The following is a 56745-nucleotide window of genomic DNA, read 5'->3' on the forward strand; positions in this document are numbered from 1 at the left end:
CCAACTTGGCGCTCGCTGGGAGTTCAGTACACACCCAGCGCCACACAGACAGCCAGATTGACCACCGCCAACTCCAAAGGTTGGACCAACTTGGCGCTGGATCCAGCCACGAGCGGCAGATACAGCTACCCTAGGCAAGTCCAAGTGCAACTTGGACTTGGAGTTGGTGACGCCTACTGTCGGGAGAGCATGGCGATGAAGCGGCCGATGCCACCGCCTGATTTCAGGGAAATCGGCAATAAGATTCAAGAAGAAAGCGCCGAAAGATTCACTGAACTTCTCGTCAGAAGCCTGACCATGCGTGGAACAGCAGATCCATACCTACCATGGGACAAGCTCCGCTACAAAACTCCACCCGATGGACTGAGCCACGAAGAGTGGTGGTTCATCGTGCGCTTTTCCCGCAATAATGTCCAACGCGCCTTGAACCTGACCGATGTCCACGGCACCAAGTTCTCATACGCTCTACCTGACCAGATCCTAAGGGCAATGGAGGAAATCACTCGCGATGCAAGTGGTCAAATTACAATCAGCGAACAAGTAACGAATCCAGTAACGCGAGACCGCTTCCTAGTGAGCTCACTCATGGAAGAAGCGATCACATCGAGTCAACTTGAGGGCGCTTCTACGACACGAAAAGTAGCCAAGGAGATGCTTCGCACCGGCAGGGCTCCTCGGACACGCGACGAGAAGATGATCCTTAACAACTACGTTGCCATGCGCCATATCGGCGAAATCCGCAACGAAAAGCTTACTCCGGAACTGATCTGCGAGATACATCGCATGGTCACCGATGACACGATGGAAAACCCAGACGCCTCGGGAAGATTTCAACTAGATGACGAAGAGCGTGTGGGTGTTTATGACTTCGAGAACAACCTCCTTCACACGCCTCCACCAGCATCTGAGCTACCAGAGCGAGTCGGACGCCTATGCGAGTTTGCCAACGGGCAGACTGACGGCGCGTACATCCCACCGATCCTGCGCGCCATCACCGTACACTTTATGCTCAGTTATGAACACCCTTTCGAGGACGGGAACGGCCGCACCGCACGCGCGCTTTTTTACTGGTCGATGCTAAATCAAGGTTACTGGCTAACCGAATTCCTTGCAATATCTAAGATCCTAAAGGCCGCGCCAGCGAAGTACGCTCGAAGCTTTCTCTACACTGAACAAGACCACAACGATCTGACGTACTTCTACATCTATCAATTGGAAGTAATTCAGAGGGCCATCAAGGAATTGCACGACTACCTCACTTCCAAGATGACAGAAGTCCGCAGCTTTCAGCGATCCCTTTCAATGCTGCCGAATCAATTCAACCATCGACAGCTTGCGTTGCTTGAAAACGCCGCAAAGGACTCAACCACTCGCTACACGGCCCTGTCGCATTCGCGCAGCCATAATGTAAGTCAGGAAACCGCCAGACAAGACCTTCTCGATCTTGAAAACCGCGGACTCCTCCGCAAAGGAAAGGTGGGTCGCGCTCACGCATGGACGCCGGTAGAACGGCTGACCGAAAAGCTACACCAAAACGAGGCGACGGCATGAAACTGCGGTTATCGTCGATACAAGGTCTGCATGACACGGTAGACCGCCAACGTAGGCAAGCCTGTGGGCTGGTCGATGCCGCCAAGGCATCGAGCTGTCCATAGGCGCGGCAGCCGAGCGCCCCGACCACATGATCGGTCGCCCACATCGCGCTCGTACCAACTCCGCCGTTCGAAACGAACGCCTTGTAGTAAAGAGACCTCCATGGTGGTTCCCTGCGGGGGCCGCTGGGCGTTCCTTTCCGATGACGGTCGACCGGCGCGCATGCCTACCCGCCGCGACCGGACGCCGGAGGCGGCCTTGGGCGCGGCGGAGAAAGAGGCGCGCCGGTCTGCCGTCATCGGGTAGGCGCTAACGGCCAGCGGCCCCCGCAGGGGGCCGCCTTGATGAAGAAAAGAAACTCTGAACGCGGCTGCTCTAAGCCCTGATCAGCCGCAGCAGCTCGGTGGTGTTCGTCAGGTCCGCGAGAACCTTCCGAGCACCGGCGGCCTGTAGTTCCTCGACGCTGCTCTTTCCGCTCGCCACTGCAATGACCTGTACGCCTGCGGCCAGAGCGGCGGTCACATCCCGCGGAGTGTCGCCGATGAGCACCGTGTCGTCCGGTCCGAACTGCGTGTCGAGTTGCTGGGCCGCGCGCTCCCTGGCGATCGCCACCAACTCCGCCCGATCGGCGTGGTCGTCGCCGTACGAACTCGTCTCCAGGTCGAGGAACTGTTCCAGTCCGAGCGCGACCAGCTTGATGCGAGCGACGGCCCGAAGGTTCCCGGTTAGCACCCCTTGATGCACGGTCGGTTCAACCTCCAGTGCCTCCAGAGCTTCCCTGGCTCCTGGAAGCACTCGGGCTCGTGATGCGAACTCGTCGCGGCCGGCCTCGTAGCTGTCGATGAGCGCGTTCGCGAGCTTGCCGATCGCCTCATCGGTCGGCTCGACCTCGTGAAGCTTCAAGGTCTCGGCGATGATGTCCAGCTCGGTCCTGCCGCTCACGTCGGCAAGCTGCTGGAAAGGCCGGCCGATCGCCATCGGGACCGCTCGCTCGTACATCGCGCCCCATGCCGCGAGACTGAAGTTGACGGCAAGGTTGCCGCCGCGTGGACGACACGAACCCGGCGCGGCGTACTTCACCACCTGCTCGGGTTCGCGGTCGACGTCGGCGAACTCGATGCCAACCCGGTCACCGGGCTGAAGTCCGCGGTGCAGCGGGGCACGAGCGAGGTTGACCCTCGATCGGTCGTGAACCCGGCTCAAGGGCGCCAGTGCCTCGCGGCTGTGACCTATGCGGGCACCACAACCGGACAGTACGACTACCTGTACGGGTTCTTCGCGACCATGTACTACGCGGCTCTGCGTCCGTGTGAGGTCAACCGGCTGAGGGAGGCTGACTGCAAGCTGCCCGAGACCGGCTGGGGTGAACTCATCCTGGAGAAGTCGGCTTCACGAGCGAACGGGCGGTACACCGACTCTGGCGAACTGTGGGAGACACGTTCGCTCAAGCAGCAGGCTGAGGGCGCCGTCCGACCGGTGCCGATTCCTCCCGTGTTGGTCGGGATCCTCCGACTGCACCTGAAGACCTTCGGGACCACGTCGGATGGGCGGCTGTTCCGCGGGATGATCAGCGGCGGACCGATCAATGCGACGGTCTACACCCACGCGTGGGGTCGCGTTCGTGAGCTTGCAATATCGCCGGAGCAGTTCGAGTCGCCATTGGCGGACACGCCGTACTCCCTGCGGCATGCGGCGGTCTCTACGTGGCTCGCGGCCGGCCTGCCTCCGGCGGAGGTCGCGGAGCGGGCCGGGCACACGGTCGACGTGCTGTTGAAGGTCTATGCGAAGGTGCTAGACGGGCAACGGGAGAAGTCGAACCAAAAAATCGAGAACCTGCTAAACAATCGCATTTAGCGACGTGGGCCTCAGAGACCAGCTGAGGCCTACGCGCTAACCAACCCTTAGAACGTTGACTACTCGAGCTGAATCATCGACGTCGTAGATGATCGTGTACTGCTTGTGTTTGATCGCGAGCAACCCTCTGAGCGCCCCGGTCAACGAAGTGCCTAGCACCTCGGGCTTCCTGCTGAGCTGCTCATTGATGAAGTTAAGGACAACTGTCGCATCCCGAGCTGGTAGGCGCGAGATCTCCTCAGTAGCAGTCTCGGTTAGCGACAAGCGATAGGTCATGTCAGGTCCTTACAGTTAGCGGCGTCCGGGACGGGTGCCGCGATCGTGTCGGGGCCTGACATCCATGACCGTGAGAGTGCTGCCCTTGAGTTCGTAGATGACGTAGAAGTGCTTTTGGATTACCGAGTACTCCCCTTCGCGCTTCGCGCCTCCGAACTTGCGCCCGTAGACACCAAACTCGGTGGGGTCGAACGCTAGCTCAGTGTAAACAAAGTTGACGATGAGGTCGGCTTGCCACCGCAACTCAGACTTCTTGAGCGCTGCCACCACGGTGGCGGGCCAGACGACGTCATAGGGGGAGCGTTCAGAGCCGCTGCGTCGAGTCATTTGGTGCAACAGTAGCGCCACTGTCAAGACCTCTAACGCATGACTTATGGCGCTACTCCTGCACAGAGGGTGGTGGCTACTCCCCGGTGCGACGCTTGAGCGACTCGATCAACTCGTCCATGTCAGCGATCCTGCCTTGCGCCACGTCCTCTTGCGCCTGGCGAATCGCCTTGAGGACCTGCCCACGCGAGTCGTCCTCGGCAGACAGGATCTCAATGGTCTGCTCCAGGCCTTCCAGCTCGGCCTTGGCGATCAGAACGACCGTATCGGCCCCATGCTTGGTCAACGTGACACGTTCATGAGTCTTCTCGACTCGTGCCACGAGTTCAGATAGCTGATTACGGGCAGTAGCTAGTGGAACGCGCGTCTCCATAGGCAAAATTATAGCCAGAATTTACGCCAACACACCGACCACTCTGCGCGCCTCACGATTGGCCTGGCGAGACGTTCCCGCAGCTAGACTACACAGAGGAGCCCCCTGGCGATGATCTCGCCAGAGGGCTCCTCTTGTTCCACACATGTTCCAGAGACAACCGCAGAAGGCCGCAGTTAGCGACAGACGGTGACCTACCGACGCTGACGTCGTTGACAGCATAGGAGCAGGTCAACCGGCGTTTGAGGCCTTCACGCAGGAACAGCGGAACCGGACTGCGTGGGCGAGGTCTAGCCGCGCAGTTCCATCGTGCAGCACTTCGGGCCGCCGCCCGACTTGCGCAGCTCCGAGATGTCCACGAACACGGGCTCGAACCCGCGCCGCGCCACCTGCTCGGCCAGATTCGTGGCCTCCAGGGGCATCACGACGTGCTTGCCGTCGGAGACCGCGTTCAGGCCCAGGCACACGGCATCGGCGTCGTTGGCGATGACGGCGTCCGGGAACAGGCGGCGCAGGACCTGCTGCGAGCCGGGCGAGAACGCCTCTGGGTAGTAGGCGACCAGTGGGGTGGGTGACTGGTCGTCGAGCATGAACAGCGCCACGTCGAGGTGGTAGAAGCGCGGGTCGACCAGTTGCAGGGAGACGACCGGGACGCCGAGGACCTCCTGCGCCTCGCCGTGGGCGTGGGGGTCGGTGCGGAAGCCCGTGCCGGCCAGCAACAGAGAGCCGGTCCAGGTGAAGTCGCCCTCGGCCTCGTTCACGGCGGTGGGCATGACCACGGACTTGTAGCCCGCGCCCAGGAACCAGCGGCGGAAGTGGTCGGCTTCTGCCGAGCGTTGTGCGGCGCGGAAGCGGGAGCCCAGGACTCGGCCGTCGATCACGGTGCCGCTGTTGGCCGAGAACACCATGTCCGGCAGGCCCGGTACCGGCTCGATGACCTCCACCTGGTGGCCCAGGCGCTCGTAGGTCTCGCGAAGAGCGGTCCACTGTTCCACCGCCAGCGTTGTGCTGGTGGGGCGGGTGGGATCCATCCACGGGTTGATGGCGTACTCCACCGTGAAGTACGTCGGCGGGCACATGAGGTACCGACGGGTCGTGGGCACGCGCACGGGAAGGAGATCCTGTGCCGACGCGATGGGTGCGGCGATGTCGAGCGTGATCGGCTCGCCGGGCCCGGAGATGGATACGGTCATGGATCGAAATGTAAACGGCCGTCAGACCATCGAACAACGCCGCGACATTGCGTTGATTAGGGCAGAATGTTGCGTGTGGACAGCATCGACCATCGAATCATTTCGTGCCTCATGGCCAACGCCCGTTCCAGCTACGCGGAGATCGGGAAGGAGGTCGGGCTGAGCGCTCCGGCGGTGAAGCGGCGGGTGGACAAACTGCTGGACACGGGGGTGCTGAGGGGGTTCACGGCCGTGGTGGACCCGGAGGCGCTCGGGTGGGGTACCGAGGCGTTCGTGGAGGTGCACTGCAAGGGGAACGTCGCGCCGCACGACATCCAGCATCGGCTCGAGCCGATGGCCGAGGTCAGCGCCGCCTACACGGTGTCGGGGGCGGCGGACGCGATCGTGCACCTGCGGGCCGCGGACATCCACCACCTCGAGACGGCGCTGGAGCGGTTGCGGGCCGTCGAGATCATCGACCGGACCGTGTCGACGGTTGTGCTGTCCCGACTCCTGGACCGGCCCATCGCGCCCTAGGGTGCGGGCCATGGCTGAGGTTCTGCTGGAGCACCACGATTCCGTCGCCGTCATCACGATCAAGGATCCGGAGCGGCGCAACGCACTGACGATCGACCTGTCCCGCGAGCTCGAGGACAAGGTCAAACAAGCAGAACTAGAGGCCAACGCGCTGATCATCACGGGTGCGCCGCCCGCGTTCTGCGCCGGCGCGGACCTCACGCAGCTCGGCAACTCTAAGGACAAGGGGCTCAGGAGGATCTACGCGGGCTTCCTCGCGGTGGCGAACGCCACCATCCCGACGATCGCCGCGGTGAACGGTGCGGCGGTCGGCGCGGGGCTCAACCTCGCGCTGGCGGCGGACGTGCGGATCGCCGGGCCCAAAGCGAGGTTCGACGCGCGGTTCCTGCAGCTCGGCATCCACCCCGGCGGTGGCATGACGTGGATGTTGCAGAGGATCGTCGGCCCGCAGACAGCCATGGCGATGACGCTGCTGGGGCAGATCCTCGACGCCGACCAGGCCGTCGCGCACGGGCTGGCCTACGCCAGGGCCGAGGACCCGGTCGCCAAGGCCCACGAGCTGGCCAGGGCAGCAGCCGAGGCACCGGCGGAACTCGTCCGGACCATCAAGGCGACGATGCGGGCGACCGATGCAATGCACGACCACGCGGAGGCGGTCGAGACGGAGCTGCGGCCACAGGTCGCTTCGATCGACACTCCAGAGTTCGCTGCGAGGCTTGCCGCGATGAAGACTCGGATCAGCGGGCGGTAGGTGTTACCTTGGGTAACAGGTATCGAGGGTGACGTCTGCCGCATTCGGGTATCCGCTGGTGGTGCTGTGCTTACCGTTGAGTTAAGGACCCGTTGCGGCAGATGGGACAGTTCGTCTCGCCTGGTGGTACACGGCCCGTCTCGCAGGCGGTCCTGGCGACTACCCTCGTGGTGGGGCACGGCCACCCTTGGAGAGAGGTATCGGCGTAGGAATGAGCACTGAGACTCGCAAGCTGGATCGCGTTGTGATCCGCTTCGCCGGTGACTCCGGTGACGGCATGCAGCTCACCGGAGACCGGTTCACGTCGGAAGCGGCGGCGTTCGGCAACGACCTCGCCACCCAGCCCAACTTCCCCGCCGAGATCCGCGCACCACAGGGCACGCTGCCCGGTGTGTCGTCGTTCCAGCTGCACTTCGCCGACTACGACATCCTGACGCCCGGCGACCGTCCCGACGTCCTCGTCGCGATGAACCCCGCCGCGCTCAAGGCGAACGTCGTCGACCTGCCGGACGGCGGCATCCTGATCGTCAACACCGACGAGTTCTCGAAGCGGAACCTGACGAAGGTCGGGTACGACTCGAACCCGCTGGAAGACGACTCGCTCGAGAAGTTCCAGGTCCACAAGGTCGCCATGGCGACGCTGACCATCGGTGCCCTCGAGGAGACCGGCCTCGGCAAGAAGGACGCCGAACGCGCGAAGAACATGTTCGCGCTCGGCCTGCTGTCGTGGATGTACCACCGGCCGACCGAAGGCACGGAACGGTTCCTGCGCGAGAAGTTCGCGAAGAAGCCCGACATCGCCGAGGCCAACGTCCTGGCGTTCCGCGCCGGCTTCTACTACGGCGAGACGACCGAGGCCTTCGCCGTCACCTACGAGGTGGCGCCCGCGAAGCTCAACGTCGGCACGTACCGCCAGATCACCGGCAACACGGCGACGGCGTACGGCATCGTCGCGGCGGCCCAGCTCTCGAAGCTGCCCGTCGTGCTCGGCACGTACCCGATCACGCCGGCGTCGGACATCCTGCACGAGCTGAGCAAGCACAAGAACTTCGACATCACCACGGTGCAGGCCGAGGACGAGATCGCGGGCATCGGCATCGCCCTCGGCGCGTCCTACGGTGGCGCGATCGGCGTGACGTCGACGTCCGGTCCCGGTATCGCGCTCAAGTCCGAGACCATCGGCCTCGGCGTGATGACCGAACTGCCGCTGCTCGTGATCGACGTGCAGCGCGGTGGCCCGTCCACCGGTCTGCCGACGAAGACCGAGCAGGCCGACCTGCTGCAGGCGATGTTCGGCCGCAACGGCGAGTCGCCGGTGCCGATCGTGGCGCCGCAGTCCCCCTCGGACTGCTTCGACGCCGTGGTCGACGCGACCAGGATCGCGCTGAAGTACCGCACGCCGGTGCTGTTCCTGTCCGACGGCGCGATCGCGAACGGCTCCGAGCCGTGGATGATCCCGGACGTCGAGACGCTGCCGGACCTCACGGTCGAGTTCGCGACGGACCCGGAGATCTTCCAGCCGTACTCGCGCGACCCCGAGACGCTCGCGCGTCCGTGGGCCGTGCCCGGCACTCCCGGTCTGCAGCACCGCATCGGTGGTCTGGAGAAGCAGGACGTCACCGGCAACATCTCGTACGACCCGGAGAACCACGACAAGATGGTTCGCCTGCGCCAGGCCAAGATCGACGGCATCGAGGTGCCGGACGTCGTGGTCGAGGACCCGGACGGCAACGCCAGGGTCCTCGTCGTGGGCTGGGGTTCGTCCTACGGCCCGATCGGCGCGGCGGCTCGCCGGGTCCGCAAGCTCGGCCTCCCGGTCGCGCACGCGCACCTGCGGCACCTCAACCCGTTCCCCAAGAACCTGGGTGAAGTGCTGAAGTCGTACGACAAGGTCATCGTGCCGGAAATGAACCTGGGCCAGCTGGCGTTGCTGCTGAGGGCGAAGTACCTGGTGGACGTCGTGTCGTACACCAAGGTGCAGGGCCTTCCGTTCAAGGCGGAGGAGCTGCAGGACGTGCTCGCTGACGTGATCAAGGGGGTTTCCGCGTGACCGCGATCGACCTCGGAATCCCCGGCCTGACCGGGGTTCCCACCACCGACGAGAAGCAGTCGGCCAGGGACTACAAGTCCGACCAGGAAGTCCGCTGGTGTCCCGGCTGCGGTGACTACATCGTGCTCAACGCCGTGCAGTCGTTCCTGCCGACGCTGGGTCTCAAGCGCGAGAACATCGTGTTCGTCTCGGGCATCGGGTGTTCCTCCCGCTTCCCGTACTACATGAACACGTACGGCATGCACTCCATCCACGGCCGTGCGCCGGCCATCGCCACGGGACTCGCCGTGGCGCGGCCGGACCTGAGCGTGTGGGTGGTGACGGGTGACGGTGACGCGCTGTCCATCGGCGGCAACCACCTGATCCACACGCTGCGGCGCAACGTGAACCTCAAGATCCTGCTGTTCAACAACAGGATCTACGGCCTGACCAAGGGCCAGTACTCGCCGACGTCGGAACCGGGCAAGGTCACCAAGTCGACGCCGATCGGCTCGGTCGACCACCCGTTCAACCCGGTGTCGCTGGCGCTGGGCGCGGAGGCCTCGTTCGTCGGTCGCGCGATGGACTCGGACAAGGCCGGGCTGACCTCCGTGCTGCGTCAGGCCGCCGAGCACCGCGGGTCGGCGCTCGTGGAGATCTACCAGAACTGCCCGATCTTCAACGACGGCGCGTTCGACGTGCTGAAGGACCCGGACGAGGCGGAGCGGCGGATCATCCACGTCGTCGACGGCGAGCCGATCCGGTTCGGTCGTGAGGGCGAGTACTGCGTGGTGCGCGAGGGCTTCGGGCTCGCGGTCGCGAAGTCCGCGGACGTGGACGCGAGCGAGATCGTCGTGCACGACGCGTCGGACCTGAACCTGTCGTTTGCGCTCTCGCGGCTGTCGACGCAGGACCTCACGCACACCGTCACGGGCGTTTTCCGCCGTGCGGACCGCACGACGTACGACGACGGCGTGCGCGCGCAGGTCAACGAGGCCAAGGCTTCCAAGGCGGCCGACCTGAGCAAGCTGTTGCACGGCAAGGACACCTGGACCGTGGTCGGCTAGACCCGGGACACGAAGAAGGCCCCCACCGAACGCGGTGGGGGCCTTTTTCGTCGGAACGATCAGGGTGCCGGGCGGAAGCCCGCCTTCTCCGCGTCGGCCTCGGTGCGGAACCACACGTCGGCACGCGTGTCACCGAAGTTCGCGGAACCCTCGGAGTAGTAACGACGGCCGGTCAGCGTGGCCTTCACCGAGAAGTCCTCGGCCGGCGCGTGGCCGTCCGACTTCGGCAGCACCGAGCCGGGGCCGAACGGCGAACGCGGGTTGAAGCCCTCCGGCTGCTGGAACCGCGCCGAGGACGGGCCGCCGCTCGCGGGCGTTCCGTTCGGACGGCCGCCGGTCGACGGTGAGAAGCCGACCGGCCGCGGGCGCTGCGGGAGTGCGGCGGCCGCGGGCTGGGGCTCCTGCTTCGGGGACTCGAACGCCGAGAACGCCGGGAAGCTCTGCTGGCGCTGCTGCGTCGTGCGCCGGGCCTCGCGGATCGGCAGGCCCGCCTCGGTGTGCCGCGGCGGCAGGTCGACCGGCTCGGGCTCCGGCTCGGGCGGGGCGGCGAGCAGGGGCTCGTCGCTCGGCACGAACTTCGGCACGAACGGCTGGTCGTTGCTCGTGTCCGGCAGCGTGCGGGTCTGACCGAGAGCGGGCAACGGCTCGTCGGCCTCCAGCAGCGGCTCGAACAGCGAGCGCCGCGTGTCCGCCACCGGAGCGACCGGCGCGGGCGGAGCAGCGAGGGGAACCTCGATGCCGTGGGAGAAGGCAGCGCCGACGGTGCGTGGCGTGCGCTCCTGCGTCTCCTCGTTCTCGACCCTCGGCTCGAAGGCCGAGAACGGCGCGGGCGGCGGGGCACCGGGAGCCGTGAACGGCTGGGAGAACATCCCGGTGTACTCGGGCTCGACGAACTCCTCGTAGACCTGTTCGGGCTCGTAGGCCTGCTCGGGTTCCTCGTGCGCGGTCCGAGGCTCGACCTCCGGCTCCGCGAACAGGTCGTGCTCTTCGGCCAGCGTCGACTCGAAGACCCCGTTGCGCACGCTCGGCGCGTCCAGGTCGACCGGTTCGACGATCGGCTCGATCAGCCCGGTCTGCTCGGCCGGGGACTCCGGCTCCACCTCGGACGACGGCGCGGTGAACCCGTCGAGCTGACCGGAGATCTCGTCGCGCAGGCCGGGGTACTCGCCGGTGAGGTCGTTGTCCGGCCAGCTGCTCTCCTCGACGGCGATGAACGACGTCTGCTCGGAGCGGGTGCCGGCGGGCTCGTCCTCGTGCTCGGCGGCCTCGTCGGAGAACGTCTCGGGCTCGTCGTGCGCCCAGACCTCACGCGGCTGGTAGATGAAGTCGTCGGCCTGCTCGTCGACCTCGGGCCCCGCGGTCGGCTGGGCGGCCGGCGCACCGGGAGCGGCGACCGGCGGGACCGTGGGCACGTACGACGTCTGCTCGGCCGGGAGCTCCGGTTCGTCGTCGAAGTCCGCGGCCTCCAGGCCGGAGTTCGACAGGACCGTCGTCTGCTCGGCCGGGGTCTCCGGAGGGACGTCTCCGGGGGCGAGGCGCTCGAACAGCGAACGCGGACGGTCGTCCTCGGCGTCGGCCAATGCCTTCTGCTCGGCCAGCTGCTCCTCGAAGCGGCGCTGGGCCTCCTCGGGCTCGAGGTACTGGCGGACCGGCGCGGCCAGCTCCTCCTCGACCTCGGGCTGGGCCTCGAACGTCGTCGTCTCGTACGTCGACTGCTCGTGCTGCGCCTGGTCGTACGGCTCCTGCTCACGCTGGGTCTGGCCGTACGGCTCCTGCTCGCGCTGCGCCTGCTCGTACGGCTCCTGCTCGTGCTGGACCTGGCCGAACGACGCCTGCTCGTGCGCGACGGGCTCGGGCTCCTCCACGACGGGAGGCGGCACCGGCACCGGGAGCGGCGGCGGCGCGGGGGCCGGCACGGGCTCGCCGAAGTAGGCGGGCGGCTCGACGTACGGCGCGGGCGCCGGCGGAAGCGCCGGAACGGCCGCGGGCGGCGTCAGCACCTCGTCGCTCAGCGACCGCGGCGGCGCGGCGTCCCAGTCGTCGACCTCGAAGTCGGCGTCGACAGCCTTCGCCCCGACCGGCGCGGCGGAACGACGCGCGTCGAGAAGTTGATCATCCAGGTCGGCGATCTGCTTTCGCGCGGGGCGCACCATCACCAACCAGGTGAGCAGCACTCCCGCAACGAAGGACAGCAGGCTCCACAGCCAGACCTGCCCGAAGATGTTCACGGGTAAGCCCCTTCTACGACCACACTCCGACCCCACTCACTCGGAAGGGTGAGCATGGCCAAACTACAGTGCCTTTGATGATGCTCCGTCACTACGCCGTTCAGCGCAAATAACGGGTGGAAAGCCCAGCGTAGAGTGGGATTTTGTGCCCCCTCTGACAACCTCGGCCATCACTTCGCCAGAAGTTCACACCCAGGGGCGAGGGGTCACCTACGGCGCACTCGCCTACGTCCTTTGGGGCTTGTTCCCGGCGTACTGGCCACTCCTCGTACCCGCCCAGCCGATCGAGGTGCTGGCGCACCGGATCGTCTGGTCGTTCGTCACGCTCGCGATCGTCGTCATGATCCTCCGACGGTGGCGACCTTTCCTCGAACTATCCGGAAAGGGTTGGCTCATCGTTACCGCAGCCGCTGTGTTGATCACGGTGAACTGGGGCACGTACATCTACGCGGTCAACAGCCACCACGTCGTGGAGTCAGCGCTCGGCTACTTCATCACGCCGCTGGTGAGCGTCGCGCTGGGCATGATCTTCCTGAAGGAACGCGTGCGGCTGCCGCAGACCGTAGCGATCGGCGTGGTCGTCGTCGCTGTGATCGTGCTCACCGTCGACTACGGCAGGCTGCCGATCATCTCGCTGGTCCTCGGCTTCTCGTTCGGCGTCTACGGCCTGCTCAAGAAGAAGGTGCCGCTGGACTCCATCACCAGCCTCACCGCCGAGAGCGCCGTGATCGCCCCGATCGCGCTGGCCTACCTGCTCTTCCTCGGCAGCGCGAACACGTTCACCACCGAGGGCACCGGCCACACTTTGCTGATCCTGAGCACCGGCATCGTCACGGCGGTCCCGCTGGTGCTCTTCGGGGCCGGCGCGCAACGGATTCCGCTGATCACGATGGGCATGCTGCAGTACCTCGCTCCGGTGCTGCAGTTCGCCTGGGGCGTGTTCGTGGTGCACGAACCGATGCCCGCCAGCAGGTGGATCGGGTTCGCCCTGGTGTGGCTGGCGCTCGCGATCTTCACGGTCGACGCGCTCCGCAACCGGCGCAAGCAACAGCTCGCGCCGGTCGGCTGAGACTCAGCGAGAACGCTCCACGACGTACGTGGCGAGCTCTTCCAGCGCGTCCCGGGCGGCGCACTCGGGCAGCTTGCCGAGCTCCGTGCGGGCGCGGTCCGCGTAGTCGTCGAGGGTCTCGCGGGCCTTGTCCATGCCGGACGACTTGCGCAGCAGGAGCAGGGCCTCGTCCACCAGCTCGTCGTCGGTGATCGGCCCCGCCAGCAGCTCGGCGAGCCGCGTCTCGGACGGATCCGCCAGCGCGTAGAGCATCGGCAGCGTCTTCACGCCCTCGCGCAGGTCGGTGCCGGGGGTCTTGCCGGACTCGGCCGACGGCGACGCGATGTCGATCACGTCGTCCGAGATCTGGAACGCGGCCCCGATGACCTCGGCGTAGCGGCGCAGCGCGTCCGTCTGCTCGTCGGTCGCGTCGGAGAACATGCCGCCGAACCTGGCCGCGGTGGCGATCAGGACGCCGGTCTTCTCCTCGATCACCCTGATGTAGTGGGAGATCACGTCCTCGCCGGGCTGCGGGCCGACGGTCTCGCGCATCTGGCCGGTCACCAGGACCGAGAAGGTCTCCGCGATGATCCGGGCCGCGTCCGTCCCCAGGTCGGCCGTCAGCCGGGACGCGTGGGCGAACAGGAAGTCGCCCGTCAGGATCGCGATGCTGTTGTCCCACTTGACGTTCGCGGAGACCGCTCCGCGCCGCATGGTCGCCTCGTCCATGACGTCGTCGTGGTAGAGCGTCGCGAGGTGGGTGAGCTCGACCACAGTGGCGGCCTTGATGACCTTGTCCCGGTCCCAGTCGGCGCCGAACTGCGATGCGAGCAGTGTGAAGAGCGGGCGGATCCGCTTCCCGCCCGCCTCCACAAGGTGAAGCGAGGTTTCCGTGACCGGGTGGAACTCGCTCTGCACGACATCGTGCAGACAGCGCTCCACCTCGGCCAGGCCGTCCTGGACTACCTCGGTGAGCACGGGGTCCACCAACGCGAACCCCGGTCCCAAATGCTCGCTACTGGTCACACCAGCAGACTACGTACACCTAGCTGAGGAAGGTGCCGGTACCCGCCCAATCGAGCACGAACGTGGGCCACAAACCCAGCACCAACGTCACCACCGCGCCCAAGGTGATCGCGATCGTGGTGAAGGCGCCGGGCACCGTCACGGTCGGGCCGTCCGGGGCCGGGTCGCTGAAGTACATCAGCACGATCACCCGCAGGTAGAAGAACGCCGCCACGGCCGAGGCCACGAGAGCGATCACCACGAGCGGCGTGAGACCGGCGTCGATCGCCGCGCTGAACACGACGAACTTGCCGATGAAGCCGGACGTCAGCGGGATGCCGGCCAGGGCCAGCAGCAGGAACGTGAAGGTGGCCGCCACGATCGGCGACCGCTTCGCGAGACCCGCCCACTGCGACAGGTGCGTCGCCTCGCCGTCCGAGTTGCGGACCAGCGACACGATGCCGAACGCGGCGATCGTGGTGAAGCCGTACGCCAGCAGGTAGAACATGGTCGCGCTCACGCCCGGAGCGTCGCCTTCCGGCGTCAGGGCGATCGAGCCGATGAGCAGGAAGCCCGCGTGCGCCACCGAGGAGTACGCGATCATGCGCTTCACGTCGGTCTGGGTGAGACCGAGGATCGCGCCGATCACCATCGAGACGACCGCGACGCCGTAGAGCACGCCACGCCATTCCCACTGAGTGTTCTCGAACGCCACCGTGAGCACGCGCAGGATGCCGCCGAACGCGGCGACCTTCGTGCACGCGGCCATGAACGCCGTCACCGGCGTCGGCGCGCCCTGGTACACGTCCGGGGTCCAGGCGTGGAACGGACCGACGGCGGCCTTGAACAGCAGGCCCACCACCAGCAGGCCGAAGCCCGCGAACAGCAGCGTGTCGGAACGGTCCGTGCCGCCGGCGGCGGTCGCGATCGCCGAGAGCTTCACCGAACCCGCGTAGCCGTAGAGCAGGGCCACGCCGTAGAGGAAGAACGCGGAGGCGAAAGCGCCGAGCAGGAAGTACTTCACGGCCGCTTCCTGCGAGAGCAGGCGACGGCGGCGAGCCAGGCCGCACAGCAGGTACAGCGGCAGCGACAGGACTTCCAGCGCGATGAACATCGTCAGCAGGTCGTTCGCCGCGACGAACGTCATCATGCCGCCGAGCGCGAACAGCGTGAGCGGGAAGACCTCGGTCTGCATGCCGGTCTTCGTCGCCTGCGCGCGGTCCTGCACGGTGCCGGGACGGATCGCGGCCTGCGCCACGAACGCGCCACCGGGCTCCACTGAGCGGTCGGCGATCAGCAGCACCGAGCCGAAGCCCAGCACCAGCAGCGTGGCCCACAGGAAGAGCGACGGCGAGTCGACCGCGATCGCGCCCGCCAGCGTCGCCACGCCCTGCTCGGGACGCTCCGACGTCGCGTAGAGGATCAGCGAGCCGACTGCGCCGACCAGCGTCACGAGCGTGAGCACGAGCTGCACGGCCCACCGCTGATGCTTGGGCAGCAACGCTTCCAGCAGCACGCTGATGCACGCGGCACCGAGCACGATCAGCAGCGGCGCGAGGGCACCGTAATCGATCTCCGGCGCCTCGATCGTCTGCGCCTGAGCGACGAGAAGGTTCACGTCACTTGCCTTCCTGCACGGTGACCGGGTCGGTCACGCCGACCTCGGTCAGCGTCGCCCCGACAGTCGGGGTGATGACGTCGAGCACCGGCTGCGGGTAGAACCCGAGGGCCAGCACGATGACAACGAGCGGTGCCAGCACGGCGATCTCACGCTTGTTCAGATCGCCGATGGTGGTCTTCTTCTCCGGATCGCCGACGGCGCCCGGACCCGCGGCCGCACCGATCAGCGCGTCGCCGCGCAGAGGGCCGGTCATGATCCGCTGGTAGAGCCACAGCACGTAGAGCGCCGCGAGCACCATGCCGACCGTCGCGATGATCGTGAACACCGGACGGGTCGGGAACGAGCCGATCAGCACGAGGAACTCCGAGACGAACGAGTTCGTGCCCGGCAGCGACAGCGTGGTGAGACCCGCCAGCAGCAGCATGCCCGCGAGCAGCGGGGCCACCTTCGACATGCCGCCGTAGTCGGAGATCAGCGACGAACCACCGCGCGCGATCACCATGCCGACCACGAGGATCAGCATGCCGGTCGAGATCGAGTGGTTGAGCATGTACGACACCGAGCCCACGCCTGCCTGCGACGTGAACGAGAAGATGCCGAGCGCGATGAAGCCGAAGTGGGCGATCGAGACGTAGGCGAGGAACCGCTTCATGTCCCGCTGGCCCGTGGCGAGCAGCGATCCATAAAGGACACCGGCCACCGCGAGCACCAGGACGTACGGCGCCAGGTTCTTCGACGCTTCCGGGAACATCGGCAGCAGGTAGCGCAGCATGCCGAACGTGCCGACCTTGTCCAGGATGCCGACGACGATCACCGTGACGCCGATGGGCGCCTCGGCGGCCGCGTCAGGCAGCCAGGTGTGGAACGGCACGAGCGGCGCCTTGATCGCGAACGCCAGGAAGAAGCCGAGGAACAGCCAGGTCTGCGTCGTCGAGTCGGCGTCGCTGACCACCTTCACGAGCGTCGCCCAGTCGAACGTGCCCTTGCCCAGCTCGTCCGACGCCATCGCGTACGCGCCGATCGCGGAGGCCAGCATGATGAGGCCGCCGAGGAACGAGTACAGGAAGAACTTGACCGCCGCGTACTGCCTGCGGGCGCCGCCGTAGCCGCCGATCAGGAAGTACATCGGGATCAGCATGACTTCGAAGAGCACGTAGAACAGGAAGACGTCGGTGGCGGCGAACACCGCGACCGTCACGGCCTCCTGGATCAGGATCAGCGAGAGGTAGCCGCCCTGCGAACGGCCGGCGGGCAGCTTCTCCGTCCAGCCGGCACCGATCACCAGCGGGATCAGCAGCGCGATGACCGCGATCATCACCAGCGCGATGCCGTCGATGCCGAACTGCAGCCGCACGCCGAACGCCGGGATCCAGTCCACGCCGGTGGCGAGTTGGATGCGGTCGCCGTTCGGGTCGTAGGCCGTCCACAGCAGGACCGCGAGCACGAGCTCGACGAGCGAGAACGCCAGCGCGACGAGCTTGGCCTTCTTGTCGTCCTTGCGCAGGAACGCCACCACCAGCGCGCCGACCAGCGGCACCACCAGCAGTGCGATCAGAACCCAGGTCACGAGAACCTCACCACCAGGAGCGCCCCGAGCACGAAGATCGAGCCCAGCAGCATGGACAGTGCGTAGGAGCGGACGAACCCGGTCTGCAGCCTGCGCAACCGGCCGGAGCTACCGCCGAGCAGCGCCGCCGTGCCGTTCACGGCACCGTCGACGCCCTTCAGGTCGAGGAACACCAGCGCGCGGGTGAGCCAGGTGCCCGGCCGCGCGAAGAGGGCCTCGTTCAGTGCGTTGCCGTAGAGGTCCGCACGGGCCGCGCGCACCGGCCAGGCCACCCGCGCCGGCCGCTCGACCGGCTGCTTGCGGCGGCCGAAGAGCAGGAACGCGAGACCGGCACCGACCAGCGCGAGCGCCACAGTCAGGATCCCGACCATGCCGTGCGAGATGACGCCGTGCTCCTCCTTCAGCTCGCCCAGCGAGGGCTCGAGCCACCCGGCGAGACGTCCGCCGGAGGAGAGGAACCAGCCGCCACCGATCGAGCCGACCGCCAGGATGATCATCGGAACGGTCATCGTGAGCGGGGACTCGTGCGGGTGGTACTCGCGGCCGTCCTCGGACTTCAGTTCCTTCCAGCGGGGCTTGCCCAGGAAGACGAGGATCAGCAGGCGCGTCATGTAGAACGCGGTCAGCGCGGCACCGAGCAGAGCGACGCCACCGAAGACCCACGGCCGCCAGCCCTCACCGGTGAACGCCGCCGCGATGATGGCGTCCTTGGAGAAGTAGCCCGCGAACGGCGGGATGCCGATCAGCGCGAGGTAGCCGAGCGTCCACGTGACGAACGTGATCGGCAGGAACTTCGCGAGCCCGCCCATGCGGCGGATGTTGCCCTCGTCGTTCATGCCGTGCATGACCGAACCGGCACCGAGGAAAAGCCCGGCCTTGAAGAAGCCGTGCGTCAGCAGGTGCATGATGCCGAGCGCGTAGCCGATCGGGCCGAGGCCCACCGCGAGGATCATGTAGCCGATCTGCGAGACCGTCGAGTACGCCAGGACCTTCTTGAAGTCGTCGTAGGCGCAACCGATGATGCAGCCGATCAGCAGCGTGACCGCACCGATGATCATGACGACCAGGCGGCCGTCCTCGCTCAGGTTGTAGAGCGGGTTCGAGCGGGCGATGAGGTACACGCCCGCGGTGACCATGGTCGCCGCGTGGATCAGGGCGGACACCGGGGTCGGGCCGGCCATCGCGTCCGGCAACCAGGCCTGGAGCGGGAACTGACCCGACTTGCCGCAGGCACCCAGGAGCAGCAGCAGCGTGATCGCGAGGACCTCGGCAGAGGAGAACTCGCTGACGCGGCTGAAGACCTCGGTGTACTGCGTCGTCCCGAGCCTGTTGAACATCAGGAAGATCGCGATCGCGAGGCCCAGGTCACCGACGCGGTTCATCAGGAAGGCCTTCTTGGCCGCCGATGCCGCTTCCGGCTTGTACTGGTACCAGCCGATCAGCAGGTACGAGGCGAGACCGACGCCCTCCCAGCCGAAGTACAGGGTCACGAAGCCGTTGCCCAGCACCAGCAGGAGCATCGCCGAGACGAAGAGGTTGAGGTAGGCGAAGAACTTCCGCCTGCCTTCCTCGTGCGCCATGTAGCCGATCGAGTAGATGTGGATCAGCGAGCCCACACCGGTGATCAGCAGCACGAACGTCAGCGACAGCGGGTCGATCCGCAGTCCGAACTCGACGGTCAGCGCGTTGACGTCGATCCAGTCCCACAGGTGCAGGTTCTGGACGCGCTCCTCGGCGTTCGAGACGCCGAGGGTCGTGAAGAAGAGCGCGAGCGCGTAGCCGAACGACGCGAGCAGCGTGGCACTGCCGAGCAGGTGGCCCCACTTGTCCGCGCGCTTGCCACTGACCAACAGCACCGCCGCACCGAACGCGGGCAGCGCCAACAGCAACCAGGCGAAGCTCGCGACCCCGCTGGCGACAACAGGTTCCGTCACCGGTGACCCCTCAGTACTTCAGCAGGTTCGAGTCGTCGACCGAGGCCGAGCGACGCGTCCGGAAGATGGACATGATGATCGCGAGGCCGACGACGACCTCCGCCGCGGCGACGACCATCACGAAGAACGCCATCACCTGACCGTCGAGCGAGCCGTTGATGCGCGCGAACGTCACGAGGCTCAGGTTGACCGCGTTGAGCATGAGCTCGACGCACATGAAGACCACGATGGCGTTGCGGCGCACCAGGACGCCGACGGCGCCGATGCTGAACAGCAGTGCCGACAGCAGCAGGTAGTAGGTGGGGGTCACGACTCACTTCCCTTGAGCGCGTGCGCGTCGGGCTCGTGCGCGGTGCCGGCCACCTCGGCGACGTCGTCCGAGAGCGTGGACTTGTCGGTCGCCTCGATGACGTCGAACAGCGACTCCTCCGCGACCGTGCCGTCGGGCAGCAGTGCGGGGGTGGCCACCGAGTTGGCGGTGGCGAAGACGCCGGGGCCGGGCAGCGAGCCGACGCGCTTGCCGTCCTGGAAGCGCTCCTCCACGAGCTCCTTCTGCGTCTTCTTGGCGGGCTTCCCGTCGCGGCCGACGAAGGCCAGGATCATCGCGCCGAGGGCGGCGGTGATCAGCAGGGCCGACGTGAGCTCGAACGCGAACAGGTACTCCGTGAAGAGCTTCGTGCCGATGTTGCCGACGTTGCCGCCGTTGGTGGCGTTCGCCTCGGCGAGACCGGCGGGCTCGACGGAGGTCAGCGCGCGGCCGACCGAGCCGACCAGCAGCACGGCGAACCCGATGCCGAGCAACGCGGCCGCGAGTCGCTGGCCGCGGATCACCTCGACGACGGAGTCCGAACTGTCGCGGCCGACCATCATCAGCACGAACAGGAACAGCATCATGATCGCGCCGGTGTAGACGATGATCTGCACGAAACCGAGGAACGGCGCCTGCTGGACCATGTACAGCACACCGAGGCTGAGCATCGTCACGACGAGCCACAGCGCGGAGTGCACCGCGTTGCGTGCGAAGAGCATGCCGAGCGCACCGGCGAGCGCGAGCGGGCCGAGCACCCAGAACGTGATGGCCTCGCCCGTGGTGACGGTGTCGACCACCTTCTGCACGGGTTCCGGCTGCTGGGCCAGGAAGCTGACGAGAAGGCTCACTGCTGGGCCTCCTTGGCCAGCTGCGGGCCGTTCACGTAGTAGTCCTGCTCGTTCTCGCCGAGCCGCATCGGGTGCGGCGGCTGCTCCATGCCGGGCAGCAGCGGGGCGAGCAGGTCCTCCTTGGTGAAGATCAGGTCCTGGCGGTTGTCGTCGGCGAGCTCGTACTCGTTCGTCATCGTGAGCGAACGGGTCGGGCAGGCCTCGATGCACAGGCCGCAGCCGATGCAGCGCAGGTAGTTGATCTGGTAGTCGGCACCGAAGCGCTCACCGGGGGAGAAACGCGCCTCCTCGGTGTTGTCGCCGCCTTCGACGAAGATCGCGTCCGCGGGGCAGGCCCACGCGCACAGCTCGCAGCCGACGCACTTCTCCAGGCCGTCCGGGTGCCGGTTCAGCTGGTGACGGCCGTGGAACCGCGGCGCGGTCACCTTCTTGACCTCGGGGTACTCCTCCGTCACCACCTTCTTGAACATGGTGCCGAAGGTGACGCCGAAGCCTTTCAGGGACTCGAACATCCCTACTCAGCCTCCTTACCGGTGGTGACGGCTGCCGTCTCCTTGGGGAGGGTGGCGACCTTGACCTTGCGCTTGGGCGCTGACTTGGGGACGACGAGGTCGAGCGGCGGCACGGGGAAGCCGGAACCCGCGAGCGGAACGCCCTTGGTGTCCTGGACCTTCTTGTCCGGCAGCAGGAACGAGACCAGCAGCACGAGGCCGACGACCACGCCGAGCGCGATGAGCCGCTGCGCCGTGGAGAGCTGCTGGATCGCGCCGGTGCGGATGACCGCGACCGCCATGATCCAGATCAGGCTGGTCGGGACCAGCACCTTCCAGCCCAGGCGCATGAACTGGTCGTAGCGCATGCGGGGCAGCGTGCCGCGCAGCCAGATGAAGATGAACAGGAAGCCCAGCGTCTTGATGATGAACCAGAGCAGGCCCCACCAGCCGGTGTTCATGAACTCGCCGCTCCACGGGGCGTGGTAGCCGCCGAGGAAGAGCGTGGTCGCGAGCGCCGAGACCGTCACCATGTTCACGTACTCGGCGAGGAAGAACAGCGCGAACTTCAGCGAGCTGTACTCCGTGTGGAAACCACCGACGAGCTCCGACTCGGCCTCGGGGAGGTCGAACGGGGCGCGGTTGGTCTCGCCGACCATCGACACGACGTAGATCGCGAAGCTGGGGAACAGCAGGAAGCCGAACCAGCCGGGGGCGAACCCGAGCACGGTGGTCGCCTGCGCGCCGACGATGTCACCGGTCGACATCGAGCCGGTGAACATGATCACCGCGACGATCGACAGGCCCATCGCGATCTCGTAGGAGATCACCTGCGCGGCCGACCGCAGCGCGCCGAGCAGCGGGTACGGCGAGCCGGAGGCCCAGCCGGACAGCACGATGCCGTAGACGCCGATCGAGGAGCAGGCGAGCACCACGAGCACGCCGACCGGGAGGTCGACGAGCTGCAGCGCCGTCTGCTCGCCGAACAGGTTGACCTCGCCCGCGAGCGGGATCACCGAGAACGCGAGGAACGCGGGGATGCAGGAGATCACCGGGGCGAGGAAGAACACCCACTTGTCCGCGAGGACCGGGCGGATGTCCTCCTTGAACGCGAGCTTCAGACCGTCCGCGAGCGACTGCAGCCAGCCGTTCGGGCCGACCCGGTTGGGGCCGGGGCGGTGCTGCATGCGCGCGACGACCTTGCGCTCCCAGTTGATCATGAACAGGGTCATGACCACGAGGAAGGCGAAGATCGCGACGACCTTGATCAGGATCAGCCAGAACGGGTCGTCCGCGAGGAGCTTGGCGGTCTCGCCGATCTCCGCTGCGACGAACTGCTGGGTCATGACGTCCCTCCGCTGACGGAGACGATCGAGCCGTGGCCCGCGCCGAGAGTGGCCCGGACGGTCACGTCACCCGAGTTGGTGGGCAGCCAGATGACGCCCTCGGGCAGGTCGTCGGTCTCGACCGGGAGCGTGATCGCGCCGCGGTCGGTGGAGACCGTGACGTACCCGCCGGAGGTCAGGCCGAACTGCTGCGCGGTGGTCTCCGCGATCTTCGCGACGACCGGGCGGGCCGTACCGGCGAGGTGCGGCTCGTCGACCTGCAGCGAGCCGTTGCCGATCAGGCGGTGCCACGTGGCGAGCACGGCCTTGCCGGGCCCGGCCGGGGACACCAGCGGCGCGGCGACGTCGAGCGACGAACCGCTCGGCGTGCCCTCGCCGAGGCGGGCCAGGTCGGCCGCCGCGGCGGCGGGCGTCTGCGTGAACAGGTCCGCGTCCATCTCCACCGCGAGGGTGTCGAGCACGCGGCAGTCCGGCAGCGCGCCGGTGCCCTCGAGGGTGGTGCCGAACACGCGGTGGCGGCCCTCCCAGTTGAGGTAGCTGCCGGCCTTCTCGACCGCCGGGGCGATCGGGAGCACGACGTCGGCGTACGCGGTGACCGCGCTCGGACGCAGCTCCAGGCTCACGATGAAACCGGCCCCCGCCAACGCCTTCTCCGCGAGCCGCGGGTCGGACAGGTCGAACGGGTCGACGCCGCCGACCACCAGGCCGGACAGCTGACCGGCGGCGGCGGCCTCGAGAATGCCCGTGGTGTCGCGGCCGGGCGTCGCGGGCAGCGAGCCCTCCTCGACACCCCAGGTGCGCTCGACCTCGGTGCGGGCGGCGGCGTTCGCGACGTGGCGGCCGCCGGGCAGCAGGTTCGGCGTGGCACCGACCGCGAGCGCGCCGCGCTCACCGGCACGGCGGGGAATCCACGCGACCTGGGCGCCCGTGCGCTCGGCCAGCCTGGCGACCGCGGTGAACGCGCCGGGGATCACGGCGGCACGTTCGCCGACCAGGATCACCGCGCCGGGCTTGGACAGCAGCTCGACGACGTCGGAAGCGTGCTCCGACAACGCGTTGATGGCGTTCGCCTCGGCACCGGGCACGCAGGCGAGCAGCGTGCCGAACGTCTTCTCCACGGCCGGGGTCGTGAACTGGCCGAGGTGGAAGACCTTCGTGGTGCCCTTGCGAGCGGCCTTGCGCAGGCGCAGGAAGACGATCGGCGCCTCTTCCTCGGGCTCGAACGCGACCAGCAACGCGGCCGGTGCGGACTCGATGCCCTGGAAGGTGACGCCGTTGTCCGGGTTCGTGAACACCGTGGTGCCGGACAGGAACTCCAGCTCCTCGGCGCTGTGCGGCCGGGCGCGGAAGTCGATGTCGTTGGTGTGCAACGCGATGCGGGCGAACTTCGAGTACGCGTAGGCGTCCTCGACGGTCAGCCGGCCACCGGTGAGGACACCGACGCCGTTCGCCTCACGTGCCGCCGTCAGGCCCTCGGCCGCGACCTGCAGGGCCTCGGTCCAGGACGACTCGCGCAGCTCGCCGCTCTCCTTGTCACGGACCAACGGCCGCTTGATGCGGTCCCCGGTCGTGGCGTAGCGGAAGGCGAACCGGCCCTTGTCGCAGATCCACTCCTCGTTGACCTGCGGGTCGTCGCCGGCGAGCTTGCGCTGCACCTTGCCGCGCCGCCAGTCGGTGCGCTCGGCACAACCGGAGGAGCAGTGCTCGCAGACGCTCGGCGTCGACACCAGGTCGAACGGGCGGGCGCGGAACCGGTAGGCGGCGCTGGTGAGCGCGCCGACCGGGCAGATCTGGATGGTGTTGCCGGAGAAGTACGACTGGAACGGCTTCTCCGGCGCCGTGCCGATCTGCTGCAGCGCACCGCGTTCGAGCAGTTCGATGAACGGGTCGCCGGCGATCTGCGCGGAGAACCGGGTGCAGCGCTGGCAGAGCACGCAGCGTTCGCGGTCGAGCAACACCTGCGTGGAGATGTTGATCGGCTTCGGGAACGTCCGCTTGTGCTCGTGGAAGCGGGAGTCGCTGCGGCCGTGGGCGATCGCCTGGTTCTGCAGCGGGCACTCACCGCCCTTGTCGCAGATCGGGCAGTCCAGCGGGTGGTTGATGAGCAGCAGCTCCATCACACCCTGCTGGGCCTTGTCCGCGACGGGCGAGGTCAGCTGGGTCTTCACGACCATGCCGTCCGCGACCGTCATCGTGCAGGAGGCCTGCGGCTTCGGCATCGGCCGGCCGCCCATCTCGACCTCGACGAGGCACTGGCGGCAGGCGCCCGCAGGCTCCAGCAGCGGGTGGTCGCAGAAGCGCGGGATGACCGTGCCGAGGCGCTCGGCCGTGCGGATCAGCAGCTCACCCTTGGGCGCGACAACGGTTTCACCGTCGATGACGAGCTTGACGTGACCTTCCGGTACGACAACCTCGGCTGCGGTGGGCTTGTCAGGCGCGATGGTCATGCGTTCGCTCCAGCCAGGACCTTGGAGTTCTGGTCGCACAGGGCGAGGAACTCGTCCTTGAAGTACTTGATGCCGCTGGTGATCGGGCTGACGGCACCGTCACCCAGCGCGCAGAACGAGCGGCCGAGGATGTTGTCGCAGACGTCGAGCAACGTGTCGATGTCGCTCGCCGTGCCGTTGCCCGCCACCATCCGCTGCAGGATCTGCACGAGCCAGTACGTGCCCTCGCGGCACGGCGTGCACTTGCCGCACGACTCGTGCTTGTAGAACTCCGTCCACTTCATGACGGCCCACGGCACGGACACGGTCTCGTTGAAGATCTGCAGGGCGGTGGTGCCCAGCATCGAACCGGCCTCGGCGGCACCCTCGAAGTCCAGCGGCACGTCGAGGTGCTCGGCGGTGAACAGCGGGGTGGACGAGCCGCCCGGCGTCCAGAACTTCAGCGGGATGCCGTCCTTCATGCCGCCGGCCATGTCCAGCAACTGCCGGAGCGTGGTGCCCATCGGCGCCTCGTACTGGCCGGGCCGCGTGACGTGACCGGACAGCGAGTAGATCTTCGGACCGGGCGACCGGTCGCGACCCATCTCGCGGAACCAGTCCGCGCCACCGTTGACGATGAAGGGGACCGACGCGATGGTCTCGACGTTGTTCACCACGGTGGGCGACGCGTAGAGGCCCGAGGTCGCGGGGAACGGCGGCTTGAGCCGCGGCTGGCCGCGACGGCCCTCCAGCGAGTCGAGCAGCGCGGTCTCCTCGCCGCAGATGTACGCGCCGGCGCCGGCGTGGATCACGACGTCGAGGTCGAACCCGCTGCCGAGGATGTTCTTGCCCAGGTAGCCCTTGGCGTACGCCTCGCGCACCGCCGCGTTGAGGCGGCGGATGCAGTGCAGGACCTCGCCGCGGACGTAGATCGCCGCGAAGTTCGCGCGGATCGCGTACGACGTGATGATCACGCCCTCGATCAGCGAGTGCGGGTCCGCCATCATCGTGGGGATGTCCTTGCAGGTGCCCGGCTCGCCCTCGTCGGCGTTGATGACGAGGTAGTGCGGCTTGCCGTCGCCCTGCGGGATGAAGCCCCACTTCATGCCGGTGGGGAACCCCGCGCCGCCACGGCCGCGCAGTCCGGAGTCCTTGCACTGCTGGATGAGCTGGTCCGGGTGGGCCCCCAGCGCCTTGGGCAGGGCGGTGTAACCACCGGTGCGCTCGTAGGTCTCGATGGTCCAGGACCTGGGCTCGGTCCAGCGCTTGGTGAGAACGGGAGTCAGCGGGTCAACCATGTTCGTCCCTACTTCTTTTCCGGCAGGGCGGGGAACTCGGCGTTGGACGGCATCGCGGGCGCGTCCCAGCCGCGTTCCTGGGCGATCTGCGCACCGGCCAGCGTCTCCGGCGCCGCCGACGGGCCGTCGAGGTCGGCGTCGCGACCCTCGAAGAACCCGGCGAGCTGGAGCTCGGCCTGCTTGAAGTCGGTGAGCGGGGCACCGCGCGTCGGGGCGGGCTTCTCCCCCGACTGCAACGCCTTCACGAGTCCCAGGGCCTTCTCCGGCGTCTGGTTGTCGTAGAACTCGTAGTTCACCTGGAGGACCGGACCGAGGTCGCACGCGGCGAGGCACTCGGCGTGCTCCAGCGTGATCGAGCCCGGCGTACCCGGCTCGCCCGCGGTCTCCTCGTGGCCCACACCGAGGTGGCTCTTGAGCGTCGAGTAGATCTCGTCGCCGCCCAGCGCCGCGCACAGCGTGTTCGTGCACACGCTGACCAGGTGCTCACCGCACGGGCGGCGCTTGTACATCGTGTAGAACGTCGCGACCGCGCTGACCTCGGCCTCGCTCAGGTCGAGCTGCCCGGCGCAGAACCGGATGCCCTCCTGGGAGACGTAGCCCTCGACGGACTGCACCAGGTGCAGCATCGGGAGCAGCGCACTGCGGGCCTGCGGGTAGCGGGCGATGATCGCCTGCGCGCGGTCCTCAGTGGACTGGTCGAAGGTCTGTTCTGGAGCCTGGGTCATCGGTCACACCCACCCATCACCGGGTCGATCGAGGCGACGGACGCGATGACGTCGGCGACCATGCCGCCCTCGCACATCGCGGGCATCGACTGGAGGTTCACGAAGCTTGGTTCGCGGACGTGCACGCGCATCGGCCTGGTGCCACCGTCGGAGACGATGTGGTAGCCGAGTTCGCCGCGCGGCGACTCGACCGGCACGTAGACCTGGCCCGCCGGGACCTTGAAGCCCTCGGTCACCAGCTTGAAGTGGTGGATGAGGGACTCCATGGACTGGCCCATGATCTTGCGGACGTGCTCGAGCGAGTTGCCCATGCCGTCGCTGCCGATCGTGAGCTGCGCGGGCCACGCGATCTTTGCGTCCTCGACCATGACCGGACCGGTCGGCAGGCTCTTCACGACCTGCTTGATGATCCGCAGCGACTGGTGCATCTCCTCGAGGCGCAGCAGGTACCGCGCGAAGCAGTCCGCCGCGTTCGAGGTGGGCACGTCGAACTGGTAGTTCTCGTAGCCGGCGTACGGCTCGATCTTGCGCAGGTCCCAGGCGAGGCCCGCGGACCGCAGGATCGGGCCGGTGATGCCGAGCGCGAGGCACGCGTCGACGGGCAGGTAGCCCACGCCCGCGAGGCGGTTGCGCCAGATCGGCTGACCGGTGAGCAGCTTGTCGTAGTCCGGCAGCCGCTTTTCCATGATCTTGACGAACGCGGTGATCTTCTCGACGCCGTCGCTCGGCAGGTCCTGCGCGAGACCGCCGGGACGGATGAACGCGTGGTTCATCCGCAGGCCGGTGAGGTGCTCCAGCAGGTGCAGGGCCTCCTCGCGCTCGCGGAAGCCGGAGGTCATGCCGGTGAGGGCGCCGAGCTCCATGCCGCCGGTGGCGAGTGCGACGAGGTGCGAGCTGATCCGGTTGATCTCCATGAGGAGGACGCGGATCGCCTCGGCCCTGTCCGGCACCTTGATGCCGAGCAGCTTCTCGACGCCCATGCAGTACGCCGCTTCGTGGTGCAGCGGCGCCAGGTAGTCGGTGCGCGTGATGAACGTGACGCCCTGCACCCAGTTCCGGTACTCGAGGTTCTTCTCGATGCCGGTGTGCAGGTAGCCGATCACGCTGCGGGCGTGGGTGACCGTCTCGCCCTCGAGCTCCAGGACCAGGCGGAGCACGCCGTGGGTCGAGGGGTGCTGCGGGCCGAGGTTCATGACGATGCGCTCGTCGTGGACCGCGTCCGCGAGCACCTCGTCCCAGTCGCCGCCGGTCACCGTGTAGACGGTGCCCTCGGTGGTCTTCCGGGAGTCCGCGACCTCGGGGGCCTGGGGCGTCTCGGTGCGGGTGGTGACGTCGTCCGTGCTGTCGCTACCGGTCGCGCTGGTGTTGGTGCCGGTGGTGACGTCCGAAAGCCGCTCGGTCATGAGTAGGACCGCCTCTGGTCCGGCGGAGGAATCTCCGCGCCCTTGTACTCCACCGGGATGCCGCCCAGCGGGTAGTCCTTGCGCTGGGGGTGTCCGTCCCAGTCGTCCGGCATGAGGATGCGGGTCAGTCCGGGGTGACCGTCGTAGATGATCCCGAACATGTCCCAGGTCTCGCGCTCCTGCCAGTCCGCCGTCGGGTAGACCTCGACGAGGCTCGGCACGTGCGGGTGCTCGACGTCGACGGCGACTTCCAGCCGCACGCGGCGGCGGTACGTCATCGACGTGAGGTGGGTGACCGAGTGCAGGCGCTGCGGCACGTCGGCGCCGTAGTCGACACCGGACACCGAGCTGCAGAGCTCGAAGCGCAGCGACGGGGTGTCGCGGAAGATCCGCGCGACCTCCAGCAACGTCTCCGGCCTGAGGTAGAAGGTGATCTCGCCGCGGTCGACCGTCACCTGCTGCACCGTGTCGGCGGGCAGGTCCTTGTCGCCGATGGCGGCGAACAACTCGTCCGCGACCTCGTCGAACCAGCCGCCGAACGGGCGCTCGGACGGAGCGGAGACGTGAGCGGGCAGGCGCAGGCCACCGAAACCGGACGTGTCACCGGAGCCGGTGACGCCGAAGAGGCCCTGGCGCTCCTTGCCCGCGAGGATCGGCGCCTTGGCCTTCGCCTCCGTCGGGTTCGTCTTCTCGAGGTCCTCCCCAGCGCGGTTGTTGACGCTGGAGTGCTCTCCCCCTGGCTCGGTCACTTCTTCCTCGCAAAACGCTCGGACGACGGGATGAGGTCGGTGCGGTAGCCCGAGTCGGCGAGCGCCTTGGCGCGCACGGCGCCCAGCGGCTCGTCCATGATCTTGGCGTGGATCTTGAGGATCGCGTCCATCAGCATCTCCGGCCGCGGCGGGCAGCCCGGCAGGTACATGTCGACGGGCACGACGTGGTCGACGCCCTGCACCACCGCGTAGTTGTTGAACATGCCGCCGGTGCTGGCGCACACGCCCATGGCCAGGACCCAGCGCGGCTCCGGCATCTGGTCGTAGATCTGCCGCAGGACCGGCGCCATCTTGTTGGTGACGCGGCCGGCCACGATCATCAGGTCCGCCTGGCGCGGTGAGGCCCGGAAGACCTCCATGCCGAAGCGGGCCAGGTCGTAGCGCGGACCACCCGTCGTCATCATCTCGATGGCGCAGCAGGCCAGGCCGAAGGTGGCAGGCCAGAGCGAGGACTTGCGGGTCCAGTTGACCAGCTTCTCGACGCTGACCAGCAGGATGCCGTTCGGGAGCTTCTCCTCGAGACCCATGACTTCCTCAGTTCCAGTCGAGGCCGCCGCGACGCCACACGTAGACGTACGCGAAGCCGACCGTGGCGACGAACAGGACGATCTCCACCAGCCCGAACAGGCCGAGCTTGTCGGCCGCTACGGCGAACGGGTAGAGGAAGACCATTTCGATGTCGAACAAGATGAACAGCATCGCCGTCAGGTAGTACGCGACGGGCATGCGCCCACCACCCACCACCGGCTGCGGGCTCGGCTCGATGCCGCACTCGTACGCGTCGAGCTTCGCCTTGTTGTAGCGGCGGGGTCCGATGTAGGGGGCCGCGGTCACCGAGAACAGTGCGAACGCCCCGGCGAGCGCGAACATCAATACGAGGGGGAGGTAAGGGTCAAGCACGCTCCGTCGTCCTTTCCTCGCGTGTCGAGGCGCACCCTAAGGGTGTAGTTCCGCGACCTATTTGTTAGGCGACCCTAACAAACGCTTGTGAAACAGTTCACAAGCCTGTGCGCACTGTTGTGAAGTGATTCACAAGGTCGCTCGCCAGTGTAGAACGCCTGTAAATGACCTACGTCACAGGGTCTGACCTGGTGATTTAACGTGGCCGTCACATGCGAAACGGCACCGGCTCGTATTGAGCCGGTGCCGTCACCTATTCGGAGTAATTTACGCGCTGGGAGCGAGCTTCGTGGCGGCCACGATCAGCTTGTCCATTGAGTCGCCGTCCTTGGGGTCGTAGAGGCCCGCAAGCAGCTTGAGCACCAGTTTCATCAGGCGTTTCCGCGGCATTCCGTACTTCGTTGCGGTCCGCATGATCGCCGGATTACCGATGAGCTTCGAGAAGACGTTCCCGAGCCGGTAGTAACTGCCGAGGGCCTCTTCGATGCGGACCGGGTAGCCGTGCAGCGCCCGTTCACGGTTGACGCCGGTGCGCGCGAGGGCCTGGACGATGCTCTCGCTGGCGATCTTGGCCGACTCCATGGCGTAGCCGATGCCCTCGCCGTTGAAGGGGTTGACCATGCCGCCGGCGTCACCGACGAGCACCATGCCCGCGCGGTAGTGCGGCTTGCGGTTGAGGCCCATGGGCAGCGCGGCGCCACCGATCCGGCTGGTCGCGTTCTCCTCGCGGAAGCCCCACTCCTCCGGGGTGCCGTCGAGCCAGCTCCGGAGTAGTTGGCGGTAGTCGGTCGTGCCGTAGGCCTTCGACGTGCTGAGAATGCCCAGACCGACGTTCACGCTGCCGTCGCCCATGCCGAAGATCCAGCCGTAACCGGGCAGCAGCTGGCCGTCCGGGGCCCAGAGCTCGAGGTGGCTTTCGAGGTAGTCGTCCTTGGTGCGCGGGCTGTTGTAGTAGCGGCGGACCGCGACGCCCATCGGCTTGTCGTCGTCCTTCTGCAGCCCGATGCTGAGGGCGAGGCGCGCTGACACACCGTCACAGCCGACGACGATGGGCGCCCGGTAGGTGACCGGGTTCTTTTCCGGTCCCTGCTTGGCTTCGACGCCCACCACGCGGCCGTTCTCGACGATGGCCTTCGTGACGGTGGTGTGCTCGTGCATGCGCGCGCCGGCGGCCTTCGCGGCGTTCGCGAGCATCTCGTCGAAGTCCATGCGCGGGCGGACCACGCCGTAGTTCGGGAACGTGGCCAGGTCCGGCCAGTCCAGCTCCATCGTCACGCCGCCACCGACGACGCGGAGACCCTTGTTGTGGAGCCAGCCGTTGCTCTCGCGGGTGTCGATGCCCAGGTCGATGAGTTGCTTGACGCCTCGCGGGGTGAGGCCGTCGCCGCAGACCTTCTCCCGCGGGAAGGTGCTCTTCTCCAGGAGGAGGACGTCGAGGCCCGCCCTGGCGAGGTAGGTGGCGGCGGTGGAACCCGCCGGTCCCGCGCCCACGACGATGACGTCGGCGTCCTCGTTGATCCCGCGCCTGCTCATCCAGACTCCCTGCGTGTACCGGTCACAGCTTCTGCTGGCGACTCTAACCGGACGTTGCTGAGGGTCTCGGGCGGTCTGGGGTCGTGCGGGTGCTGTTGCGGGCGGGTGGTCGCGTTCCAGCGGGGTGGTCACGCTGGCGCGCTCCAGCTGTCACGCTCGGGACGTCAGGTCTCGTACGAGGTACCTCGCGTGCCGGCTCGACACCGCGCGGGCGGGTGCGGTTCTCAGGCCTCGGTCGGCTCGTCCGCCTTCGGCTTCGGCTTCGTCGCGCGGTGCAGCGCGACCATGCCGCCCGTCAGGTTGAACCAGGCCACGTCCTCCCAGCCCGCCTGCGAGATGTACTCGCCGAGCGTGCGCTGGTCCGGCCAGCTGGCCATCGATTCGGACAGGTAGGAGTACGCGGCGGGGTTGCTGGAGACGAACTTCGCGATCAGCGGGAGGAGCTTCAGGAGGTAGCGCATGTAGACGATGCGGAACGGCTTGAAGACCGGAGTGGAGACCTCGCAGATGACCATGCGGCCGCCTGGCTTGGTGACGCGTGCCATCTCTCGGAGGGCCACGACGGTGTCGTTGAAGTTCCGGATGCCGAAGGACACCGTGACGGCGTCGAACGAGTTGTCCTTGAACGGGAGGCGCAGGGCGTCTGCCGCGACCTTGGGGACTCGGCGGTGGGCTCCTGAGGCGAGCATTCCCACGGAGAAGTCGGCTGCGACGCACCAGGCGCCTGAGGCGGCGTACTCGACGGTGGAGACGGCGGTGCCCGCGGCGAGGTCCAGGACCTTCTCGCCGGGGCGCGCGTCGAGGACTCGCCTGCTCCACTCCCGCCAGCGGCGGTCGAAGCCCAGCGTCATGACCGAGTTCGTGCGGTCGTAGCCCTTGGCCACGCCGTCGAACATCTCGGCTACCTCGCGGGGGTTCTTGTCCAGGCCGGCTCGCGACATGTCTAGAGACTAGGTCAGGGGTGCTGAGATCTTCTTCAGGGCACCTTCAGCGCGGTGAGCATGCCGCCCACCGCCGCGTGCCACGGGTACTGCTCGGCTCGGGCCCTGGCGGCCTCTCGTGAGCCTGATTCCAGCAGGCGCTGAGCGGCGCTGGCGAAGGCAGAGGCGTGGTCCGGGACCGCCGCGCCGCAGGACGGCTGGACGATCTCCTTCAGGGCACTGCTCCGGCTCACGACGACCGGGGTGCCGCTGGCCAGTGCCTCCAGGGCCGCCAGGCCGAACGTCTCGTGCGGGCCCGGTGCCAGGGAGAGGTCCGCTGAGGCGAGAAGGGCTGCGACGTCCGAACGCGACTTCACGAAGCCCAAAAACGTCACGGGCAGGTTCGCCGCGCGCTTCTCCAGTGAGGCGCGTCTCGGGCCGTCGCCCGCGATGACCAGGCGGGCGGAGTGGCCCTGTTCGTGGAGTTCGGCGAGGGTGTCGACGGAGCGTTCGACGTGCTTCTCCGGCGAGAGCCGTCCACAGTGGATCAGCAGGTTCTCCTTGCCCTGCAAGAGGTCTCGGCGGAGGTCTGCCGAGTGGCGGCGCGGGGTGAAGGTGGTGAGGTCCACGCCGAGGGGTACCTGGGCCACGTTCGTCGCGCCGATCCGGTCGAACTCCTCGCGGGCGAACGCCGTCGTGCAGACGACGGTGTCGTAGGAGGCTGCCATGCGGCGGTTCGCCCAGTCCGCGCCACGTTCGGCCGGGGTGCCGGGGAGCACGAACCGGAGCAGGCGGTCCAGGCGTTCGTGGGAGATGACGATGTTCGGGATGTCGCGTTCGCTCGCCCAGGCGCCCATGCCCCGCAGCGTGAGGCGGTCGGACACCTCCAGGCGATCGGGCTTCAGCTGCTCCATCAACGACTTCACGCGCCACGGGTCCACGACCCGGTAGCCGCCGGTGTACGGGATCTTGAGCGCGGGCAGCGTGATCCGGCGGACGCCGCCTGGTAGCGCCTCGTCCGCGTGCTGGGGTCCCGGCACGACCAGCACCACCTCGTGGCCCAGCTGTGCGTAGCCGGTGCCGAGGTGGTGCAGTGCCGTGCGGAGGCCGCCGGACTTGGGGCCGTAGAAGTTGGCCAGTTGCACGATCCTCAAGCGGCCGCCTGGTGCGTTAGTCCGATCACGGCGGCGTAGTGGCCCATCAGTTCGTCGCAGATCGCCGGCCAGGTGCGGGTCAGGACGGACTTGCGGGCCGCGAGGCCGAAGCGCTTGCGCAGCAGCGGGTCGCGCAGGAGGTCCACGTACTGCGCGATGTCGTCCTCGAAGAGGTAACCGGTGCGGCCGTGGCGGACCAGGTCGCGCGGGCCGCCCGCGTTCGGGGCGAGCACCGGGAGGCCGGTGGCGAGGGCCTCCTGGACGGCCTGGCAGAACGTCTCGTGCGGGCCGGTGTGGATGAAGACGTCGAGGGAGGCGTAGGCCTCGGCCAGTTCCTGGCCGGTGCGGAAGCCCAGGAACTCGGCGCCGGGCATGTCCTTCTCGAGCTGCTCGCGGTCCGGGCCGTCGCCGACGACGCGGAGCTTCACGCCGGGCAGGTCGTGCAGCTCACGGAGCCGCGAGACCTGCTTCTCCGGGGCCAGGCGGCCGACGTAGCCGATGGTGAGCTCGTCGTTGTGCCTGGGACGCGGGTGGAAAAGATCGATGTCGACACCTCTGCCCCACCGGTGCACGCGCGGGACGCCGTGGTGCTCCAGGGCCTGCACGGCTGAGCTGGATGGGGCGAGGGTGCGGTCCGCCAGCGAGTGGAGGCGTCTGGTCCAGCGCCACGCCGCTCGTTTGGTGAGGCCCAGGCCGTAGCTGCCGGCGAACCCGGCCACGTCGGTCTGGTAGACCGCGACGGTCGGGACGTCGATCTTGCGGGCCGCTCTGAGGCCGTAGGCGCCGAGCACGAACGGCGAGGCGAGGTGCACCACGTCTGGCTGGAAGTCGGCCAGCGCGTGCAGCACTCTCGGGCTCGGCACGCCGATGGGGAGACTCGTCACCCTGGGCACGTCGACCGTCGACACTCTGACGACCGGCGTGCCGTGGTGCTCGTCGGCACCCGCGCCCGGCGCAACGACCATCGCCTGATGTCCGTTGCGGCGCAGGTGCTCCAGGACCCGGAGCACCGAGTTGGTGACTCCGTTGACCTGGGGCAGGAAGCTCTCGGTCACGATCGCTACGCGCACAGGGACACCATGGGGTGCCCGCATGAAGTCCGCGTGACCTCAGATTTGACGCGGACGGAACACCTCACGTCGTGGCCAGGTGATCGTCGTTTCGTCATCTGCGCTTCGGTTTCCGGACACACGACGCGGTGAAACTAGGCCAGCATGACCGTCTTGTCGTCCCGCCCCGCGCAGCCGGTAGACCCCGGACTGGTGTCCATCGCGCTGGAAGTCGCCGGTCGCCTGGCGAACGACGCCTCGGACGTCATCATGGCCACCGCCGGTCGCGGCGTGCGTCCCGACTCCGGCGAGTCCCCGTTCGACTGGGTCACCGACACCGACCGCACCCTCGAACGCCACACCCGGCGCGTGCTCACCGCCGAGTTCCCCTCGATCCCCGTGTTCTGCGAGAACTCCGACGACGGGGACGCCCCGAGCGACTCGGAGTTCCGCTGGGTCGTCGATCCCGTCGACGGCACCGCGAACTACACCGCGGGCATGCCCTGGTGCGCCTACAGCCTCGCGTTGGTGGACCGCTGGGGCCCCGTCGTCGGTGTCGTCGCAGACCCGTACCGCTCGCAGATCTACGCCGCCGCTCGTGGCCGTGGCATGCGCGCGAACGGCGCCCCGGTTCGTTTGACCGAACGCCAAGGCGACTCTCTTGTCGTATGCACCGAGATGACGCGCACCGGGCCGTGGCCCGGCATGGGTGAGTTCATCTCGACGGCCGCGATAGCCGGCACGGGCGTGCGCGTCCTCGGTTCGAAGTGTCTCGCCGTCGCACAGGTGGCCCTGGGTCACGTGGCGGCCGCCGTTCTGCACGGCTACCACGAGTGGGACGTCGCCGGTGCGGTGTCACTGGCCGTGGAGTCGGGTGCGGTCGTGCTCGACCGGCGCGGCGAGGGCGCCCAACTGCCCGTGGACGGGCTTCTGGTGGCCGCTCCCGAGGCAGCGGACGAGGTGCTGAGCTGGTGGCAGTCGGCGCTTCAGGTCGACAGCTGAGGGAGCTGGTTCTCCAGCACCTCGAGGTGCGTGCGGGCCTCGTCCAGCTCCGGGTGGTCGAACATCTGCAGCGCCACCCGTCCGACCTCGTTCTCGAACGCGTGGAAGTCGTGCGTGGCCTTGAGCAGCCGCTGGTAGACGGGGTGCTGCCGGTCGACGGCTCCCAGCGCCCTGCCGAGCTGGGCGATGCCGCGCACGTCGTCGAGCTCCTCGGCGAGCTGCTCGCTGATGCGCCGCAGCCAGTCCTTGGCGGGTGAGTTCGGCACGGTCTGGACCGCCGCGGCGACCCTGCGCGTCGACTCCGAACAACGTTCGACCAGGTCGGACCACATGTCGAAAGGCTGCTGCGGGAACGGCGGGTGCATCGGCAGGGGTTGCCGCCGCGGGCGCTGGACCGAGTTGCGGATGGCGCCCACGACGGTGCCGACGACGGCTCCCGGGATGCCGCCGAACAGGACGGAGACGAAGGAGATCGCGAGGAAGGTGATGATGGCCGAGGTCGGCTTGTCGCTGGGGGTCGACAGGTCGATGACCGTGGTGAGGACGCCCATGAGCAGGGTGCCGATCAGGGCACCCCAGAGAGCTGAACGGACGACCACCATGACTTCGATCGTGCCATGTTCGTCGGCCGTTCGTGCGAAAACTCAGGCGTCGAAGTCGACCGTGACGCACTCGCTGGTCGGCAGGGCCTGACAGGTCAGCACGAACCCGGCAGCCACCTCCGACTCGTCGAGGGCGTAGTTGCGCCGCATCTCGACGGTGCCCTCGGTGACGAGCGCCCGGCACGTGCCGCAGACCCCGCCCTTGCAGGCGAACGGCAGATCGGCGCGGACGCGCTGGGCGGCGTCCAGGATCGGCTCGTCGGCGGGCAGCGGCAGGGTGGTCGACTTGCCGTCCAGCACGACCGTGACGGACGCGGCGGCGTCGATGACGGCTTCCGCACGACGCGGAGGGGGCGGCGGCTCGTCCACGTAGAAAAGTTCGTGGTGCACGCGGTCGGTGGGAACGCCGCGATCGCGCAGCACGGCCGTGGCGTCCTGCACCATCTCGTACGGGCCGCACAGCCACCACTCGTCGATGGCGTCGAACGGGACGACGCTGCCGAACAGCGCCGTCAGCTTCTCGGCGGTCAGGCGGCCGGTGAACAGTTCGACGTCGCGTGGTTCGCGGGACAGGACGTGGATCAGCTGGAACGTGGCCGGGTAGCGGTCCTTCAGGTCGGCCAGCTCGTCGGCGAACATCACCGTGTTGGTGCTGCGGTTGCCGTACATCAGGGTCACGCGGGCGCCCGTGGCGAGGACGGTCGCGGCGATCGAGATGGCCGGGGTGATGCCCGAGCCCGCGACGACCAGGCCGTGGTGCGTGCCGGTGCCGGAGGGCGTGAACTTGCCCAGCGGCGGCAGGACCTCCAGCACGTCACCGGGGGCGACGCGGTCGACCAGCCAGGTCGAGAACTGGCCACCGTCGACGCGGCGCACGCCGATGCGCGGGGCGGCGCCGGTGGGGGCGCAGATCGAGTACGAGCGGCGTTCGTCGCCCTGGCGCAGGGTCAGGTACTGCCCGGCGGTGAAGGCGAACTCCTCCGACACGTCCTCGGGCACGTCGAACGTGACGGCCACGGCGTCGTCGCAGAGGCGGTCGACGCGGGCGACCGTCAGCTTGTGGAAGGCAGCGCGGCGAGCCACTCAGATCTCCTTGACGTGCTCGAACGGTTCGGCGCAGGCGTGGCAGCGGCGCAACGCCTTGCACGCGGTCGAGCCGAACCGTGAAATCTCCTGGGTGTTCGGCGAGCCGCACTGCGGGCAGGCGACCTGGCGGGACGGCGGCACCAGGTTCAGCGGGACCGGGCCCGCGGCGACGGGGCCGATGCGCGACGGCGGTGCGATGCCCGCCTGTGCGAGCTTCTCCCGGCCTTCGTCGCTGATCCAGTCCGTGGTCCAGGCCGGGGAGAGCGACAGGCGCACCTCGACGGCCTCGAAGCCCGCTTTGGCGAGGGATCGGCGCAGGTCAGCGCCCATCTCGTCGATCGCGGGGCAGCCCGAGTAGGTCGGGGTGATGGTGACGACGACGCGACCGTCCTGCTCGGACACCTCGCGGAGCACGCCGAGATCGGCGAGCGTGAGGACCGGAAGCTCCGGGTCCCGCACGGCCGACGCGACCTCCAGTGCCGTCGTCACCAGACCGCTCCGGGCAGCGAGCGGTGCAGGTGCTGCATCTCGGCGAGCAGGTAGCCCATGGTCTCGGTGTGCACGCCGTCGCGACCGGCCCTCCCGGCGACGCGGGCGGCCTTCGTGTCCCTGGGACGCGTGAGGCCGGCGGCGCTCAGCACCGCTTCCAGCACACCGTCCACTTCGGACCGCAGCGACGCGGGGTCGACGGCGACGCCCTGGAGGGCGGCCTCGACCTGGTGCGTCGCGAACAGCTCGTCCAGGAACGGCCACACCCGCTCGAGACCCGCCTGCATGCGGCGGTGGGACTCGTCGGTGCCGTCGCCGAGCCGGACGGTCCACTGGGCGGCGTGGTCGCGGTGGTAGGCCAGCTCCTTGAGGCCCTTCTCGGCGATCGCCTTCAGCACCGGGTCGGCCGAGCCGCGCAGGCGTGAGAACAGCGCGAGCCGCCACGACGAGAAGACCAGCAGGCGCGCGATGGTCGCCGCGAAGTCGCCACCGGGGCCGGGACCGCAGTCGATCTCGGCCAGGTGCACGTTGCGGAACTCGCGTTCGTCGCGCAGGTAGGCCAGCTCGTCCTCGGTCCTGCCCAGCACCTCGCCGGCCCGCGTGAGCAGCATGCGGGCCTGGCCCAGCAGGTCGAGCGCGATGTTGGCGAGCGCGATGTCCTCTTCCAGCTCGGGAGCGCGCGAGCACCACTCCGAGAGCCGCTGCGAGTAGATCAGCGCGTCGTCGCCGAGCATCAGGCAGTACGCGGCGAGGGCGTCCTTGTCGACGCCCGCCGGGAACTCGCGGTTCACGCCGGAGAGGGCCTCCGAGAAGCCCGTGCCGAAGGCCCAGTGCGCGTCCTCGCCGCCCAGCAGTGACTCGTATGCGTTGTCGAAGCTCATAGGTGCGGCACGTCCTCGGGAATCGCGTAGAACGTCGGGTGCCGGTAGACCTTGTCCCCCGCGGGCGCGAAGAACGGGTCCTTCTCGTCCGGTGACGACGCGGTGATCTCCGTGGCGGGCACGACCCAGATCGACACGCCCTCGTTGCGGCGCGTGTAGACGTCACGGGCGTTGCGCAGCGCCATCTCGGCGTCCGGCGCGTGCAGCGAACCGACGTGCACGTGGTTCAGCCCGCGCTTGCCGCGCACGAACACTTCCCACAGCGGCCAAGACGTGCTCACGCGGCACCTTCCTTGCGTTCGTGCTTCGCGGCGTGTGCGGCGGCGGCCTCGCGGACCCACGCGCCGTCCTCGTGCGCCTTGCGGCGGTGGGCGATGCGCTGTTCGTTGCAGACGCCGCCACCCTTCACGACCTGCCAGAACTCGTCCCAGTCCGGCTGACCGAAGTCGTACTCCCCGCACTCTTCGTTCCACTTGATGTCGGGGTCCGGGAACGTCACGCCGAGGGCCTCGGCCTGGGGCATGCTCATGTTCACGAACTTCTGCCGCAGCTCGTCGTTGGTGTCGCGCTTGATCCGCCACGCCATGGACTGCTCGGTGTTCGTGGACTCGGCGTCCGGCGGGCCGAACATCATCAGCGCCGGCCACCACCAGCGGTTCACCGAGTCCTGGACCATGTCCTTCTGCTGCTGGGTGCCGCGCATCATCGTCATCAGGAGCTCGTAGCCCTGACGCTGGTGGAACGACTCCTCTTTGCAGATGCGGATCATTGCGCGCGCATACGGCCCGTAGGACGTGCGGCACAGCGGTACCTGGTTGCAGATCGCGGCGCCGTCGACGAGCCACCCGATGACGCCGACGTCGGCGAACGTGAGCGTCGGGTAGTTGAAGATCGAGGAGTACTTCTGACGGCCCTCGATGAGCTTGGTCGTCAGGTCCTCGCGGTCGGCACCGAGCGTCTCGGTCGCCGAGTAGAGGTACAGCCCGTGGCCCGCCTCGTCCTGCACCTTCGCGAGCAGGATCGCCTTGCGGCGCAGCGAGGGCGCGCGGCTGATCCAGTTGCCCTCCGGCTGCATCCCGATGATCTCGGAGTGCGCGTGCTGGGCGATCTGCCTGATCAGGGTCTTGCGGTAGCCGTCGGGCATCCAGTCGCGCGGCTCGATGCGCGATTCGGACTGCACGGTGCGCTCGAAGCGCAGCTCCAGGTCATCCGCCATGCCCCGATGTTACACCCGAACACCGAATCTGCGAAGAACTGTCACAACCGCTGCGATGACGATCCAGACGGACACGAGGAAGGTTCCGACGGGAAGCAAGCTCAGCACCGCCGTTCGTCCGGCGACACGCGTCAGTTCGGGGTTCGTCTGGTCGTACTCGACCCGGACGTTGTCGCCGACGTTGAGCCCCGCCGGGTACAGGACGCCCTGGGACGGGATGATCACGCGCCCGTCCGGTGTGGCGTAGCGCACAACGGTGCGGTTGAAGGACACGGAGTCGACCTGCGCGACCGCCTGCCCCATCGACCGCTCGATGGCCACGTCGTCACGCCAACAGGCGATAGGCAGAAGCACGCACACGAGCGTGATCACGCCACCGACGACGAACAAGGCCTTGCAGACCGCACGGCGGACGCGCACACCGCGGGGCGACTTGGTCACTGCGTCCTCCACCACAACTGAGAAGTCTAGAGGCGGTCGGATGCCGCGCTTTCAGGTTCGTTTCCATAAAGTCGGAGCGTGACCTCAGCACCGACATCGCGAGCACGGCAGCGAATCCGCGTCCGGTCCCGGCGCGACACCGCCGGTGACCTGCTCGGACTGCTGCCGGACCCCGAGCACGCGCTCGCCTGGGTGCGCGACGGGTCCGGCCTGGTCGGCTGGGGCGAGGCAGCGCGGCTCGAGGTCAGCGGCCCGGACAGGTTCGCGCAGGCGGACAAGTGGTGGCGCGAGTTCTGCGCTCACCTGGACGTCGACGACCCGCTGGGCGTCCCGGGCAGCGGCCCCGTGGCGTTCGTCTCGATGGCCTTCGCGGACTCGCCGGGCGACTCGGTGCTGATCGTGCCCGAGGTGGTCGCAGGCCGCCGCAACGGCGAGCAGTGGATCACCACGATCGGCGCTTCAGACCCCGCACCTCTCGTAGCGCCTCTCTCGCGCCCCTCATCGGTGCGTTACTCGAACGGCCAGCTGCCTGTCACGCAGTACCGCGAGGCCGTGCGTTCGGCAGTGGCCCGCATGCGCGCCGGCGACCTGGACAAGGTCGTTCTGGCCCACGACCTGGTCGCGGTGACCGACCGTCGCCTGGACCAGCGCTTCGTACTGCAGGGACTGGCCCGCCGTTACCCCGAGTGCTGGGCCTATGCGGTGGACGGGCTCGTCGGGGCCACACCTGAGTTGTTGCTGCGGCGGACCGGCTCTGTCGTGGACTCGCGCGTGCTGGCCGGGACCACGTGGCCGCACGACGGCGTTTCCGATGAGGAGCTCGCGGCGGCGTTGATGTCGTCGGAGAAGAACCTCGAAGAGCACTCGTACGCGATCAACTCTCTCGCGGAGACGTTGCGGCCCTACTGCACGACCATGTCCGTGGAGGGGCCCTCGGTTTTGAGGCTGCCCAACGTCTCGCACCTGTCTTCGGACGTGATCGGGACTTTGGAGGCGCCGACTTCGTTGCTGCGCCTTGGTGAGGCCGTGCATCCGACCGCTGCCGTGGGTGGGACGCCCCGGCTCGATGCCACTCAGCTGATCTCGCAGCTGGAGGGGATGGATCGCGGGCGGTACGCCGGGCCGGTCGGGTGGATCGACGGGAACGGGGACGGAGAGCTCGGGATCGCGTTGCGGTGCGCGCAGATCGCTGGGGCCACGGCTCGGTTGTTCGCCGGGTGCGGGCTTGTCGCCGACTCGGATCCGGACATCGAGGTGCAGGAGGCGCACGCCAAGATGCGTCCTATGCGTGAGGCGCTCGAAGGGCTTTAGCCACGAAGGCCGCCTTACCGTCCGTGTAGGCCTCACGGTCGTTGCCGGATTCGGTGGCCAGACGGCGTTTCAGGTCTTCGTACTGCTGGGCCAGATTCTTGTTGGCTCGCAGTGCGTCCCGAAAGCGGAGCTGATCGGTCCACCTCTGATGACCTGCCTGGATCAGGTGCAGGTGCGCTTCTCGTCGTTGGCCGGTGGCGTCCGGTTTGACGAAGAAGCGGCGCCACGGGCGGTTGTCCAGGCGCGGGGGCACGTAGGCCCAGCCGCTGGCGGTGAGAAGTTCGGATGCTTCGGTGTCGAGGGCGGTGACCGAGGCCATCAGGTCGATGATCGGTTTGGCGGCCAGGCCCGGGACGGCTGTTGATCCGACGTGTTCGACGCCGTCGACCAGCCAGGGAGCCAGCAGCTCTTCCAGGCTTTCGCGTTCGGTTGCAGCTCGGTCTGACCATCGTGGGTCGTGCGGACGCACCTCTGCCCGTTCGTAGGCCCATGCCGGTGTTGTCATGCGGTCCGCACCCCTGATCACTTGCCGGTCAGCCACCGATCACCGGCGGCGCGACCATGCGGTCGTCGTCGAAGTAGTCGTCCGTGGGCACGAGGTAGTTCGACTTGTGCTCCTTGTCTTCCTCGCCGTTGCTCGCGCCGGCGCCTACGCCACCCATGCCGCCGGCACCCGCGGCGCCCGTTCGGCCTGGTCCGGCGGCACCGCTGCCTCCGCGTGTGGTCCCTTCCGGGCCGTGGGCGACTCCGGCGGCGCCACCGGGGTTCGACGGTCCGAAGCTGCCTCGTCCCGCCGGACCGGCACTTCCCGCACCGAATCCGCCGGGGGTGGGGCCACGGCCGCCTGCGCCAGCACCTGTGCCACCACCGCCTGGGCCGCCACGTCCGGTACCGCCAGGAGCGCCACTGCCTGGGCCGCCACGCGCCGCACCGCCAGGGGTGCCACTGCCGCGTCCGGTACCGCGTGCGTCGTTCGGGTTCGGCCTCAGCCCCGGCGGCAACGGGCCGGGGCCGGGTACGAACGGCTTGCGGTCGTTCGGGTTGCCGCCGCCGTGGGGAAGCTGGTTGTTGCCCTGTGGGTTGGGCTGGTTGCTCGGGGGAGCGACCCACGACGAGTTGGTGGTGCCGTTGTTCAGGCCCGGGTTGGTCGGGCCCGGGTTGTTCAGGCTCGGGTTGTTGATACCGGGGTTGCCGACAGCGGGGTTGTTCAGACCGGGGTTGCCGAGGTGTGAGTGAGGGTTCACGGAGTTGGTGGTGTGCCCGAACGTGGTGCTGCTCGAAGTCGTGACGCCCTGGTCGCCGTTCGGCAGCTGCGGTGCTTCGTCGAACGTGGGCATCGTGGCGGCCGCTGCGGCGAGCGAGTTGTCACGCTCCTGCATGACCCGTTCGGCTTCCTGCTTGGCAGCCTGCGACTTCTCCCGCTGGGCCATCATCTCGAACGGGGCCGCCGCCATCTTGAACGGGTTGAGGCTGGCCGCCGAGTCCCTCAGCATCTGCTGCGGGTTGTACGGGACCTCGGTCGGGAACTTGTTCTTCGTCGCCTCCGCGGCCTCGACCTGGCGGTTGATCACGTTGCTCGTGGTCGAGAACGAGGTGGACAGCTGGTCGGTGAAGTTGCCGACCTTCGTCAGCGCTTGAGAGGCCGCCGCTCCTGCAGTGCCGGTCCACCCCGCTCGCAAGCCGTTGACCACGGTGTTGAGCCCGACAGCCACGTCAATCAGCTCGGTCGAGATGGACTTCCACTCGGCGGCGATCTCCCCTGCCAGCCCTGGATCGTTGCCGTCCATCGCCTGCTTGTGCATGGCGGAGTGGCTGTGCGCCGGGTAGTTCGCGGTCGGCTGCGGAACCTGCGGCCTGTCATACGCCATCGGTCAATCCTCCGAACTCCAGCTCAGGACAACTTGCCTGCCGCAAAAGCAGCGGATTTCTTGGCCATGTCGCAGGCCTTCGCTGTATCCGTGGTCGCAGCACCAGCACTTGCGATGATCTGCACGCTTGACGTTTTGCTGATCGAGATCACCACGCTGCACGCGTAAACAGTCTTGTCCGGCGCGGGAACAACGAATCCGTCGTAGGTGCCGAACTTGGAGGGGGTCTTGACGGCTCCCTCGTAGTTGAAGCTGTCCGCACCCTGCTTCGGCTCGACTGCGATGGTGAGACCACCGTTGCCGACGCCATCCCATTCGCAGGTCTCCGCACCAAGGGACTGCCGGGGCTCCGGCGATTTGATGTTGAGGTCGCCGGCCTCGCTGGCACTGATCAGCTCGCACGGCTTGACGGAGGCGAGCTTGGAGTCGCCTGCAGGCGCGGACGAGGTGCTGGCGGGACTCTCGTTGGTGCCGCCGGGCTGGGCTTCTCCCGTGGTCTTCCCACTCGAACAGGCAGCGGCGAGCAGGGCGAGTCCGACGATGGCAATGCGCGCGTGGCTCATGAGTTCCTGTCAGAGTTGCTTGAATGTGCCGGACGTGCCCTCTTCCACGTTCCGGTAGGACTTGCGGCTCTTGTCCAACTGGGCCTTGAGCTCGCTGATCGCCTTGATCAGGTCCGGAACGACCTCGGACTTGGCGATCTCGCCAATTCCTCGGTTGAGCTCACCGATCTGATCTGCGTAACCCCCGCCCAGCGGAGTCTTGGTCGCGAGTCGCACAGCTCGGCGGCCCATCTTCTCCAGCACGGCCGTGAAGTCGTCCAGCTTCTTGATCGCGGTGTCCACGGCCTCCGGGTCGTGCTGGAGCGCGCCCGCCTCGGCCGCGGCCTGCACCGACCTGGCCGCGGCCAGGATCGTACTGACGCCACCGGTCAAGATGCCCGTCAAAGGGCCGCCGGACTGCGCGTAGTAGCGCTCCAAGGCGTATGCCTGTGCGCTTTCCTGCGCGCTGCTCTCCCCTGTCACGGCCACTCTCCCAGGCACACCACGATCTGTCGTTTGACCGTAAAGCAAATTGGCCGGGGAGCGGATCGGCACGACTACTTACACCCGTTCGAACTAAAGCAAGGCACCCGATCCAGCACATATGTCACGAGCCGTGCAGGCCACCGAAGTGGTCTGCACGGCTCGAAGAGAGACGACGGCTTACTTGTGGGCGTCCAGCAGTTCGTGGGTCAGCTGGATCTTGGCGCGCGACTTCGGTTCCGCGGTGACCGACAGCGACTTCGAGGCCACGTCGGCGGAACGGCCCGGTGCCTCCGCCGGCTTGCCCTTGGTGAAGAGCCACGTCTGGAAGAGCTGGTCGAGTTGCTGGCCCGAGACGCGCTCCGCGAGAGCGATGAACTCCTCGACCGTGGCGTCGGAGTACTTCTTCTCCGCGACCCAGGTCTTCAGGATCTCGAAGAACTTCTCGTCCCCGACTGCCACGCGCAGGGCGTGGACGGCCAGTGCGCCGCGGTCGTAGACGGCGCCGTCGAACACGTTCGACGCACCGGGGTCGCCGGGCAGGACGTTCCAGAACTCGCTGTCGGCCGGGTACGAGTCGTAGGTGAAGTCGGCGTTCTCCTGCGCCGTGCCCTCACCGACGTGCTCGGACCACAGGAACTCGGCGTAGGAGGCGAAGCCCTCGTTCAGCCAGATGTCGCGCCAGTGGTGGACCGACACGGAGTCGCCGAACCACTGGTGGGCGATCTCGTGCGCGACGACGTAGGTGTTGGCGCCGCGGCGGAAGAACGCGTCGTCGTAGGTCGAGCGGGTCTGGTTCTCCAGCGCGTAGCCGAGGTCCGGCGTCACGACGCCGCCCTGCGCTTCGAACGGGTACGGGCCGAAGTTGTCCGCCAGGAACTCGGTGACCTCGGGCGTGCGCTCGATGCTCGACTTGGCCGCGTCGGTGTGTTCGCCGAGGCGCTCGGAGTAGGCGTTCAGGACCGGCTGGCCGTTGGGTGCTGTGGACTGGCGGATCTCGAACTGGCCGATGGTCAGGAACGTCAGGTACGTCGCCTGCGGCTTGGTGCTGCGCCAGTTCCAGCGCGTGTAGCCGTTGATCTGGCGGGTCTGGCCGACGAACGTGCCGTTCGAGATCGCCTCGACGCCGTTCGGGACGGCGACGTTGACGTCGAAGGTGGCCTTGTCGGTCGGGTGGTCGTTGGACGGGTACCACCACGCCGAGATCTCCGGCTCGCCGATGGCCAGGGCGCCGTCGGGGGTCTTCGTCCACGCCGTGTAGCCGTTGCGGTCCTTCACGGTGGAGGGCGAGTCGGCGTAGGTCACGACGATCGTGAGGTCCTGGCCCTTGCGGACGCCGCCGCGCGGGGTGAGCGTCAGCTCGCCGTTGTCGGAGACGAACGAGGACGGCACGTTGTTGACCCGCACCGACTTCACCCTGAGCAGGAAGTCCAGGTTGAACTGCGTGAGGTCCTGGGTGGCCTTGGCGAGGATCGTGGTCGTGCCCGAGAGCTGGTCGCCGTTCGGGTTGTAGTTGAGCCTGATGTCGTAGTGGGAGACGTCGTACCCGCCGTTCCCGTAGGTCGGGAAGTACGGGTCACCGGCGCCGGGGGCACCTGGAGACGCCGCCAGCGCCGTCCCTGCGAAGAGCGTCATCGCGGCCGCGGACGCCACCGCGGCCGTCGCCTTGGATCTGATCGACATGCGGCGGACGCTAACCAGACGATCATGGGCGAACTACCGACTTACGTATGTTTCCTATCTGCTGAAAACGTTTGACACAGTCGCCTTGAGACGCTGGTGCAGTGCGCGCAGTTCGTCACGTTTTGCCTGCACTTCGACCACTTGGAGGCCTTTCGGTGACGCAATCGCGCTACGGAACTCCTCCTGGTCGTCCACTGTGGAGTGCGGAATTCGGTAGCCCGCGCACAAAGCGGTCAGATCAGTCCCGTGCGGGGTGCCGAAAATCCTTTCGAAACTACTGCCGTACTCCGGGGCGCCCTGTTCCAGCAAGGAGAAGATCCCGCCCCCGTCGTCGTTCAGCACGACGATCGTGAGGTCCGGCAGGCGGTCGGCGAGCAGGCCGTTGCTGTCGTGCAGGAACGTCAGGTCGCCCATCAGCGCGTACGACGGCCCCTCGTGCTGCCACGCGAGCCCGATGGCCGTGGACACGCTCCCGTCGATGCCCGCGGCGCCCCGGTTGGCGTGCACGGCGATGTCGGAACGGCGTTCGGCCGCGAAGTCGACGTCGCGGATCGGGTTGGACGAGCCCACGAACAGCAGCGAGCCCGACGGCATCGCCTGCACCAGATCACGTGCGACGTGCAGGCCGGTCGGCCACGGCGCGGCGTCCAGCAGGTCGTCGACGGCCACGCTGACGCTCTTCACCGCGCTCTGCCACGCCTGCAGCCACTCGCCGTCCACAGAAGCGGGCTCGGGCAGCCACGTCGACGCGCGGGTGGCGGTGAACTGGACGTCCGGCCACTGCGCCTGATCACCCACCGCGTGGACGATTGGAGCGGCTCCAAGCACTGCCTGCTGACCCCTCGACAGGGTGACGCGCCCCACGACGAGCACGGCGTCGGGCCGCAGGTGCTCCGGCAGGCCCACGTTGAGCAGCAACGACCCGTGACGAAGACCACCCGGAGCGGTCGGTTCGGCGATCACCGGCCAGCCGAGCCGCGACGCCGCCAGCAGCCGCTCCGGACGGTCGTCGCCGAGCAGCACCAGCGTGCGGGCGGGCAGGTCGGAGGGGCGGGCCTCGACGGTGAACGTGCGGTCCGTCTCCGTCCACGGACCTCGCTCGGACGAAGGCCAAGCGTCGTCGGAGGGCGTCAGCGGCGGCCGGAAAGGCACGTTGACGTGCGACGGGCCGTCCGTGGCGATGGCGCGGCAGATCAACGACCGCGTCACGGCCTCCTCCGCTCCCTCCGGCATGTGCAGCGTCGGGATGCCGAGCACGTCGTGCTGGTTGATCGTCTGGCTGGAGCCGGTGCGGTACAGGTCGACCGGGCGGTCGGCGGTCAGCGCGATCAACGGCACGTTCGTGAGCTGCGCCTCGATCACGGCCGGGTGCAGGTTCGCGACGGCGGTGCCGCTGGTGCACGTCACGACGGCCGGCTCACCGGTCTTCGCGAGGCCCAGCGCGAGAAATCCGCCGCTGCGCTCGTCGATGCGCACGTGCACCGTGAGCAGGCCTTTTTGCTCGGCCTGGTGCAGCGCGAACGACAGCGGGGCGTTGCGCGAACCGGGGCACAGAACGACGTGACGCACGCCGTTGCGCACCAGTTCGTCGACGATCACCCTCGCCTGCGTCGTGGACGGGTTCATCCCCCAATTGTCACCGGCCCGGGCTGAGAGTCGCCCGCTGGTCTCAGGAGCGAAAGCTTAGAGTCTGGTCCGTGGCAGATCAGGAGCTCTTCGACCCGTCGTTGTGGAAGCCGATCGAGGGCTTCGACTTCACCGACATCACCTACCACCGCGCGCTCGACCAGGGCACCGTCCGCATCGCGTTCAACCGGCCCGAGGTGCGCAACGCGTTCCGGCCGCACACCGTGGACGAGCTGTACCGGGCGCTGGACCACGCGCGGATGTCGTCCGACGTCGGGTGCGTGCTGCTGACCGGCAACGGTCCCAGTGCCAAGGACGGCGGCTGGGCCTTCTGCAGTGGCGGCGACCAGCGCATTCGCGGGCGCAGCGGCTACCAGTACGCCTCCGGTGAGACGGCCGAGAGCGTCGACCCGGCGCGCGCGGGGCGGCTGCACATCCTGGAGTGCCAGCGGCTGATCAGGTTCATGCCGAAGGTCGTCATCGCGGTCGTGCCGGGGTGGGCCGCGGGGGGCGGGCACAGCCTGCACGTGGTGTGCGACCTCACGATCGCGAGCGCCGAGCACGCCAGGTTCAAGCAGACCGACGCGGACGTCGGCTCGTTCGACGGCGGCTACGGCTCCGCCTACCTCGCCCGGCAGGTCGGGCAGAAGTTCGCCCGCGAGATCTTCTTCCTCGGCCGCACGTACTCCGCCGAGGACATGTACAAGATGGGCGCGGTCAACGAGGTCGTGCCGCACGCCGAGCTCGAGACGACGGCGCTGCAGTGGGCCCGCGAGATCAACGGCAAGTCGCCGACCGCCCAGCGGATGCTCAAGTACGCGTTCAACCTGATCGACGACGGCCTGGTGGGACAGCAGATCTTCGCCGGCGAGACGACCCGGCTCGCGTACATGACCGACGAGGCCGTCGAGGGCAGGGACTCGTTCCTGGAGAAGCGCGACCCCGACTGGTCGAACTACCCGTACTACTTCTGAGCAGGTGTCCATGCTCGACGAACTGCGCGCGGCCCTGCACGGCGGCGACCCCCTGGTCGACGGCCCGCTCGACGGCTGGGAGAAGCGTGCCGTGCTCGGCGTGCCGACCTCCGGGTCGACGGGTGAGCCGAAGACGGTGCTGCTCGACGCGGACGCGCTGACGACGTCCGCGGAGGCCACCCACGAACGGCTCGGCGGGCCCGGGACGTGGCTGCTGGCGTTGCCCACGGGCCACATCGCGGGTGTCCAGGTGCTGGTGCGGTCGATCGTCGCCGGCACCACGCCCGGTGAGCTCGACATGTCGAAGGGCTTCCGCGCCATGGGTTTCGCGCAGGCCGCACGGCCGGTGCTCGCCCAGCCGGGACGCCACTACACCGCTCTCGTGCCCACGCAGCTCTCCCGGCTCGTCGTGGGCGAGGGGCCGGGGCTGGAGGCGCTGCGGCAGTTCGACGGCGTGCTGATCGGCGGGGCCGCGACCCCGCCGAAGCTGCTGCACCAGGCGCGCGCTCTGGGCGTGCAGGTCGTCACGACGTACGGCATGAGCGAGACGTCCGGCGGGTGCGTGTACGACGGCGAACCGTTGCGTGACGTGTCGTTGCGCACCGACGACCTGATCGAGATCAGCGGGCCGGTGCTGGCGCTCGGGTACCGCGGCAGCTCCGAGCCGTTCGGCGAGTGGTTCCGCACCGGGGACCTCGGGCGGCTGCGCGACGGGCGGCTGGAGGTGCTGGGACGCGCTGACGACGTGATAGTCACCGGTGGCGAGAAGGTGCCCCCGGTGCTGGTGGAACGGGCTCTGGCGACCGTTGAGGGCGTGCTGGAGGCGTGTGTGGTCGGCGTGCCGGACGACGAGTGGGGCCAGGTCGTGGCCGCCGCTGTCGTCACGCGCGGTGCGGAGCCTTCTCTGGACGAGCTGAAGGCGGCTGTGACCGAGGCCGTCGGACGGGCCGCGACGCCGAAGCTGGTGCGGTTCGTGCAGGAACTGCCGTTGCGCGGGCCCGGCAAAGTCGACAGGACAGCAGTGGCCGCAGCCTTTAGGTGAACCTTTACCGCTGAGGACAACCCTCGCCGCGAAGCGCACGGCATCCCAGCCCTGCGCGCTAGCGATGGGGGTTTCTTCATGCGCTACCTGTTACCGCTGGTCGCGGGCGCCGCATTGGTGGCCGGACTGGCGTCTCCCGCCCAGGCGGCCCCGGCGTCGAACGAGTGGGCCGCCGACGTGAGCGGCCGTGCCGTCACGTGGGGCGGTTCGCCTCGCACGGGCCTGATCGAGCTCGGCACGCACAGACTCGCGCGACCCGCCAACGCGGTCACGGCGGCGGTGACCGGCGATGGTGTCGTCGACGTGCGCGGTCTGCGCGCGGACGGGCAGTGGACCGAGTGGCGGGAGGCGCCGGCGACGTTGCCGGTGACCACGTCCACGATCGAGACGCGTGTGGTTTTGAGCGGTGGCAAGGCATCGCGGGTGAAGCTGACGGCGACGCAGGCGCCCGCGACCGTGGCGGCGGACGACATTTCGGTTGCTGCTGCTGGACGTTCGTACCGGGTGTACGCGACGCGTGAGGGCCTTGTCGGTGGCACGACGGCGAACGGACACGTGATCCGTTCGCGTGACCACTTCGTGGCGTTGCCGTCGCGCCGTGGGCTGGCGAACAAGAACTCCGGCAACTACAGCGTGCAGGTGTGCGCGTCCAACGGCCGTTGCGAGTGGGCGCCCGTGTGGGACGTCGGTCCATGGAACACCAAGGACGACTACTGGAACCCGTCCGCGACGCGTGAGATGTGGAAGGACCTGCCGCAGGGCAAGCCCGAGGCGCAAGCCGCGTACGAGAACAACTACAACGGCGGCAAGGACCAGTTCGGCCGTGAGGTCGCGAACCCCGCCGGCATCGACCTCGCCGACGGCACGTTCTGGGACGGCCTCAAGCTGACCAACAACGCCTGGGTGACCGTGACGTACCTGTGGACGGGTTCCGGTCCTCTGGGGACGGTCCGCACGGCCGCGGCCAACGGCACGGTGAACGTCCGCAGCGGCGCGAACTCCTCGTCCTCGCAGGTGGGCCTGGCCGCGAACTACGCGCAGGTCAGGGTGACGTGCCAGCTCACCGGCGAGTCGGTGTCGGGCACGCAGGGCACGTCGAACGTCTGGTACCGCATCGCGTCCGGCAAGCACATCGCGAAGGCGTACGTGGCGGGCGTCTCGGGCGCCACTGCCTGCTGATACACCCCTTCGGCGGGTCCTCAGGCGCCATACCGGAGGATGGGGGCATGGCCTCAGTCGTCCAGTGGGTCCAGGGGACCCGCCCGCGCACGCTGCCGAACTCGATCGCCCCGGTCGTGGTCGGAGCGGCTGCGGCGCACCACATCGACGAGTTCAACGCGCTGCACACGGTGCTGGCGCTCGTCGTGTCGGTGGCGTTCCAGGTGGGCGTGAACTACGCGAACGACTACTCCGACGGCATCCGCGGCACGGACGACAACCGGGTGGGGCCGTTCCGCCTCACGGGTTCCGGTGCCGCGGAGCCTGCGAAGGTGCGGCTGGCGGCGTTCATCTCGCTCGGCGTCGGCGCGCTGGCCGGCGTGGTGCTGGTGGCGTTGTCCGGGTACTGGTGGCTGCTCGGGTTCGGTGCCGTGTGCATCGCCGGGGCGTGGTTCTACACGGGCGGCAAGCGTCCGTACGGCTACGCGGGCCTCGGCGAGATCGCGGTGTTCCTCTTCTTCGGCCCGGCCGCGGTGCTGGGCACGCTGTACGTGCAGACCGGCGAGATCACGGGCATCGGCATCGGGGCGTCCATCGCGATGGGGGCGATCTCGGCCGCGGTGCTGGTGGCGAACAACCTGCGCGACATCCCGACGGACTCCGTGACGGGCAAGCGGACGCTGGCCGTGGTGCTGGGCGACAAGGACACCCGCCGGCTCTACCTGGCGCTGGTCGCGGTGCCGTTCCTGATCGCGCTGGGCATGGTCGTGCGGGTGCCGTACGCGCTGCTCGGGTTCCTCGCGGCGCCGATCCTGCTGCCCGCCGTGCGCCGGGTGGCCGCCGGGCGGGGTGGCAGGGACCTGATCCCGGTGCTGCAGTTCACCGGGATCGCGATGCTGGCGTGGGCCGTGCTGGTCAGCGTCGGCCTGGTGCTGGACTGACGGTGGAACCGTTGCACCGCGACACCGACCAGCCTGACGAAGCACTACCGATCGGACGCGCGGCGGCGTCGGGCTGTTTCCCCTCTTGACGCTGCGAGAGGGTTGACCGGAACCGCGGTCCGCCAACCGCTCCCGATCCGACGCGACCCGTCCGCTCACGTCTCCCCGATGACCTGAAAGGCACTGCCAGGGATCACCAGGCGTCCTCGGTGAACTGCACGGGCTCGTCGTCGTCCGTTCGCGCGGGCCTGCGCGGGGGTGGCGGCGGGGCCGTCTCGCCCTCGATCAGCTCGTCGAGGCGGGCGCGGTCGGCGTCGAGCGCCTGGCGCACCAGCGGGTCGTGGGCCGCCTCGCCGGTCAGGACCTGACGCCAGCTCAGACCGGCGCCGCGCGCGATGCGGTCCGCGAGCTGGCGCATCGCCGGTGAGGCGTCGCTGGACTTCGCGAACTGCATCACCCTGCGGATGTCCTCAGTGGACGGTTCCTTGCCCCTGAGGCCCTGCTGGGCGGTCTTCATCGCGCGGTCCGCCTCGGCGACGGCGGTACGCAGGAAGTCCTCCGCCGCGAAGATGTCCGGTGTTCGCCAGGCCGTCATCACCACTTGTCCTCCGTGAAGATGTCCGGGTCGAGCTGGTCACCGTCGTCGCCATCGCGGCGCGGCCGTTGCGCGTCCATGATCTCTTCGGCGGTCATGCCCTCCTGCAGCATCTGGAACGCCTGCTTCATCTTGTTGACGTTCTCCTGCTGCATGGCCTGGACGTCCGGGTCCTGCGCGGCCTTGCCGGAGACGACGTCCTCCCAGGTGAACTCGCCCGCGTCGACCTTGCGCTTCAACGCCTTGAGCTGTTCGGGGGCGTCCCGCTCCTGCGCGGCCCGTTCGACCTGCTGGGCGATCGCCTTGAAGTCGACGGGCGGGACGGGTGGCAGCGGCGTGTCCTTGAGGCGGTTCGCGAGGTCCTGCGCCTCCTTGAAGCGCGCGTCGACCTGCGCCTCGGCGGCGCGCAGCTCCGCGGACTTCCAGCTGTCGTTCGGGGTCGTCATCTCAGTTCTCCCTGGCGAAGAGCCCGCGCTGGATCGGCCTCGCGTCACCGCGGATCTCGGTCACCTCGCTGCGCCACGCGACGGTCCGCCACTGCCGGAAGTCCACTTCGGACAGACCGAGCTGCTGCGCCGTCTCGTAGTTCTCGCCGACGAAGTGCAGCACGGCTTGGTCGCCGAGGACACCGACGATCTCGAACTCCGCGCCGCGGTACGTGCAGAGCGTGCGGACCAGTTGGAGGTCCTCGACGACCGCGTTGGGCACCTCGAGGAACTGGGCGCCGTTCTCCTCGGTGAAGTCCGGCGGGGCGGGGTGGCCGGCGAGCGGGTGCAGGAGGACGTTGCCGGGCGCGGGCCCGAAGTCGACGTCGAAGTCCTGGCCCCGGTAGCGGCCGATCAGTCCACGACGGACGGTCGGCCGGTGCGCAACCGGTTCCTGCCAGTACCTTCCGGGACCGAAGCCCACGTCGCCCGTCGGGATCCAGCCCGTCTGGCGGTGGAGGTACTTGCCGACGCTGCGGCCGGTGCCGTCCGGTTCGAAGCGCCAGAGTTCCGTGCCCGCAGGGAGTTCGGCGAGGTCCATGACGTACTCGGGGATGGGGTTCGCGCTCGGCGTGTAGCCGGTGCCGGTGAACGGGACCGGGTAGACGCGGGTGGTGCCCATCTTCTGCGCGCCGTCGAGCGTCGGCCCGCCGAAGCTCGTGTCGAAGAGCTCGGTGGTGTGGGCGAGGAAGCGCAGCAGGTACTGCGTGCCCCTCGGCCAGTCCGCGACCTTGTCGACGCCGAACACCTCGGCGAACTGGTCGGACGTGCCCTGCGGGAAGTCCTGCCCGCGCGTCACGAACCCGGCGGCCCGGTGCGGCTCGAACTTGCCGGGCACCACGACGTTGCCCAGGTAGAGCTGCGCGACGGCGGGGTGGACGATCTTCTGCAGGATCGTCTCCGGCCCGATGCCGGCCGCCTTGCGCACGGCCTGTGGGGTGCTCATCCCGGGTTCTCCTCCTTCCACCGCGCCAGGAAGTCGGTGCGGTCGATCTGCACGTTCTCGAGCTCGTCTGCTTCGAGCGTGGCCCGGTAGCCGTTGTACTGGTCGCCTTCGAGCCCGTTCTGCCGCGCCCAGACGTACTCGCCACCGGCGTAGCCCGCCTCGGCCTTGCCGTTGTCCGTGGCGACGACGTTGAACGGCTGGCCGCGCCACGTCGCCCTGCAGGTCTCCCGGTACCAGGCGTCGAGGTCCTTGATGGCAACCGTCTTGAGCTCCCGGTTGCCGTACGTCTGGAAGCTCTCCGCGGTGCTGTAGGCGACGCCGGGGATCTTGCGGATCCAGACGTGGTCCTCGCCTTCGGCACCCGCGAAGAACGTCTCGCCCCGGTACTCGGCCATCTCCTGGGAGTACTGGGTCATCAGAGCTTCGTCCAGCCGAACTTGCGGTCGTACACGGCGTGCAGTTTCTCAGAACCGTCCGCGTTCACCTGCCAGATCTCGGCACGATCGGGCAACGGTGTGCCGCCGTCGACGCGCCACTCCGGCATGCCGCCCATCGTGGAGCCGGTGCCGGTGAACGGGTCGTAGCCGTCGTACGGCTTGGACGCACCGCCCGCCGCCGCCATCTGCTGCTGCGACGCCTCGTAGTGCGCCTTCTCCTGCGGCGACTGGTACTCGTTCGCCCCGTACGGCCCGGGCTGCGTGAAGTCCGGCGTGTCCTTCTTCGGCCCGCCGAACGGCACGTTGTGCGCCGCCTCGTTCTGGGCGTTGACCTCGTACCGGAGCTGCATCGCCTCCTGCGCGCCCGCGGGGATGGGGGTCCAGCCCTGGCCCTTGTCGTCGAGCGCGAGCCCGTCCCGCAGGCCCTGCGGGGTGTTGACGTCGACCACGTCCTGGCCGCGCGCGACCGAGCCGCCCATCTGGTTCTGCCAGGTCTCCTTCTGGCTGCCGGCCGCGTGCGGGGTGTCGGGCAGGTAGGTGCTGACGGCGCTCGGGCTGAGGGCCTTGGTGACGATGTCGCCGCTGCCGACCGTGATCTGGTTGCGGACGTCGGCGACGTGCTGGGCCTCCTGCGGGCTGAGGTTGGTGGAGAGCTCCTGGCTCAGCGCGACGTAGCGGTCGCGGTCGGCCTGGTTGGGCAGGATCTGCTCCAGCTGGTGCTGGTAGCCCTGGCCCTGCGCCGACATGGCGGCCGCGTCGAAGTGGCCCTTGAGGTCCGGGCCGCTGGGCGGCGGGGTGAAGTCGCCGTTCTCGGTGGGGCCGGGGGTGGCGTCCTCGTTGCCCGGCTTGGGGTCGGTGTCGTGGGGGGCCGGGGTGTCGTGGTCCGGCTGGGGGTCGTGGGGCCTGGCGTCCTCGGCACCGCTGGTGTCGGTGTCGTGGGGCTTGCCGTCGTCGGGCCGCGCGTCGGGGTCGTGCGGCCTGGGGTCGGGGTCGTGCGGCGGCGTCGTGTCGTGCGGTGGGGTGGACGCGTCGTGCGGCTTGGTGCTGCTGTCGGGCGACGGCGCGTCGTGCGGCTTGGTGCCGAGGTCGTGCGGCGTCGTGTCGTGGGGCTTGGTGTCCGTCGAGCCGGTGGGGGTGGTGTCGTGGGGGCGCGGGGTCGAGTCCGTCGGGGTGGTGGTGGACGGCGTCGAGTGGTCCGTGCCGGTGGGGCTCGGGTGTCCGGGAGGCGAGGGGAGGCCACCGCCGGTGGTGGGCGGTGCCGTCGTGCCCGTGCCAGCGCTCGGGTGGTCGGGGGTCGGGTGCGTGCCCGGACCGGACGGGGGCGTGGGCAGGCCGGAGCCGCCTGAGTTCGGCGGAGTCGGCAGGCCCGAGCCACCGGAGTTCGGCGGAGTCGGCAGGCCCGAGCCACCGGGGTGCGTGCCCCCGGATCCCGGCGTCGGGTGCGAGCTCGGCGTCGGGAGCGAGCTGGGCGTCGGGAGCGAGCTTGGCGTCGGGAGCGAGCTTGGCGTCGGGTGCGAGCCGCCGGACGGTGGCGTCGGCAGGCCCGTGCTCGGCCGGCCGCCCGTGCCGGCGGGCGGTGTGCCCTGGCTGGGCGGGGTCGGCAGGCCCGCTCCGTGTCCGGGAGGCGTCGGCAGGCCGCTGGGCTTCGGGGTCCCCGCCGGGGTGCCCGCACTCGGGAAGGCCGGGACGCCGCCCGCTCCAGGACGGGAGCTGGAGCTGCGGGTCTGGTCGCCGCCGCCCGCTCCCGGTGCCATCGGGGCACCCATCGGCATCGCGCCGCCCATGGGCGCGTGCTGCGTCGACGGCGGGGCCGCGGCGGGAGCCGCGCCTGCGGCGTGGGTGGTGTCAGGCCGAACCGGGCCAGGGGCGCCAGGCCCGGAACCGCCACCCACGGGCGCGCCACCGGAAGCAACGTGCGGCACACCGCCACCGCCACCCGCCGAAGGCGGAGCCGCGACGGCTGGGCCGCCGGCCGCCGCCGTGTGGGTGGCGGGGGCATCCGGCGAAGCGGGCAGTGTGGGCGGCGGGGCCACGGGGGCGCCGCCGGGGGCCACGGCGGAGACCGCCGCCGGTTTGGTGTCCTCGGTGCCGCCTGGCGGGGTGTACGCCTCGCGGACCTGCGAGCCGATGTCGCGGCCCCGGTCGGCGATCTCGGTGGCCGACTCCTTGATGGACCCGAAGTCGTCGCGGATGTCGTTGACGGCGTTGCGGACGTCGCGGCCCGCCTCGGCCACCTCCTGGGTGGCGTTCATGGCCTCGGCCAGGGAGTCGGCGTCCTTCAGCTTGCCGATGGCGGAGAAGACGCGGCCAACGGCGTCGAAGAGCGCCTTCACGTCGGAGATGAGCTTCTGGACCGTCTCGATGATGTCCATGACGCGCCGG

The 56745-nt window shown here is 68.3% G+C and carries 56 protein-coding genes (1 of these 56 only partly in view); 13 read left to right on the top strand and 43 right to left on the bottom strand.

The window, feature by feature from the left end:
- Positions 1–1551 (top strand): Fic family protein (locus tag IEY88_RS33690; RefSeq protein ID WP_229694024.1); only part of this gene is annotated, 1551 nt, incomplete at its 5' end.
- Between the two features lie 417 nt (positions 1552–1968).
- Here IEY88_RS33690 and IEY88_RS33695 read toward each other — a convergent pair.
- Positions 1969–2673 (bottom strand): HAD hydrolase-like protein, encoded by a 705-nt coding sequence (locus IEY88_RS33695; RefSeq protein ID WP_189158962.1) that lies wholly within the window; start codon positions 2671–2673, stop codon positions 1969–1971.
- A gap of 144 nt (positions 2674–2817) precedes the next feature.
- Between IEY88_RS33695 and IEY88_RS33700 the strand changes: the two genes are divergently transcribed.
- Complete coding sequence (locus IEY88_RS33700; RefSeq protein ID WP_189158963.1) at positions 2818–3447, top strand: site-specific integrase; 630 nt, start codon at positions 2818–2820, stop codon at positions 3445–3447.
- Positions 3448–3483: 36 nt separating this feature from the next.
- On the opposite strand, the gene IEY88_RS33705 is transcribed toward IEY88_RS33700, so the two are convergent.
- The 4 genes from IEY88_RS33705 to ddaH all read right to left on the bottom strand — a co-directional run bounded on the left by IEY88_RS33705 (position 3484) and on the right by ddaH (position 5616).
- Complete coding sequence (locus tag IEY88_RS33705; RefSeq protein WP_189158964.1) at positions 3484–3723, bottom strand: type II toxin-antitoxin system RelE family toxin; 240 nt, start codon at positions 3721–3723, stop codon at positions 3484–3486.
- Positions 3724–3738: 15 nt separating this feature from the next.
- The gene (locus IEY88_RS33710) at positions 3739–4050 is read right to left on the bottom strand and encodes a hypothetical protein (RefSeq protein ID WP_189158965.1); all 312 of its coding nucleotides are present in this window, start codon (positions 4048–4050) and stop codon (positions 3739–3741) included.
- 76 nt (positions 4051–4126) lie between these two features.
- Positions 4127–4423, bottom strand: a complete 297-nt coding sequence (locus IEY88_RS33715; RefSeq protein ID WP_189158966.1) for a type II toxin-antitoxin system Phd/YefM family antitoxin — start codon at positions 4421–4423, stop codon at positions 4127–4129.
- Positions 4424–4713: 290 nt separating this feature from the next.
- A complete protein-coding gene (gene ddaH, locus IEY88_RS33720; RefSeq protein ID WP_189158967.1) occupies positions 4714–5616 on the bottom strand; it encodes a dimethylargininase in 903 nt (300 codons plus the stop codon).
- Between the two features lie 66 nt (positions 5617–5682).
- Between ddaH and IEY88_RS33725 the strand changes: the two genes are divergently transcribed.
- The 4 genes from IEY88_RS33725 to IEY88_RS33740 all read left to right on the top strand — a co-directional run bounded on the left by IEY88_RS33725 (position 5683) and on the right by IEY88_RS33740 (position 9979).
- A complete protein-coding gene (locus IEY88_RS33725; protein ID WP_177224552.1) occupies positions 5683–6132 on the top strand; it encodes an Lrp/AsnC family transcriptional regulator in 450 nt (149 codons plus the stop codon).
- A 10-nt stretch (positions 6133–6142) separates the two neighbouring features.
- Positions 6143–6883, top strand: coding sequence for an enoyl-CoA hydratase (locus IEY88_RS33730; RefSeq protein ID WP_189158968.1), 741 nt, complete (start codon positions 6143–6145; stop codon positions 6881–6883).
- A 211-nt stretch (positions 6884–7094) separates the two neighbouring features.
- On the top strand, positions 7095–8933 hold the full coding sequence (locus IEY88_RS33735; RefSeq protein WP_189158969.1) for a 2-oxoacid:acceptor oxidoreductase subunit alpha: 1839 nt from the start codon (positions 7095–7097) through the stop codon (positions 8931–8933).
- Positions 8930–9979, top strand: a complete 1050-nt coding sequence (locus tag IEY88_RS33740) for a 2-oxoacid:ferredoxin oxidoreductase subunit beta (protein WP_189158970.1) — start codon at positions 8930–8932, stop codon at positions 9977–9979. The genes IEY88_RS33735 and IEY88_RS33740 overlap by 4 nt, the downstream gene beginning before the upstream one ends.
- Before the next feature lie 59 nt (positions 9980–10038).
- Here IEY88_RS33740 and IEY88_RS33745 read toward each other — a convergent pair whose 3' ends face one another.
- Positions 10039–12207: a sunset domain-containing protein gene (locus IEY88_RS33745; protein ID WP_189158971.1), complete on the bottom strand. Its 2169-nt coding sequence runs from the start codon at positions 12205–12207 to the stop codon at positions 10039–10041.
- 145 nt (positions 12208–12352) lie between these two features.
- Here IEY88_RS33745 and rarD point away from each other — a divergent pair, with 145 nt between their 5' ends.
- Entirely contained in the window at positions 12353–13276 is a 924-nt protein-coding gene (gene rarD / locus IEY88_RS33750; protein WP_189158972.1) for an EamA family transporter RarD, read from the top strand.
- A 3-nt stretch (positions 13277–13279) separates the two neighbouring features.
- Here rarD and IEY88_RS33755 read toward each other — a convergent pair whose 3' ends face one another.
- The 19 genes from IEY88_RS33755 to IEY88_RS33845 all read right to left on the bottom strand — a co-directional run bounded on the left by IEY88_RS33755 (position 13280) and on the right by IEY88_RS33845 (position 34576).
- A complete protein-coding gene (locus tag IEY88_RS33755) occupies positions 13280–14281 on the bottom strand; it encodes a polyprenyl synthetase family protein (protein WP_189158973.1) in 1002 nt (333 codons plus the stop codon).
- A 19-nt stretch (positions 14282–14300) separates the two neighbouring features.
- Positions 14301–15878 carry an NADH-quinone oxidoreductase subunit NuoN gene (nuoN, locus tag IEY88_RS33760; protein WP_189158974.1) on the bottom strand — a complete coding sequence of 526 codons (1578 nt, stop codon included), beginning with the start codon at positions 15876–15878 and terminating at the stop codon, positions 14301–14303.
- A gap of 1 nt (position 15879) precedes the next feature.
- A complete protein-coding gene (locus IEY88_RS33765) occupies positions 15880–17448 on the bottom strand; it encodes an NADH-quinone oxidoreductase subunit M (protein ID WP_189158975.1) in 1569 nt (522 codons plus the stop codon).
- Positions 17445–19382, bottom strand: coding sequence for an NADH-quinone oxidoreductase subunit L (gene nuoL, locus IEY88_RS33770; RefSeq protein WP_189158976.1), 1938 nt, complete (start codon positions 19380–19382; stop codon positions 17445–17447). The genes IEY88_RS33765 and nuoL overlap by 4 nt, the downstream gene beginning before the upstream one ends.
- Positions 19383–19392: 10 nt before the next feature.
- Positions 19393–19692: an NADH-quinone oxidoreductase subunit NuoK gene (nuoK, locus tag IEY88_RS33775; RefSeq protein WP_030473209.1), complete on the bottom strand. Its 300-nt coding sequence runs from the start codon at positions 19690–19692 to the stop codon at positions 19393–19395.
- The gene (locus IEY88_RS33780; RefSeq protein ID WP_373294240.1) at positions 19689–20540 is read right to left on the bottom strand and encodes an NADH-quinone oxidoreductase subunit J; all 852 of its coding nucleotides are present in this window, start codon (positions 20538–20540) and stop codon (positions 19689–19691) included. Before IEY88_RS33780 ends, nuoK begins: the two co-directional genes overlap by 4 nt.
- Positions 20537–21052, bottom strand: coding sequence for an NADH-quinone oxidoreductase subunit NuoI (gene nuoI / locus IEY88_RS33785; RefSeq protein ID WP_189158977.1), 516 nt, complete (start codon positions 21050–21052; stop codon positions 20537–20539). Before nuoI ends, IEY88_RS33780 begins: the two co-directional genes overlap by 4 nt.
- A 2-nt stretch (positions 21053–21054) precedes the next feature.
- Positions 21055–22350 carry an NADH-quinone oxidoreductase subunit NuoH gene (gene nuoH, locus IEY88_RS33790; RefSeq protein ID WP_189159129.1) on the bottom strand — a complete coding sequence of 432 codons (1296 nt, stop codon included), beginning with the start codon at positions 22348–22350 and terminating at the stop codon, positions 21055–21057.
- Between the two features lie 23 nt (positions 22351–22373).
- Positions 22374–24824, bottom strand: coding sequence for an NADH-quinone oxidoreductase subunit G (locus IEY88_RS33795; protein ID WP_189158978.1), 2451 nt, complete (start codon positions 24822–24824; stop codon positions 22374–22376).
- Positions 24821–26101: an NADH-quinone oxidoreductase subunit NuoF gene (gene nuoF / locus IEY88_RS33800; protein ID WP_189158979.1), complete on the bottom strand. Its 1281-nt coding sequence runs from the start codon at positions 26099–26101 to the stop codon at positions 24821–24823. Before nuoF ends, IEY88_RS33795 begins: the two co-directional genes overlap by 4 nt.
- 8 nt (positions 26102–26109) lie before the next feature.
- On the bottom strand, positions 26110–26826 hold the full coding sequence (nuoE, locus tag IEY88_RS33805) for an NADH-quinone oxidoreductase subunit NuoE (RefSeq protein ID WP_189158980.1): 717 nt from the start codon (positions 26824–26826) through the stop codon (positions 26110–26112).
- Positions 26823–28229, bottom strand: coding sequence for an NADH-quinone oxidoreductase subunit D (locus IEY88_RS33810; protein WP_189158981.1), 1407 nt, complete (start codon positions 28227–28229; stop codon positions 26823–26825). The genes nuoE and IEY88_RS33810 overlap by 4 nt, the downstream gene beginning before the upstream one ends.
- A complete protein-coding gene (locus IEY88_RS33815; protein ID WP_189158982.1) occupies positions 28226–28978 on the bottom strand; it encodes an NADH-quinone oxidoreductase subunit C in 753 nt (250 codons plus the stop codon). Before IEY88_RS33815 ends, IEY88_RS33810 begins: the two co-directional genes overlap by 4 nt.
- The gene (locus IEY88_RS33820; RefSeq protein ID WP_090013186.1) at positions 28975–29526 is read right to left on the bottom strand and encodes a NuoB/complex I 20 kDa subunit family protein; all 552 of its coding nucleotides are present in this window, start codon (positions 29524–29526) and stop codon (positions 28975–28977) included. Before IEY88_RS33820 ends, IEY88_RS33815 begins: the two co-directional genes overlap by 4 nt.
- A 7-nt stretch (positions 29527–29533) precedes the next feature.
- Positions 29534–29899, bottom strand: a complete 366-nt coding sequence (locus IEY88_RS33825; protein WP_030478224.1) for an NADH-quinone oxidoreductase subunit A — start codon at positions 29897–29899, stop codon at positions 29534–29536.
- Positions 29900–30166: 267 nt separating this feature from the next.
- Entirely contained in the window at positions 30167–31432 is a 1266-nt protein-coding gene (locus IEY88_RS33830) for a geranylgeranyl reductase family protein (protein ID WP_189158983.1), read from the bottom strand.
- A gap of 224 nt (positions 31433–31656) precedes the next feature.
- Complete coding sequence (locus tag IEY88_RS33835; RefSeq protein ID WP_189158984.1) at positions 31657–32373, bottom strand: demethylmenaquinone methyltransferase; 717 nt, start codon at positions 32371–32373, stop codon at positions 31657–31659.
- A gap of 35 nt (positions 32374–32408) precedes the next feature.
- Positions 32409–33506, bottom strand: coding sequence for a glycosyltransferase family 4 protein (locus tag IEY88_RS33840; protein WP_189158985.1), 1098 nt, complete (start codon positions 33504–33506; stop codon positions 32409–32411).
- Positions 33503–34576, bottom strand: coding sequence for a glycosyltransferase family 4 protein (locus tag IEY88_RS33845; RefSeq protein WP_229694025.1), 1074 nt, complete (start codon positions 34574–34576; stop codon positions 33503–33505). The genes IEY88_RS33840 and IEY88_RS33845 overlap by 4 nt, the downstream gene beginning before the upstream one ends.
- Before the next feature lie 144 nt (positions 34577–34720).
- Here IEY88_RS33845 and IEY88_RS33850 point away from each other — a divergent pair, with 144 nt between their 5' ends.
- Positions 34721–35557 (top strand): inositol monophosphatase family protein, encoded by an 837-nt coding sequence (locus IEY88_RS33850; RefSeq protein WP_189158987.1) that lies wholly within the window; start codon positions 34721–34723, stop codon positions 35555–35557.
- Here the strand turns inward: IEY88_RS33850 and IEY88_RS33855 are convergent.
- Genes IEY88_RS33855 through IEY88_RS33885 form a run of 7 tightly spaced genes read right to left on the bottom strand, consistent with a single transcriptional unit; the run spans position 35542 to position 40272 of the window.
- The gene (locus IEY88_RS33855; RefSeq protein WP_189158988.1) at positions 35542–36159 is read right to left on the bottom strand and encodes a hypothetical protein; all 618 of its coding nucleotides are present in this window, start codon (positions 36157–36159) and stop codon (positions 35542–35544) included. The two genes, IEY88_RS33850 and IEY88_RS33855, sit on opposite strands and share 16 nt — an antisense overlap.
- A gap of 42 nt (positions 36160–36201) precedes the next feature.
- Positions 36202–37242: a 1,2-phenylacetyl-CoA epoxidase subunit PaaE gene (gene paaE, locus IEY88_RS33860; protein ID WP_189158989.1), complete on the bottom strand. Its 1041-nt coding sequence runs from the start codon at positions 37240–37242 to the stop codon at positions 36202–36204.
- Positions 37243–37734 (bottom strand): 1,2-phenylacetyl-CoA epoxidase subunit PaaD, encoded by a 492-nt coding sequence (paaD, locus tag IEY88_RS33865; RefSeq protein ID WP_189158990.1) that lies wholly within the window; start codon positions 37732–37734, stop codon positions 37243–37245.
- Entirely contained in the window at positions 37731–38615 is an 885-nt protein-coding gene (gene paaC, locus IEY88_RS33870) for a 1,2-phenylacetyl-CoA epoxidase subunit PaaC (RefSeq protein ID WP_189158991.1), read from the bottom strand. The genes paaD and paaC overlap by 4 nt, the downstream gene beginning before the upstream one ends.
- Entirely contained in the window at positions 38612–38896 is a 285-nt protein-coding gene (gene paaB, locus IEY88_RS33875) for a 1,2-phenylacetyl-CoA epoxidase subunit PaaB (protein WP_090065945.1), read from the bottom strand. The genes paaC and paaB overlap by 4 nt, the downstream gene beginning before the upstream one ends.
- Positions 38893–39831, bottom strand: coding sequence for a 1,2-phenylacetyl-CoA epoxidase subunit PaaA (paaA, locus tag IEY88_RS33880; protein ID WP_189158992.1), 939 nt, complete (start codon positions 39829–39831; stop codon positions 38893–38895). The genes paaB and paaA overlap by 4 nt, the downstream gene beginning before the upstream one ends.
- 9 nt (positions 39832–39840) lie before the next feature.
- The gene (locus IEY88_RS33885) at positions 39841–40272 is read right to left on the bottom strand and encodes a DUF3592 domain-containing protein (RefSeq protein ID WP_229694026.1); all 432 of its coding nucleotides are present in this window, start codon (positions 40270–40272) and stop codon (positions 39841–39843) included.
- Between the two features lie 78 nt (positions 40273–40350).
- On the opposite strand from IEY88_RS33885, the gene IEY88_RS33890 reads away from it, so the two are divergent.
- A complete protein-coding gene (locus IEY88_RS33890) occupies positions 40351–41583 on the top strand; it encodes an isochorismate synthase (protein ID WP_189158993.1) in 1233 nt (410 codons plus the stop codon).
- Here IEY88_RS33890 and IEY88_RS33895 read toward each other — a convergent pair.
- From IEY88_RS33895 to menD, 6 genes are all read right to left on the bottom strand, one after another.
- The gene (locus IEY88_RS33895; protein ID WP_189158994.1) at positions 41555–42088 is read right to left on the bottom strand and encodes a GrpB family protein; all 534 of its coding nucleotides are present in this window, start codon (positions 42086–42088) and stop codon (positions 41555–41557) included. The genes IEY88_RS33890 and IEY88_RS33895 overlap by 29 nt on opposite strands.
- A 28-nt stretch (positions 42089–42116) precedes the next feature.
- Positions 42117–43451: a WXG100 family type VII secretion target gene (locus IEY88_RS33900; protein ID WP_189158995.1), complete on the bottom strand. Its 1335-nt coding sequence runs from the start codon at positions 43449–43451 to the stop codon at positions 42117–42119.
- Between the two features lie 23 nt (positions 43452–43474).
- Complete coding sequence (locus IEY88_RS33905) at positions 43475–44014, bottom strand: DUF3558 family protein (RefSeq protein WP_189158996.1); 540 nt, start codon at positions 44012–44014, stop codon at positions 43475–43477.
- A gap of 9 nt (positions 44015–44023) precedes the next feature.
- Positions 44024–44476, bottom strand: a complete 453-nt coding sequence (locus tag IEY88_RS33910) for a hypothetical protein (protein ID WP_189158997.1) — start codon at positions 44474–44476, stop codon at positions 44024–44026.
- Positions 44477–44656: 180 nt separating this feature from the next.
- Positions 44657–46159 (bottom strand): M1 family metallopeptidase, encoded by a 1503-nt coding sequence (locus tag IEY88_RS33915; protein ID WP_189158998.1) that lies wholly within the window; start codon positions 46157–46159, stop codon positions 44657–44659.
- Positions 46160–46213: 54 nt separating this feature from the next.
- Positions 46214–47785 carry a 2-succinyl-5-enolpyruvyl-6-hydroxy-3-cyclohexene-1-carboxylic-acid synthase gene (gene menD / locus IEY88_RS33920; protein WP_189158999.1) on the bottom strand — a complete coding sequence of 524 codons (1572 nt, stop codon included), beginning with the start codon at positions 47783–47785 and terminating at the stop codon, positions 46214–46216.
- 71 nt (positions 47786–47856) lie between these two features.
- Between menD and IEY88_RS33925 the strand changes: the two genes are divergently transcribed.
- The 4 genes from IEY88_RS33925 to IEY88_RS33940 all read left to right on the top strand — a co-directional run bounded on the left by IEY88_RS33925 (position 47857) and on the right by IEY88_RS33940 (position 51900).
- On the top strand, positions 47857–48759 hold the full coding sequence (locus IEY88_RS33925; protein ID WP_189159000.1) for a 1,4-dihydroxy-2-naphthoyl-CoA synthase: 903 nt from the start codon (positions 47857–47859) through the stop codon (positions 48757–48759).
- A 10-nt stretch (positions 48760–48769) separates the two neighbouring features.
- Positions 48770–49801 carry an o-succinylbenzoate--CoA ligase gene (gene menE, locus IEY88_RS33930; RefSeq protein WP_189159001.1) on the top strand — a complete coding sequence of 344 codons (1032 nt, stop codon included), beginning with the start codon at positions 48770–48772 and terminating at the stop codon, positions 49799–49801.
- A gap of 78 nt (positions 49802–49879) precedes the next feature.
- The gene (locus IEY88_RS33935) at positions 49880–50980 is read left to right on the top strand and encodes a DUF8814 domain-containing protein (protein ID WP_189159002.1); all 1101 of its coding nucleotides are present in this window, start codon (positions 49880–49882) and stop codon (positions 50978–50980) included.
- A 47-nt stretch (positions 50981–51027) separates the two neighbouring features.
- Entirely contained in the window at positions 51028–51900 is an 873-nt protein-coding gene (locus tag IEY88_RS33940; protein WP_189159003.1) for a 1,4-dihydroxy-2-naphthoate polyprenyltransferase, read from the top strand.
- A 193-nt stretch (positions 51901–52093) separates the two neighbouring features.
- Here IEY88_RS33940 and IEY88_RS33945 read toward each other — a convergent pair whose 3' ends face one another.
- The 5 genes in view from IEY88_RS33945 to IEY88_RS33965 are tightly spaced (at most 1 nt apart) and all read right to left on the bottom strand, a layout consistent with a single transcriptional unit that may run on beyond the window.
- On the bottom strand, positions 52094–52495 hold the full coding sequence (locus tag IEY88_RS33945; protein ID WP_189159004.1) for a hypothetical protein: 402 nt from the start codon (positions 52493–52495) through the stop codon (positions 52094–52096).
- A complete protein-coding gene (locus IEY88_RS33950) occupies positions 52495–52941 on the bottom strand; it encodes a hypothetical protein (RefSeq protein ID WP_189159005.1) in 447 nt (148 codons plus the stop codon). Before IEY88_RS33950 ends, IEY88_RS33945 begins: the two co-directional genes overlap by 1 nt.
- A 1-nt stretch (position 52942) precedes the next feature.
- Positions 52943–53926, bottom strand: coding sequence for a hypothetical protein (locus IEY88_RS33955; RefSeq protein ID WP_189159006.1), 984 nt, complete (start codon positions 53924–53926; stop codon positions 52943–52945).
- Positions 53923–54342 carry a hypothetical protein gene (locus tag IEY88_RS33960; RefSeq protein WP_189159007.1) on the bottom strand — a complete coding sequence of 140 codons (420 nt, stop codon included), beginning with the start codon at positions 54340–54342 and terminating at the stop codon, positions 53923–53925. Before IEY88_RS33960 ends, IEY88_RS33955 begins: the two co-directional genes overlap by 4 nt.
- Positions 54342–56745, bottom strand: the 3' portion of a protein-coding gene (locus tag IEY88_RS33965) for a phage tail family protein (protein ID WP_189159008.1). 554 nt of this gene lie beyond the right edge of the window; the window shows 2404 of its 2958 coding nt (coding positions 555–2958); its start codon lies off the right edge, out of view; it ends in the stop codon at positions 54342–54344. Before IEY88_RS33965 ends, IEY88_RS33960 begins: the two co-directional genes overlap by 1 nt.

The organism is Lentzea pudingi, assembly GCF_014646255.1.
In the GTDB taxonomy this organism is placed as follows: Bacteria; Actinomycetota; Actinomycetes; order Mycobacteriales; family Pseudonocardiaceae; genus Lentzea; species Lentzea pudingi.

Bases quoted from the DNA above. Each gene is read 5' to 3' on its own strand.
- IEY88_RS33705 (WP_189158964.1), bottom strand. From the start codon at position 3,723: ATGACCTATCGCTTGTCGCTAACCGAGACTGCTACTGAGGAGATCTCG.
- IEY88_RS33710 (WP_189158965.1), bottom strand. From the start codon at position 4,050: ATGACTCGACGCAGCGGCTCTGAACGCTCCCCCTATGACGTCGTCTGG.
- IEY88_RS33715 (WP_189158966.1), bottom strand. From the start codon at position 4,423: ATGGAGACGCGCGTTCCACTAGCTACTGCCCGTAATCAGCTATCTGAA.
- ddaH (WP_189158967.1), bottom strand. From the start codon at position 5,616: ATGACCGTATCCATCTCCGGGCCCGGCGAGCCGATCACGCTCGACATC.
- IEY88_RS33725 (WP_177224552.1), top strand. From the start codon at position 5,683: ATGTTGCGTGTGGACAGCATCGACCATCGAATCATTTCGTGCCTCATG.
- IEY88_RS33730 (WP_189158968.1), top strand. From the start codon at position 6,143: ATGGCTGAGGTTCTGCTGGAGCACCACGATTCCGTCGCCGTCATCACG.
- IEY88_RS33735 (WP_189158969.1), top strand. From the start codon at position 7,095: ATGAGCACTGAGACTCGCAAGCTGGATCGCGTTGTGATCCGCTTCGCC.
- nuoI (WP_189158977.1), bottom strand. From the start codon at position 21,052: ATGTTCGAGTCCCTGAAAGGCTTCGGCGTCACCTTCGGCACCATGTTC.
- IEY88_RS33795 (WP_189158978.1), bottom strand. From the start codon at position 24,824: ATGACCATCGCGCCTGACAAGCCCACCGCAGCCGAGGTTGTCGTACCG.
- nuoF (WP_189158979.1), bottom strand. From the start codon at position 26,101: ATGGTTGACCCGCTGACTCCCGTTCTCACCAAGCGCTGGACCGAGCCC.
- nuoE (WP_189158980.1), bottom strand. From the start codon at position 26,826: ATGACCCAGGCTCCAGAACAGACCTTCGACCAGTCCACTGAGGACCGC.
- IEY88_RS33810 (WP_189158981.1), bottom strand. From the start codon at position 28,229: ATGACCGAGCGGCTTTCGGACGTCACCACCGGCACCAACACCAGCGCG.
- IEY88_RS33820 (WP_090013186.1), bottom strand. From the start codon at position 29,526: ATGGGTCTCGAGGAGAAGCTCCCGAACGGCATCCTGCTGGTCAGCGTC.
- IEY88_RS33830 (WP_189158983.1), bottom strand. From the start codon at position 31,432: ATGAGCAGGCGCGGGATCAACGAGGACGCCGACGTCATCGTCGTGGGC.
- IEY88_RS33835 (WP_189158984.1), bottom strand. From the start codon at position 32,373: ATGTCGCGAGCCGGCCTGGACAAGAACCCCCGCGAGGTAGCCGAGATG.
- IEY88_RS33850 (WP_189158987.1), top strand. From the start codon at position 34,721: ATGACCGTCTTGTCGTCCCGCCCCGCGCAGCCGGTAGACCCCGGACTG.
- IEY88_RS33855 (WP_189158988.1), bottom strand. From the start codon at position 36,159: ATGGTGGTCGTCCGTTCAGCTCTCTGGGGTGCCCTGATCGGCACCCTG.
- paaC (WP_189158991.1), bottom strand. From the start codon at position 38,615: ATGAGCTTCGACAACGCATACGAGTCACTGCTGGGCGGCGAGGACGCG.
- paaA (WP_189158992.1), bottom strand. From the start codon at position 39,831: ATGGCGGATGACCTGGAGCTGCGCTTCGAGCGCACCGTGCAGTCCGAA.
- IEY88_RS33895 (WP_189158994.1), bottom strand. From the start codon at position 42,088: ATGACAACACCGGCATGGGCCTACGAACGGGCAGAGGTGCGTCCGCAC.
- IEY88_RS33900 (WP_189158995.1), bottom strand. From the start codon at position 43,451: ATGGCGTATGACAGGCCGCAGGTTCCGCAGCCGACCGCGAACTACCCG.
- IEY88_RS33905 (WP_189158996.1), bottom strand. From the start codon at position 44,014: ATGAGCCACGCGCGCATTGCCATCGTCGGACTCGCCCTGCTCGCCGCT.
- IEY88_RS33915 (WP_189158998.1), bottom strand. From the start codon at position 46,159: ATGTCGATCAGATCCAAGGCGACGGCCGCGGTGGCGTCCGCGGCCGCG.
- menD (WP_189158999.1), bottom strand. From the start codon at position 47,785: ATGAACCCGTCCACGACGCAGGCGAGGGTGATCGTCGACGAACTGGTG.
- menE (WP_189159001.1), top strand. From the start codon at position 48,770: ATGCTCGACGAACTGCGCGCGGCCCTGCACGGCGGCGACCCCCTGGTC.
- IEY88_RS33935 (WP_189159002.1), top strand. From the start codon at position 49,880: ATGCGCTACCTGTTACCGCTGGTCGCGGGCGCCGCATTGGTGGCCGGA.
- IEY88_RS33940 (WP_189159003.1), top strand. From the start codon at position 51,028: ATGGCCTCAGTCGTCCAGTGGGTCCAGGGGACCCGCCCGCGCACGCTG.
- IEY88_RS33945 (WP_189159004.1), bottom strand. From the start codon at position 52,495: ATGACGGCCTGGCGAACACCGGACATCTTCGCGGCGGAGGACTTCCTG.
- IEY88_RS33950 (WP_189159005.1), bottom strand. From the start codon at position 52,941: ATGACGACCCCGAACGACAGCTGGAAGTCCGCGGAGCTGCGCGCCGCC.
- IEY88_RS33955 (WP_189159006.1), bottom strand. From the start codon at position 53,926: ATGAGCACCCCACAGGCCGTGCGCAAGGCGGCCGGCATCGGGCCGGAG.
- IEY88_RS33960 (WP_189159007.1), bottom strand. From the start codon at position 54,342: ATGACCCAGTACTCCCAGGAGATGGCCGAGTACCGGGGCGAGACGTTC.